The sequence below is a fragment of the Pseudomonas sp. JR33AA genome (assembly GCF_021378985.1).
GTDB classification, from domain to species: Bacteria; Pseudomonadota; Gammaproteobacteria; order Pseudomonadales; family Pseudomonadaceae; genus Aquipseudomonas; species Aquipseudomonas alloputida.
The window spans coordinates 336,778-393,618 of record NZ_JAJSAW010000003.1; the positions used below are offsets into that span (position 1 = coordinate 336,778).

51 protein-coding genes and 4 tRNA genes are annotated in these 56,841 nt (G+C 61.9%); 17 read left to right on the forward strand and 38 right to left on the reverse strand.

Annotation, left to right across the window (positions count from 1 at the left end; all coding sequences use genetic code 11):
• The first annotated feature begins 159 nt into the window (after nt 1-159).
• Both LVS58_RS07750 and queD read left to right on the forward strand, forming a co-directional pair.
• Nucleotides 160-1,239 (forward strand): patatin-like phospholipase family protein, encoded by a 1,080-nt coding sequence (locus LVS58_RS07750; protein WP_233690558.1) that lies wholly within the window; start codon nt 160-162, stop codon nt 1,237-1,239.
• Between the two features lie 53 nt (nt 1,240-1,292).
• Nucleotides 1,293-1,649, forward strand: coding sequence for a 6-carboxytetrahydropterin synthase QueD (gene queD, locus LVS58_RS07755; RefSeq protein WP_003250327.1), 357 nt, complete (start codon nt 1,293-1,295; stop codon nt 1,647-1,649).
• Nucleotides 1,650-1,658: 9 nt separating this feature from the next.
• On the opposite strand, the gene LVS58_RS07760 is transcribed toward queD, so the two are convergent.
• Nucleotides 1,659-2,141, reverse strand: coding sequence for a DUF1289 domain-containing protein (locus LVS58_RS07760; protein ID WP_233690616.1), 483 nt, complete (start codon nt 2,139-2,141; stop codon nt 1,659-1,661).
• A 405-nt stretch (nt 2,142-2,546) separates the two neighbouring features.
• On the opposite strand from LVS58_RS07760, the gene acnB reads away from it, so the two are divergent.
• The gene (gene acnB, locus LVS58_RS07765) at nt 2,547-5,156 is read left to right on the forward strand and encodes a bifunctional aconitate hydratase 2/2-methylisocitrate dehydratase (protein WP_233690617.1); all 2,610 of its coding nucleotides are present in this window, start codon (nt 2,547-2,549) and stop codon (nt 5,154-5,156) included.
• Between the two features lie 71 nt (nt 5,157-5,227).
• Here the strand turns inward: acnB and prpD are convergent, their stop codons facing one another.
• The 6 genes from prpD to LVS58_RS07795 all read right to left on the reverse strand — a co-directional run bounded on the left by prpD (nt 5,228) and on the right by LVS58_RS07795 (nt 13,656).
• Nucleotides 5,228-6,712: a 2-methylcitrate dehydratase gene (prpD, locus tag LVS58_RS07770; RefSeq protein WP_233690559.1), complete on the reverse strand. Its 1,485-nt coding sequence runs from the start codon at nt 6,710-6,712 to the stop codon at nt 5,228-5,230.
• Between the two features lie 72 nt (nt 6,713-6,784).
• Nucleotides 6,785-7,975, reverse strand: a complete 1,191-nt coding sequence (gene prpF, locus LVS58_RS07775; RefSeq protein ID WP_233690560.1) for a 2-methylaconitate cis-trans isomerase PrpF — start codon at nt 7,973-7,975, stop codon at nt 6,785-6,787.
• 138 nt (nt 7,976-8,113) lie between these two features.
• Nucleotides 8,114-10,702: a Fe/S-dependent 2-methylisocitrate dehydratase AcnD gene (acnD, locus tag LVS58_RS07780; RefSeq protein WP_233690618.1), complete on the reverse strand. Its 2,589-nt coding sequence runs from the start codon at nt 10,700-10,702 to the stop codon at nt 8,114-8,116.
• A gap of 162 nt (nt 10,703-10,864) precedes the next feature.
• Entirely contained in the window at nt 10,865-11,992 is a 1,128-nt protein-coding gene (prpC, locus tag LVS58_RS07785; protein WP_233690561.1) for a bifunctional 2-methylcitrate synthase/citrate synthase, read from the reverse strand.
• Nucleotides 11,993-12,052: 60 nt separating this feature from the next.
• Nucleotides 12,053-12,943: a methylisocitrate lyase gene (gene prpB / locus LVS58_RS07790; RefSeq protein WP_233690562.1), complete on the reverse strand. Its 891-nt coding sequence runs from the start codon at nt 12,941-12,943 to the stop codon at nt 12,053-12,055.
• Nucleotides 12,940-13,656: a GntR family transcriptional regulator gene (locus tag LVS58_RS07795; RefSeq protein WP_233690563.1), complete on the reverse strand. Its 717-nt coding sequence runs from the start codon at nt 13,654-13,656 to the stop codon at nt 12,940-12,942. The genes prpB and LVS58_RS07795 overlap by 4 nt, the downstream gene beginning before the upstream one ends.
• Before the next feature lie 306 nt (nt 13,657-13,962).
• On the opposite strand from LVS58_RS07795, the gene rloA reads away from it, so the two are divergent.
• The 5 genes from rloA (at nt 13,963) to LVS58_RS07820 (ending at nt 19,383) form a co-directional block, all read left to right on the forward strand.
• The gene (gene rloA, locus LVS58_RS07800) at nt 13,963-14,499 is read left to right on the forward strand and encodes a retropepsin-like aspartic peptidase RloA (protein WP_010953297.1); all 537 of its coding nucleotides are present in this window, start codon (nt 13,963-13,965) and stop codon (nt 14,497-14,499) included.
• A gap of 5 nt (nt 14,500-14,504) precedes the next feature.
• Nucleotides 14,505-16,040, forward strand: coding sequence for an osmotic stress tolerance membrane protein RloB (gene rloB / locus LVS58_RS07805; protein ID WP_233690564.1), 1,536 nt, complete (start codon nt 14,505-14,507; stop codon nt 16,038-16,040).
• A complete protein-coding gene (locus LVS58_RS07810) occupies nt 16,040-17,020 on the forward strand; it encodes an alpha-L-glutamate ligase-like protein (protein ID WP_233690565.1) in 981 nt (326 codons plus the stop codon). Before rloB ends, LVS58_RS07810 begins: the two co-directional genes overlap by 1 nt.
• 207 nt (nt 17,021-17,227) lie before the next feature.
• Nucleotides 17,228-18,568, forward strand: coding sequence for an aminodeoxychorismate synthase component I (gene pabB, locus LVS58_RS07815; RefSeq protein WP_233690566.1), 1,341 nt, complete (start codon nt 17,228-17,230; stop codon nt 18,566-18,568).
• An 80-nt stretch (nt 18,569-18,648) separates the two neighbouring features.
• Nucleotides 18,649-19,383, forward strand: a complete 735-nt coding sequence (locus LVS58_RS07820) for a phosphoadenylyl-sulfate reductase (RefSeq protein ID WP_167069666.1) — start codon at nt 18,649-18,651, stop codon at nt 19,381-19,383.
• Nucleotides 19,384-19,552: 169 nt separating this feature from the next.
• On the opposite strand, the gene cysB is transcribed toward LVS58_RS07820, so the two are convergent.
• The 3 genes from cysB to LVS58_RS07835 all read right to left on the reverse strand — a co-directional run bounded on the left by cysB (nt 19,553) and on the right by LVS58_RS07835 (nt 22,225).
• Nucleotides 19,553-20,527, reverse strand: coding sequence for an HTH-type transcriptional regulator CysB (cysB, locus tag LVS58_RS07825; RefSeq protein ID WP_003250297.1), 975 nt, complete (start codon nt 20,525-20,527; stop codon nt 19,553-19,555).
• Between the two features lie 128 nt (nt 20,528-20,655).
• A complete protein-coding gene (locus LVS58_RS07830) occupies nt 20,656-21,153 on the reverse strand; it encodes a universal stress protein (protein ID WP_233690567.1) in 498 nt (165 codons plus the stop codon).
• Nucleotides 21,154-21,277: 124 nt separating this feature from the next.
• Nucleotides 21,278-22,225 (reverse strand): putative 2-dehydropantoate 2-reductase, encoded by a 948-nt coding sequence (locus tag LVS58_RS07835; protein WP_233690568.1) that lies wholly within the window; start codon nt 22,223-22,225, stop codon nt 21,278-21,280.
• A 232-nt stretch (nt 22,226-22,457) separates the two neighbouring features.
• Here LVS58_RS07835 and LVS58_RS07840 point away from each other — a divergent pair, with 232 nt between their 5' ends.
• Nucleotides 22,458-23,534, forward strand: a complete 1,077-nt coding sequence (locus tag LVS58_RS07840) for a 3-deoxy-7-phosphoheptulonate synthase (RefSeq protein ID WP_233690569.1) — start codon at nt 22,458-22,460, stop codon at nt 23,532-23,534.
• 66 nt (nt 23,535-23,600) lie between these two features.
• On the opposite strand, the gene LVS58_RS07845 is transcribed toward LVS58_RS07840, so the two are convergent.
• Nucleotides 23,601-23,882 carry a GNAT family N-acetyltransferase gene (locus LVS58_RS07845; protein ID WP_003250290.1) on the reverse strand — a complete coding sequence of 94 codons (282 nt, stop codon included), beginning with the start codon at nt 23,880-23,882 and terminating at the stop codon, nt 23,601-23,603.
• 506 nt (nt 23,883-24,388) lie between these two features.
• Here LVS58_RS07845 and oprI point away from each other — a divergent pair.
• Complete coding sequence (oprI, locus tag LVS58_RS07850; RefSeq protein WP_003259780.1) at nt 24,389-24,640, forward strand: outer membrane lipoprotei OprI; 252 nt, start codon at nt 24,389-24,391, stop codon at nt 24,638-24,640.
• A gap of 132 nt (nt 24,641-24,772) precedes the next feature.
• Here oprI and LVS58_RS07855 read toward each other — a convergent pair whose 3' ends face one another.
• The 3 genes from LVS58_RS07855 to LVS58_RS07865 all read right to left on the reverse strand — a co-directional run bounded on the left by LVS58_RS07855 (nt 24,773) and on the right by LVS58_RS07865 (nt 26,818).
• Nucleotides 24,773-25,750 (reverse strand): L,D-transpeptidase family protein, encoded by a 978-nt coding sequence (locus LVS58_RS07855; protein ID WP_233690570.1) that lies wholly within the window; start codon nt 25,748-25,750, stop codon nt 24,773-24,775.
• Between the two features lie 113 nt (nt 25,751-25,863).
• Entirely contained in the window at nt 25,864-26,154 is a 291-nt protein-coding gene (locus tag LVS58_RS07860) for a hypothetical protein (protein ID WP_003250283.1), read from the reverse strand.
• A gap of 58 nt (nt 26,155-26,212) precedes the next feature.
• The gene (locus LVS58_RS07865; protein ID WP_233690571.1) at nt 26,213-26,818 is read right to left on the reverse strand and encodes an arylesterase; all 606 of its coding nucleotides are present in this window, start codon (nt 26,816-26,818) and stop codon (nt 26,213-26,215) included.
• 10 nt (nt 26,819-26,828) lie between these two features.
• Between LVS58_RS07865 and LVS58_RS07870 the strand changes: the two genes are divergently transcribed.
• Together LVS58_RS07870 and LVS58_RS07875 are read left to right on the forward strand one after the other, a co-directional pair.
• Nucleotides 26,829-27,515 (forward strand): ABC transporter ATP-binding protein, encoded by a 687-nt coding sequence (locus tag LVS58_RS07870; protein ID WP_233690572.1) that lies wholly within the window; start codon nt 26,829-26,831, stop codon nt 27,513-27,515.
• A complete protein-coding gene (locus LVS58_RS07875) occupies nt 27,512-30,019 on the forward strand; it encodes an ABC transporter permease (protein ID WP_233690573.1) in 2,508 nt (835 codons plus the stop codon). Before LVS58_RS07870 ends, LVS58_RS07875 begins: the two co-directional genes overlap by 4 nt.
• A 63-nt stretch (nt 30,020-30,082) precedes the next feature.
• On the opposite strand, the gene greB is transcribed toward LVS58_RS07875, so the two are convergent.
• From greB to LVS58_RS07895, 4 genes are all read right to left on the reverse strand, one after another.
• A complete protein-coding gene (gene greB / locus LVS58_RS07880; protein ID WP_233690574.1) occupies nt 30,083-30,571 on the reverse strand; it encodes a transcription elongation factor GreB in 489 nt (162 codons plus the stop codon).
• Between the two features lie 11 nt (nt 30,572-30,582).
• A complete protein-coding gene (locus LVS58_RS07885) occupies nt 30,583-30,891 on the reverse strand; it encodes a hypothetical protein (RefSeq protein ID WP_233690575.1) in 309 nt (102 codons plus the stop codon).
• A gap of 248 nt (nt 30,892-31,139) precedes the next feature.
• Nucleotides 31,140-31,577 carry a DoxX family protein gene (locus LVS58_RS07890; protein ID WP_010953281.1) on the reverse strand — a complete coding sequence of 146 codons (438 nt, stop codon included), beginning with the start codon at nt 31,575-31,577 and terminating at the stop codon, nt 31,140-31,142.
• 112 nt (nt 31,578-31,689) lie between these two features.
• Nucleotides 31,690-33,096: a transglycosylase SLT domain-containing protein gene (locus tag LVS58_RS07895; RefSeq protein WP_233690576.1), complete on the reverse strand. Its 1,407-nt coding sequence runs from the start codon at nt 33,094-33,096 to the stop codon at nt 31,690-31,692.
• Between the two features lie 157 nt (nt 33,097-33,253).
• On the opposite strand from LVS58_RS07895, the gene LVS58_RS07900 reads away from it, so the two are divergent.
• The 3 genes from LVS58_RS07900 (at nt 33,254) to LVS58_RS07910 (ending at nt 36,100) form a co-directional block, all read left to right on the forward strand.
• The gene (locus tag LVS58_RS07900) at nt 33,254-34,051 is read left to right on the forward strand and encodes a TatD family hydrolase (RefSeq protein ID WP_233690577.1); all 798 of its coding nucleotides are present in this window, start codon (nt 33,254-33,256) and stop codon (nt 34,049-34,051) included.
• Nucleotides 34,052-34,177: 126 nt separating this feature from the next.
• On the forward strand, nt 34,178-35,656 hold the full coding sequence (locus LVS58_RS07905) for a methyl-accepting chemotaxis protein (protein ID WP_233690578.1): 1,479 nt from the start codon (nt 34,178-34,180) through the stop codon (nt 35,654-35,656).
• 75 nt (nt 35,657-35,731) lie between these two features.
• Nucleotides 35,732-36,100, forward strand: coding sequence for an Mpo1-like protein (locus tag LVS58_RS07910; RefSeq protein WP_233690579.1), 369 nt, complete (start codon nt 35,732-35,734; stop codon nt 36,098-36,100).
• Between the two features lie 41 nt (nt 36,101-36,141).
• On the opposite strand, the gene LVS58_RS07915 is transcribed toward LVS58_RS07910, so the two are convergent.
• From LVS58_RS07915 to LVS58_RS07925, 3 genes are all read right to left on the reverse strand, one after another.
• Complete coding sequence (locus tag LVS58_RS07915; RefSeq protein ID WP_233690580.1) at nt 36,142-36,939, reverse strand: acyl-CoA thioesterase; 798 nt, start codon at nt 36,937-36,939, stop codon at nt 36,142-36,144.
• A 77-nt stretch (nt 36,940-37,016) separates the two neighbouring features.
• A complete protein-coding gene (locus LVS58_RS07920) occupies nt 37,017-37,796 on the reverse strand; it encodes a CHAD domain-containing protein (RefSeq protein ID WP_233690581.1) in 780 nt (259 codons plus the stop codon).
• A 14-nt stretch (nt 37,797-37,810) separates the two neighbouring features.
• On the reverse strand, nt 37,811-38,089 hold the full coding sequence (locus tag LVS58_RS07925) for a lipoprotein (RefSeq protein ID WP_003250254.1): 279 nt from the start codon (nt 38,087-38,089) through the stop codon (nt 37,811-37,813).
• Nucleotides 38,090-38,265: 176 nt separating this feature from the next.
• On the opposite strand from LVS58_RS07925, the gene LVS58_RS07930 reads away from it, so the two are divergent.
• Entirely contained in the window at nt 38,266-39,303 is a 1,038-nt protein-coding gene (locus tag LVS58_RS07930) for a patatin-like phospholipase family protein (RefSeq protein WP_233690582.1), read from the forward strand.
• 116 nt (nt 39,304-39,419) lie between these two features.
• Here the strand turns inward: LVS58_RS07930 and LVS58_RS07935 are convergent, their stop codons facing one another.
• The 11 genes from LVS58_RS07935 to LVS58_RS07985 all read right to left on the reverse strand — a co-directional run bounded on the left by LVS58_RS07935 (nt 39,420) and on the right by LVS58_RS07985 (nt 49,439).
• Nucleotides 39,420-41,291, reverse strand: coding sequence for a SurA N-terminal domain-containing protein (locus tag LVS58_RS07935; RefSeq protein ID WP_233690583.1), 1,872 nt, complete (start codon nt 41,289-41,291; stop codon nt 39,420-39,422).
• A 181-nt stretch (nt 41,292-41,472) separates the two neighbouring features.
• Nucleotides 41,473-41,745: an HU family DNA-binding protein gene (locus LVS58_RS07940; RefSeq protein WP_233690584.1), complete on the reverse strand. Its 273-nt coding sequence runs from the start codon at nt 41,743-41,745 to the stop codon at nt 41,473-41,475.
• Nucleotides 41,746-41,897: 152 nt separating this feature from the next.
• Nucleotides 41,898-44,294, reverse strand: coding sequence for an endopeptidase La (gene lon, locus LVS58_RS07945; RefSeq protein WP_233690585.1), 2,397 nt, complete (start codon nt 44,292-44,294; stop codon nt 41,898-41,900).
• 164 nt (nt 44,295-44,458) lie between these two features.
• Nucleotides 44,459-45,742, reverse strand: coding sequence for an ATP-dependent Clp protease ATP-binding subunit ClpX (gene clpX, locus LVS58_RS07950; protein WP_003250242.1), 1,284 nt, complete (start codon nt 45,740-45,742; stop codon nt 44,459-44,461).
• Nucleotides 45,743-45,850: 108 nt separating this feature from the next.
• Nucleotides 45,851-46,492: an ATP-dependent Clp endopeptidase proteolytic subunit ClpP gene (clpP, locus tag LVS58_RS07955; protein WP_233690586.1), complete on the reverse strand. Its 642-nt coding sequence runs from the start codon at nt 46,490-46,492 to the stop codon at nt 45,851-45,853.
• A gap of 91 nt (nt 46,493-46,583) precedes the next feature.
• Nucleotides 46,584-47,897: a trigger factor gene (gene tig, locus LVS58_RS07960; RefSeq protein ID WP_014753846.1), complete on the reverse strand. Its 1,314-nt coding sequence runs from the start codon at nt 47,895-47,897 to the stop codon at nt 46,584-46,586.
• A 249-nt stretch (nt 47,898-48,146) separates the two neighbouring features.
• On the reverse strand, nt 48,147-48,446 hold the full coding sequence (locus LVS58_RS07965; protein ID WP_233690587.1) for a DUF6388 family protein: 300 nt from the start codon (nt 48,444-48,446) through the stop codon (nt 48,147-48,149).
• 550 nt (nt 48,447-48,996) lie between these two features.
• Nucleotides 48,997-49,072: transfer RNA gene (locus LVS58_RS07970), tRNA-His, on the reverse strand.
• Nucleotides 49,073-49,108: 36 nt separating this feature from the next.
• A tRNA-Leu gene (locus LVS58_RS07975) sits at nt 49,109-49,193 on the reverse strand.
• Nucleotides 49,194-49,245: 52 nt separating this feature from the next.
• A tRNA-His gene (locus LVS58_RS07980) sits at nt 49,246-49,321 on the reverse strand.
• A gap of 41 nt (nt 49,322-49,362) precedes the next feature.
• Nucleotides 49,363-49,439 (reverse strand) — tRNA-Arg (locus LVS58_RS07985).
• A 269-nt stretch (nt 49,440-49,708) separates the two neighbouring features.
• Here LVS58_RS07985 and folD point away from each other — a divergent pair.
• Complete coding sequence (gene folD, locus LVS58_RS07990) at nt 49,709-50,563, forward strand: bifunctional methylenetetrahydrofolate dehydrogenase/methenyltetrahydrofolate cyclohydrolase FolD (protein WP_003250234.1); 855 nt, start codon at nt 49,709-49,711, stop codon at nt 50,561-50,563.
• Between the two features lie 143 nt (nt 50,564-50,706).
• Here the strand turns inward: folD and LVS58_RS07995 are convergent, their stop codons facing one another.
• From LVS58_RS07995 to LVS58_RS08020, 6 genes are read right to left on the reverse strand one after another with little or no spacing between them, the layout of a single operon-like run.
• Complete coding sequence (locus LVS58_RS07995; RefSeq protein ID WP_233690588.1) at nt 50,707-52,446, reverse strand: ABC transporter substrate-binding protein; 1,740 nt, start codon at nt 52,444-52,446, stop codon at nt 50,707-50,709.
• A gap of 39 nt (nt 52,447-52,485) precedes the next feature.
• Entirely contained in the window at nt 52,486-52,758 is a 273-nt protein-coding gene (locus LVS58_RS08000) for a DUF2160 domain-containing protein (RefSeq protein WP_233690589.1), read from the reverse strand.
• 12 nt (nt 52,759-52,770) lie between these two features.
• Nucleotides 52,771-53,571, reverse strand: a complete 801-nt coding sequence (locus LVS58_RS08005) for a carbohydrate ABC transporter permease (RefSeq protein WP_233690590.1) — start codon at nt 53,569-53,571, stop codon at nt 52,771-52,773.
• A 3-nt stretch (nt 53,572-53,574) separates the two neighbouring features.
• Nucleotides 53,575-54,441 (reverse strand): carbohydrate ABC transporter permease, encoded by an 867-nt coding sequence (locus tag LVS58_RS08010; RefSeq protein WP_233690591.1) that lies wholly within the window; start codon nt 54,439-54,441, stop codon nt 53,575-53,577.
• Complete coding sequence (locus LVS58_RS08015; protein ID WP_233690592.1) at nt 54,438-55,535, reverse strand: ABC transporter ATP-binding protein; 1,098 nt, start codon at nt 55,533-55,535, stop codon at nt 54,438-54,440. Before LVS58_RS08015 ends, LVS58_RS08010 begins: the two co-directional genes overlap by 4 nt.
• Nucleotides 55,535-56,629 (reverse strand): ABC transporter ATP-binding protein, encoded by a 1,095-nt coding sequence (locus LVS58_RS08020; RefSeq protein WP_233690593.1) that lies wholly within the window; start codon nt 56,627-56,629, stop codon nt 55,535-55,537. Before LVS58_RS08020 ends, LVS58_RS08015 begins: the two co-directional genes overlap by 1 nt.
• Nucleotides 56,630-56,841 lie beyond the last annotated feature (212 nt).

Consider the following 56,841-nt stretch of genomic DNA (forward strand, 5'->3'; position numbering starts at 1 on the left):
GCTGGCGGCATGATAGCGCAGTTACGACGCCAACCCGACTCGGCCCCGTGCAAGGTGCGGCCTTGCGCTGCGAAAGGGCCAATACAGGCACCTACAGGTGTGTTATCTGTAACGGCCCCTTCGCAGCACAAGGCTGCTCCTATGCCCAAGAGACCCGCCATGAGCGCGATCCACATCAAATACCCCGCCCTCACCTTCAAGGCCGGCCAGCGTGCCTTGCGACACATCCGCGAGCGCGGCCTGCAGGCGGCTGATGTCGGGGTATTGCCGGGCGCGGCGGGTGGGCCGAAGCCGCTGGGCATCCAGGGCCTTGACCTGGCGCTGTTCGGCGAGTGGCTACCCGCAGCACCCCGTCAGCGTGCCCTGATCGGTGCTTCGATCGGGGCCTGGCGCTTCGCCAGCGCCTGCCTCGACGACCCGATCGCCGGCATCCGTCGCCTGGGCGAGCTATACACCGAGCAGGATTTCGCCAAGGGCGTCACCCCGGCCGAAATCAGCCGCAGCTGCCAACGCATGCTCGATGACCTGCTGGAGGGCCGCGACTGCCAGTTGCTGGCGAACCCGCATTACCACCTGAACATTCTGGTGGTAAAAACCCATGGCCAGCTCGCTCACGACCATCGCGGCCGCCTGGGCCTGGGGCTGGGCTCGGTGGTTGCCAGTAACCTCCTGGGCCGTTCGCGCCTGGCCCGCCACTTCGAGCGCATCATTCTGCACGATAGGCGCGCCGTTCCCCCGCTCGACACGCTGACCGACTTCCCCTCACGCTACCTGCCGCTGGACGTGACCAACCTGCGCCATGCCCTGCTCGCTTCCGGGTCGATACCGATGGTCATGCAGGGCGTGAAGGACATCCCCGGTGCCGGAGCCGGCACCTACCGCGACGGCGGCCTGCTCGACTATCACCTCGACCTGCCCTACCGCGGCGACGACCTGGTGCTGTACCCGCACTTCACCGACAAGGTCATACCCGGCTGGTTCGACAAGGCCCTGCCCTGGCGCAAGGGCGATGCCACCCGCCTGCAAAACGTGCTGCTGATGACGCCTTCGCCGCAATACCTGGCCGCCCTGCCCTACGGCAAGCTGCCCGACCGCAACGACTTCAAGCGTTTCATGGGCGATGCGCCAGGGCGCAAGCGCTATTGGTACAAGGCCATTGCCGAAAGCCAGCGCCTGGGTGATGAACTTCTGGAACTGACCGCCACCGGGCGGCTGCATGAACGCCTGCAAGCCTTGTAGCGGCCATGCTGGTAGACTGCGCGCATTATTGATTCACACAGAGTTATGACAGCGTGGAAATCTTCAAGGAATTCACTTTCGAATCGGCCCACCGCCTGCCCCACGTCCCTGAAGGGCACAAATGCGGCCGCTTGCATGGCCACTCGTTCAAGGTCGGCCTGCACCTGACCGGCCCGCTCGACCCGCACACGGGCTGGATCCGCGACTTCGCCGAGGTCAAGGCGATCTTCAAGCCGATCTATGATCAGCTGGACCACAACTACCTGAACGACATCCCCGGCCTGGAAAACCCCACCAGCGAAGTGATCGCCAAGTGGATCTGGGACCAGGTCAAGCCGCTGATGCCGGAGCTGTCCAAGGTTCGCATCCACGAAACCTGCACCAGCGGTTGCGAATACACCGGCGACTGATTCGCCGGCTCACTGGCCCTGCGCGCTGCTCATGGCATCGCGCAGGAAGCTGGGGGCGATGTAGCGCTGGTAGTGCGCCTCTGAAAGCAGGAAGAACTCGCGGTCGATCGCATCGCGCAATTGTGGCAGTTCCCAGTCACGAAACTCCGGCAGCAACGCCATGCCATAGGCCTCCAGGTCACGGATCATCCGCGCCCCGCGGGCAATCAGCTGGTAAGCCCAGCAATACGCCGACTGCTGCTCGACAAAGCGGATGGAGCGCTGCTCCAGTTGCTGGCGCAGCAGGCCTTTGTCGAACACCTCAAGCTTGGCCATCATCACCTGCACCAGCAGCTGCTCAAGGCGCAACCACACGGCGCGCTTCTGCGTGTCGTCGTAGCCGTTCCAGTTGATCACTTCGTGGTGAAAACGCTTGCAGCCACGGCACACCGTGTCTCCGTACACCGTGGAGCACAGGCCGACGCAAGGGGTTTTTATGGACTTGTTGGACATGAAAAACAACAGCTTGGCGATGGAACACAGGCCCATGTTAGCCCTTTGTCTAACCAGGGTCACTCGTTAAAGTCATGAACACCGCCTTACCTTCAGGCTTTTTTTGCCGTAGAATCATCCGGCCTTTTCAAAGGCAACAATGTCCGTTGGAAGCTGTTTTCAAAGCGTCACGAGCACAGTTGATCCGGTAGAACGGCGTTGGCCCGGGCCATGCATCCCTCGCATGCCCGCGCCAGCCCTCATCAGTCCCCGTTCTGCAGGCGTAAAACTTTGAAAGCAGCTTCTGTAAGGATTCCTTGCGACCCTGGTTGGGCGGCCCACAAAGCCGCGGCAGCGCATGGGTGCATGGAATGCTGGATAAGCGTCCCGGACCCCCTTTAGGGACCACTGATGAGGGAAATAACTGTGCTTGAAGCCTACCGCAAACACATCGAAGAGCGCGCCGCCCTGGGTATCGTGCCCCAGCCGCTGAACGCCGAACAAACTGCAGGCCTGGTCGAGCTGCTGAAAAACCCGCCGGCCGGCGAAGAAGCCTTCCTCGTAGACCTGATCACCAACCGCGTACCGCCAGGGGTCGACGAAGCTGCCTACGTCAAGGCCGCTTTCCTCTCCGCCGTCGCCAAGGGCGAAGCCAAGTCGCCGCTGATCGACCGCAAGCACGCCACCGAACTGCTGGGCACCATGCAGGGCGGCTACAACATCGAAACGCTGGTCGCACTGCTGGATGACGCCGAACTGGGCGCCGTCGCGGCCGAACAGCTCAAGCACACCCTGCTGATGTTCGATGCCTTCCACGACGTGGCCGAAAAAGCCAAGGCCGGCAACACTCACGCCAAGGCCGTACTGGAATCCTGGGCTGCCGGCGAGTGGTTCACCTCGCGCCCGGCCATCGCCGACAAGTACACCCTGACCGTGTTCAAGGTGCCTGGCGAAACCAACACCGACGACTTGTCTCCTGCCCCGGACGCCTGGTCGCGCCCTGACATTCCGCTGCACGCCCTGGCCATGCTGAAAATGGCCCGCGACGGCATCGAGCCGCAGCAGCCAGGTTCGGTCGGCCCACTGGCCCAGATCGAGGCCGTCAAGGCCAAGGGTTTCCCGGTTGCCTATGTCGGCGACGTGGTCGGTACCGGTTCCTCGCGTAAATCCGCTACCAACTCGGTACTGTGGTTCTTCGGCGACGACATCCCGTACGTGCCGAACAAGCGCGCCGGTGGCTTCTGCTTCGGCACCAAGATCGCCCCGATCTTCTACAACACCATGGAAGACGCCGGCGCCCTGCCGATCGAATTCGACTGCACCAACCTGAGCATGGGCGACGTCATCGACGTTTACCCATACAAAGGTGAAGTACGCCGTCACGACAGCAACGAACTGGTCACCACCTTCGAACTGAAAACCGAAGTGCTGCTGGATGAAGTCCGCGCCGGCGGCCGTATCCCGCTGATCGTCGGCCGCGGCCTGACCGAAAAAGCCCGCGCCGAGCTGGGCCTGGGTGCTTCCGACCTGTTCAAGAAACCAGAGCAGCCTGCCGATTCCGGCAAGGGCTTCACCCTGGCGCAGAAAATGGTCGGCCGTGCCTGTGGCCTGCCAGAAGGCCAGGGCGTGCGCCCAGGCGCCTACTGCGAGCCAAAAATGACCACCGTCGGTTCCCAGGACACCACTGGCCCGATGACGCGCGACGAGCTGAAAGACCTGGCATGCCTGGGCTTCTCTGCTGACCTGGTCATGCAGTCGTTCTGCCACACCGCGGCCTATCCGAAGCCGATCGACGTCACCACACACCACACCCTGCCAGACTTCATCCGCACCCGTGGCGGCGTGTCGCTGCGCCCGGGCGACGGCATCATCCACAGCTGGCTGAACCGCATGCTGATGCCTGACACCGTGGGTACCGGTGGCGACTCGCACACCCGCTTCCCGATCGGCATCTCGTTCCCGGCCGGTTCCGGCCTGGTGGCCTTCGCGGCCGCCACCGGCGTCATGCCGCTGGACATGCCAGAATCGATCCTGGTGCGCTTCAAGGGCAAACTGCAGCCAGGCATCACCCTGCGTGACCTGGTTCATGCCATCCCTTACTACGCCATCCAGAAGGGCCTGCTGACCGTCGAGAAGAAAGGCAAGAAAAACGCCTTCTCCGGCCGCATCCTGGAAATCGAAGGCCTGGACGACCTGACCGTCGAGCAAGCCTTCGAGCTGTCCGATGCCTCGGCCGAGCGCTCCGCTGCCGGTTGCACCATCAAGCTGCCGGAAAAGGCCATTGCCGAGTACCTGCAGTCCAACATCACCCTGCTGCGCTGGATGATCGGCGAAGGCTACGGCGATGCCCGCACCCTGGAGCGCCGTGCCCAGGCCATGGAAGCCTGGCTGGCCAAGCCTGAGCTGCTGTCGGCCGACGCCGATGCCGAATACGCCGAAATCATCGAAATCGACCTGGCCGACGTCAAAGAGCCTGTGCTCTGCGCACCGAACGACCCGGACGATGCCCGCCTGCTGTCCTCGGTACAAGGCGAGAAGATCGACGAAGTGTTCATCGGTTCGTGCATGACCAACATCGGTCACTTCCGCGCTGCCGGCAAGCTGCTGGAGAAGGTCAAGGGTGGCATTCCGACCCGCCTGTGGCTGGCTCCGCCAACCAAGATGGACGCTCACCAGCTGACCGAAGAAGGCTACTACGGCATCTACGGCAAGGCCGGTGCACGCATGGAAATGCCAGGCTGCTCGCTGTGCATGGGTAACCAGGCACGTGTGCAGACCGGTTCGACCGTGGTCTCCACCTCGACCCGTAACTTCCCGAACCGTCTGGGCGATGCGACCAACGTGTACCTGGCATCGGCCGAGCTGGCCGCTGTCGCTTCGATCATCGGCAAATTGCCGACCGTCGAAGAGTACATGCAGTACGCGAAAGACATCGACAGCATGGCTGCCGACGTTTACCGCTACCTGAGCTTCGACCAGATCGCCGAGTTCCGCGAAGCGGCAGCCAACGCCAAGATCCCGGTGGTTCAGGCGTAAGCTGAGTTACAAGCTGTAAGCAAAGCCCCGGCAGCGATGCCGGGGCTTTGTTGTTTTAACCTGTGCCGGCCTCATGTCACAAACAAATCCACAAACCTGTGCACAGCCGTGCCTTCCAGCTTCTGCTGGTCCTTGCACAGCTCGAAAATCTGCTGACACCGCTGCCGGGCAAAGCGGGTCGCCAGGTTGGCCTTGAACTTGGCCTCCAACAACGGTATCCCCTCCCCGCGCCGCCGACGGTGCCCGATCGGGTATTCCACCACCACCTGCTCGGTGCTGCTGCCATCCTTGAAGAACACCTGCAACGCGTTGGCGATCGAACGCTTGTCCGGCTCCAGGTACTCGCGACTGAAGCGCGGGTCTTCCACCACCTCCATCTTCTCGCGCAAGCGGTCGATACTGGGGTGGTTGGCATGGAAGGCATCTTCATAATGCTCGGCCACCAGATGGCCAAAGATCAGCGGCACAGCCACCATATACTGCAGACAGTGGTCACGGTCGGCGGCATTGGCCAGCGGGCCGCTCTTGGAGATGATGCGGATCGCTGACTCCTGGGTGGTGATGACGATGCGGTCGACTTCATGCAGACGGTTTCGCACAAGTGGATGCAGGGTTACTGCTGCCTCACAGGCCGTCTGGGCGTGGAACTCGGCGGGGAAACTGACCTTAAACAGCACGTTTTCCATTACGTAGCTGCCCAACACCTGGGGCAGGCGCAGTTCGTACTGCCCGGCGGGCTTGAGCGCCAGGTCTTTGTTGGTATGGCTGAACGAAACATCGTAGAACCCCCACTGCGACGCCGTCAGCACGCCCGGCACGCCCATTTCCCCACGCAAGGCGATGTCGGCCAGGCGAACGCCTCGGCTGGAGGCGTCACCCGCAGCCCAGGACTTGCGCGAACCGGCGTTGGGCGCGTGGCGATAGGTTCGAAGGGCCTGGCCGTCGACAAAGGCATGGGACAAGGCCGAGAGCATCTGCTCACGATTGGCTCCCATCAGCCTGGCGCACACGGCGGTCGAGGCGACCTTCACCAGAATCACGTGATCGAGGCCGACACGGTTGAAGGCGTTTTCCAGGGCCAGCACGCCCTGGATCTCATGCGCCATGACCATGGCCTCTAGCACATCACGCATCAACAGTGGCTGTTCACCCGCGGCAACACGTTTCTGTGACAGGTGGTCAGCCACTGCCAGGATGCCGCCAAGGTTGTCCGAGGGATGGGCCCATTCGGCGGCCAGCCAGGTGTCGTTGTAGTCCAGCCAGCGCACCGTGCAGCCAATGTCCCAGGCAGCCTTGACCGGGTCGAGGCGATAGGCGGTGCCGGGAACGCGAGCCCCATTGGGGACCAGCGTGCCTTCCACCTGAGGGCCAAGGAGCTTGGTGCACTCAGGAAAGCGCAAGGCGAGAAGGCCGCAACCGAGGGTGTCCATCAGGCAGTTGCGCGCGGTGTCCAGGGCCTCGAGGGATTCGACCCGGTAGCCGAGGGCGTAATCGGCCAGGGTTTGTAGCACCCGGTCGTAATCCGGGCGGTCGTTGAGGTCTACGTTGGCGCTCATATCCAGCTCCCTTCAGAATTGCCGGGGCTGCTGTGCAGCCCCGACGAACTAAAGCCGAGCGCCAGTGGTGCGTTAGAAGCTGTCGCCAGGCACGCGAACCCAGCCCTCCATCAGCACGCGAGCACTACGGCTCATGATTGCCTTGGTTACCGTCCACTCACCCTTCACCTGGCGTGCCTCGGCCCCGACCCGCAGGGTGCCCGAAGGATGGCCGAAACGCACAGCGCTGCGCTCGCCCCCGCCAGCGGCGAGGTTGACCAGCGTGCCCGGAATGGCGGCCGCAGTGCCAATTGCCACCGCGGCCGTACCCATCATGGCATGGTGTAGCTTGCCCATCGACAAGGCCCGGACCAGCAGGTCGATCTGATCGGCCTGCACCGCCTTGCCACTGGACGCAGTGTAGGTGCTCGGCGGCGCGACGAACGCCACTTTCGGCGTGTGCTGACGCCCGGCAGCCTGGTCAACGTTGTCGATAAGCCCCATGCGCACGGCGCCATAGGCGCGAATGGTCTCGAAGCGCAGCAGCGCCTGCGGGTCGCCGTTGATGGCGTCCTGCAGTTCGGTCCCGGTGTAGCCGATATCGGCAGCATTGACAAAAATGGTCGGGATCCCGGCATTGATCATGGTCGCCTTGAAGGTACCGACCCCCGGCACTTCCAGGTCATCGACCAGCTTGCCGGTGGGGAACATGGCACCGCCACCGCCGTCTTCATCGGCTGCAGGGTCAAGAAACTCCAGCTGCACCTCGGCCGCCGGGAAGGTGACCCCGTCCAGCTCGAAGTCGCCGGTTTCCTGCACTTCACCTTCAGTGATCGGAACGTGGGCGATGATGGTCTTGCCGATATTCGCCTGCCAGATACGCACGGTGGCAATTCCGTTGCGCGGAATACGCGCCGGGTCGACCAGGCCACTGCTGATGGCAAACGAACCAACCGCAGCGGACAGGTTGCCGCAGTTGCCACTCCAGTCGACGAAGGCCTTGTCGATGCTGACCTGGCCAAACAGGTAGTCGACATCGTGCTCGGGCTTGATGCTTTGCGACAGGATGACGGTCTTGCTGGTGCTCGACGTAGCGCCGCCCATGCCGTCGATCTGTTTGCCGTAAGGGTCGGGGCTGCCGATTACCCGCAGCAGCAGCGCATCGCGGGCAGGGCCTGGAATTTGCGCCTGCTCGGGCAGGTCTTGCAGGCGGAAGAACACGCCTTTGCTGGTGCCGCCACGGATGTAGGTGGCGGGGATTTTGATCTGGGGTACATGTGCCATTGTTTTGGGCATCCTGATAGTCCGGTGAAATACCCTGGGGCTGCTTGCAGCCCTTTCGCGACACAAGGCCGCTCCCACAGGTACTGCGCCGCCCTTTGTGGGTCGCGAAAGGGCCGCAAAGCGGCCCCCGATTCATGCTCAGGCGGTCGCTTCGAGGAAGTCCTGGGCAAAGCGCTGCAGCACCCCGCCCGCTTCGTAGATCGACACTTCCTCGGCGGTGTCCAGACGGCAGGTCACCGGTACTTCCAGGCGCTCGCCATTGGCGCGGGTGACCACCAGGGTCAGGGTCGCCCGTGGCGTACGCGCCCCCAGCACGTCATAGGTCTCGCTGCCATCCAGGCCCAGGGTCTTGCGGTCGGTGCCCGGCTTGAACTCCAGCGGCAATACCCCCATGCCCACCAGGTTGGTGCGGTGAATGCGCTCGAAGCCTTCGGCGACAATTGCCTCGACACCCGCCAGGCGTACACCCTTGGCCGCCCAGTCGCGCGACGAGCCCTGGCCGTAGTCGGCACCCGCAACGATAATCAGCGGCTGCTTGCGCTGCATGTAGGTCTCGATTGCTTCCCACATGCGGGTCACCTTGCCTTCCGGCTCGATACGCGCCAGCGAGCCCTGCTTCACGCTGCCATCGTCGTTGCGCACCATTTCATTGAACAGCTTGGGGTTGGCGAAGGTGGCGCGCTGGGCCGTCAGGTGGTCACCCCGGTGAGTGGCGTAGGAGTTGAAGTCCTCTTCCGGCAGGCCCATTTTTGCCAGGTATTCACCGGCGGCGCTGTCGAGCATGATGGCGTTGGACGGCGACAGGTGGTCGGTGGTGATGTTGTCCGGCAACACCGCCAGCGGGCGCATGCCACGCAACGTGCGCTCGCCGGCCAGGGCACCTTCCCAGTAGGGAGGGCGGCGGATGTAGGTGCTCATCGGGCGCCAATCATACAGTGGCGCAACTTTCGGCCCGCGGTCCTCCTCAATGGCGAACATCGGAATATAGACCTTGCGGAACTGCTCCGGCTTGACCGCTGCACGTACCACCGCATCGATTTCTTCGTCGCTGGGCCAGATGTCCTTGAGGCGGATTTCCTTGCCATCGACCACCCCCAGTACATCCTTCTCGATATCGAAGCGGATGGTACCGGCAATGGCATAGGCCACTACCAGTGGTGGCGAGGCCAGGAAGGCCTGCTTGGCATACGGGTGGATACGCCCGTCGAAGTTGCGGTTACCCGACAGCACAGCGGTGGCATACAGGTCGCGGTCGATGATTTCCTGCTGGATCACCGGGTCCAGGGCACCGGACATACCGTTGCAGGTGGTGCAGGCGAAGGCGACGATGCCGAAGCCGAGTTGTTCCAGCTCCTTCTCCAGGCCGGCTTCCTCCAGATACAGCTGCACGGCCTTGGAACCGGGTGCCAGCGACGACTTGACCCACGGCTTGCGGGTCAGGCCCAGCTTGTTGGCATTGCGGGCAATCAGGCCTGCGGCAATCACGTTGCGCGGGTTGCTGGTGTTGGTGCAACTGGTGATGGCAGCGATGATCACCGCGCCGTCCGGCATCTGCCCCGGCACTTCTTCCCAGCTGCCAGCGATGCCTTTGGCCGCCAGGTCGCTGGTGGCGACGCGGGCATGCGGGTTGGATGGGCCGGCCATGTTGCGCACTACACTCGACAGGTCGAAGCTCAGGGTGCGCTCGTAGACGGCGCCGCCCAGGCTGTCAGCCCACAGGCCGGTGGCCTTGGCGTAGGTTTCCACCAGCTTGACCTGCTGCTCTTCACGGCCGGTCAGGCGCAGGTAGTCGATGGTCTGTTGGTCGATCGCGAACATTGCCGCCGTGGCGCCGTATTCCGGGGCCATGTTGGAAATGGTGGCGCGGTCGCCCAAGGTCAGGGCGCGGGCACCCTCGCCATGGAACTCCAGGTACGCGCCGACCACTTTCTGCTTGCGCAGGAATTCGGTCAAGGCCAGTACCAGGTCGGTGGCGGTGATATTCGGGGCCAGCTTGCCCGTCAGCTCGACACCGACGATTTCCGGCAGGCGCATCCAGGAGGCGCGGCCGAGCATCACGTTTTCGGCTTCCAGGCCGCCTACGCCGATGGCGATCACACCCAATGCATCGACATGCGGCGTGTGGCTGTCGGTGCCGACACAGGTATCCGGGTAGGCGACACCGCGGTCGCTGTGGATCACCGGTGACATCTTCTCCAGGTTGATCTGGTGCATGATGCCGTTGCCCGGCTGGATCACGTCGACATTCTTGAACGCCTTCTTGGTCCAGTTGATGAAGTGGAAGCGGTCTTCGTTGCGGCGGTCTTCGATGGCGCGGTTCTTTTCGAAGGCCTGTGGGTCGAAACCACCGCACTCGACGGCCAGCGAGTGGTCGACGATCAGTTGCACCGGCACCACCGGGTTGACCTGGGCCGGGTCGCCGCCTTTGTCGGCAATGGCGTCACGCAGGCCGGCAAGGTCGACGAGCGCAGTCTGGCCGAGGATGTCATGGCACACCACGCGGGCCGGGAACCACGGGAAGTCGAGGTCGCGCTTGCGCTCGATCAGTTGGCTCAGCGAAGCATCGAGGGTTGCAGGGTCGCAGCGGCGCACCAGGTTCTCGGCAAGCACGCGGGAGGTGTATGGCAAGCCGTCGTAGGCGCCGGGCTTGATCGCCTCGACCGCCGCGCGGGCATCGAAGTAGTCCAGGTCGGTGCCTGGCAGGTGCTTGCGGTATGCAGTGTTCATCATGGAATCAGGCTCGGTCACAGGATTCGGAAGGTTTCACCGTACCTGTGGGAGCGGGCGTGCCCGCGAATGCGTCAGCAGGTGCACCGTGGTTGCAACGCCGGGTGCATTCGCGGGCACGCCCGCTCCCACAAGGGGAACGGGTTGCCTCTCTATAGCTATTCAGCGCTGCTCGATCGGCACGAACTGGCGCTGCTCGACGCCGACATACTCGGCGCTCGGGCGGATGATGCGGTTGTTGGCGCGCTGCTCGAAGACGTGCGCCGCCCAGCCGGTCAGGCGCGAGCAGACGAAGATCGGGGTGAACAGCTTGGTCGGAATGCCCATGAAGTGATACGCCGAGGCATGGTAGAAGTCGGCGTTGGGGAACAGACGCTTCTGCTCCCACATGGTCTTGTCGATGGCTTCGGAAACCGGGTACAGCACCTTGTCGCCCACTTCATCAGCCAGCTGTTTCGACCAGCCCTTGATCACCTCGTTGCGCGGGTCGGACTCTTTGTAGATGGCATGGCCAAAGCCCATGATCTTGTCTTTGCGTTCAAGCATGCGCAGCAGCTCAGCGGTGGCTTCCTGCGGGTTCTGGAAGCGTTCGATCAGTTCCATCGCAGCCTCGTTGGCACCGCCGTGCAGCGGGCCACGCAGCGAGCCGATGGCTGCGGTAACGCAGGAGTACAAGTCAGACAGGGTCGAGGCGCAGACGCGAGCAGTGAATGTCGAGGCGTTGAATTCGTGTTCAGCGTAGAGAATCAGCGACACGTTCATGACCTTGACGTGCAGCTCGCTCGGCTTCTTGCCGTGCAGCAGGTGCAGGAAGTGGCCACCCAAGGTGTCTTCATCAGTGGTGCAATCGATGCGTACGCCATGGTGGGTAAAGCGGTACCAGTAGCACATCACGGCCGGGAACAGCGCCAGCAGGCGGTCGGTCTTGTCGCGCTGGGCTTCGAAGGTCAGTTCTGGTTCAAGGGTGCCCAGTACCGAGCAACCGGTGCGCATGACGTCCATCGGGTGGGCATCGCGCGGGATGCGCTCAAGCACTTCCTTCAAGGCTTGCGGCAGGTCACGCAGGCCCTTGAGCTTGCGCTTGTAGTCGGCCAGCTCGGCCTGGGTTGGCAGCTCGCCGTACAGCAGCAGGTAGGCGACTTCTTCGAACTCGGCACCGGCAGCCAGGTCACGCACATCATAACCACGGTAGGTCAGCCCGGCACCGGCCTGGCCCACGGTCGACAGTGCAGTCTGGCCGGCCACCTGGCCACGCAGGCCTGCGCCACTGAGTACTTTTGCTTCGGCCATGGTGTTTCTCCTTTCTTGAATTTGTTATGGATGCTTTCCGGCTAATTCGGGCGCTAGCGCTTAGCCCTTCTTCTGGGCAAACAGTGCATCGAGGCGCTGCTCGAAGGCGTGATAACCAATGGCATCGTAAAGCTCCATGCGAGTCTGCATGGTGTCGATCACGTTCTTTTGCGTGCCGTCACGGCGCAGCGCGGTATACACGTTCTCGGCCGCCTTGTTCATGGCGCGGAATGCCGACAGCGGGTACAGCACCAACGACACGTCGACCGCGGCCAGCTCTTCGGTTGTGTACAGCGGCGTGGCACCGAACTCGGTGATGTTGGCCAGGATCGGTGCCTTCACCCGATCAGCGAAAGTCTTGTACATCTGCAGTTCGGTGATGGCTTCCGGGAAGATCATGTCGGCGCCAGCTTCGACGCACGCCTCGGCACGGTCCAGGGCGGCGTTCAGGCCTTCGACAGCCAGCGCGTCGGTACGCGCCATGATCACGAAGCTGTCATCGCTGCGGGCATCGACGGCCGCTTTGATGCGGTCGACCATTTCCTGCTGGCTGACAATTTCCTTGTTGGGACGGTGGCCACAACGCTTGGCGCCAACCTGGTCCTCGATATGGATGGCGGCAGCGCCGAACTTGCTCATCGAGCGCACGGTACGGGCAACGTTGAAGGCCGAAGCGCCGAAGCCGGTATCGACATCCACCAGCAGCGGCAGGTCGCACACGTCGGTGATACGGCGCACGTCGGTGAGCACGTCGTCCAGGCCAGTGATGCCCAGGTCTGGCAGGCCCAGGGAGCCGGCGGCCACGCCGCCACCCGACAGGTAGATGGCCTTGAAGCCGGCGCGCTTGGCCAGCAGGGCATGGTTGGCGTTGATGGCGCCAACCACCTGCAGCGGATGTTCAGCGGCAACGGCGTCACGGAAACGCTGACCGGGGGTGCTCTTGACTGTCATTTCTCACCTCGTGTGCTGTTGTTGTGGGCGTCCAGGTAGTGACGCTCGATATTGCGCTTGGACGCGCCGATGTGGCGACGCATCAGGAGTTCGGCCAGTTCGCCGTCACGGTCGGCGATGGCATCAAGAATGCGATGGTGCTCGGCAAAGGCCTGGCGTGGCCGGTTGGGGGTGGCAGAGAACTGGATACGGTACATGCGCACCAGTTGGTACAGCTCGCCGCACAGCATCTTGACCAGGGTCTGATTGCCGCTACCCTGAATAATCCGGTAATGGAAGTCGTAGTCGCCTTCCTGCTGGTAGTACCCCAGGCCCGCCTGGAACGCGGCATCGCGCTCATGGGTGTCGAGTACCCGGCGCAGTTCGTCGATATCGGCCTGGCTCATGCGTTCGGCGGCCAGGCGGCAGGCCATGCCTTCCAGCGATTCGCGAATTTCGTACAGCTCGATCAGCTCGGCGTGGTTGAGCGACACCACCCGCGCGCCCACATGCGGCACGCGCACCAGTAGGCGCTGGCCTTCAAGGCGATGGATAGCCTCGCGTAGCGGCCCGCGGCTGATGCCATAGGTGCGCGCCAGCTCCGGCTCGGAAATCTTGCTGCCGGGGGCGATATCACCCTTGACAATGGCCGCCTGGATGCGTCGAAAGACGTTTTCGGAAAGGGTTTCCGTTTCGTCTGTCAGCACCGGGCCCGGGATGGAAAGGTCCTGCATATTGTCGACACCTTATAAAGCTCTTCGCCAGAAACTAGCGAAATGAGCCCTGCAAGTCAAAGACAAAATGAATATTGTCGACAATCGTCTAATCGCGAACTATCACCACTTCAACGCTGTCAGATCGCGCACCGCTGGCGTCAAGACGTCGGCGTGATAGAATGCCGCGCCTCCGATGGGGTATGGATAGCCTGTCTGTCATGCATGCGTGCCTGTTGACAGATAAACGAGGAAGCTTGCGCAGTAATTGCCAGTCACCTTGACCTGAACCTTGCCTAGAACCTTGCAATGCACCGCGCCAGGAATATGAGACTTACACCCGTTTTATTGCTGCTATGCCTCACCCTGCTGCCGGCCCTTGGCCAGGCTGCGGGCAAGACCGTGTATGGTCTCAACGAATACGCCCATCTGGGCGACCTGGACCTTGAAGTGGCCGCCAAGCTCGACACCGGTGCCAAGACCGCGTCGCTCAGCGCCCGCGACATCAAGCGGTTCAAGCGCAATGGCGAAAGCTGGGTACGCTTCTACCTCGCCATCGATGCGGCCCATTCGCACCCGATCGAACGCCCACTGGCACGCGTCAGCAAGATCAAGCGCCGGGCCGGCGACTATGATGCCGAATCAGGCAAGGCCTACACGGCCCGCCCGGTCATCGAACTCGAAATCTGCATGGGCCAGACCAGGCGCACCATCGAAGTCAACCTCACCGACCGCAGCGCCTTCCAGTTCCCGCTGCTGATCGGCTCCGAGGCGCTCAAGCACTTCGACGCACTGGTTGACCCAAGCCTTAAATACGCGGCCGGCAAACCTGCCTGTGCCACCGACGCTCCCAAAGCAGAGTAATCCCGATGCGCTCTCTTACCCTCCACCTGAAAGTCCTGATCACCGTGCTGGTGCTATTGGGCGTGGCGGTCACCGCTTATCAGATCTTCGTGCTCGGCATCCCGGTGACCGAGGATGAAACCGACGACCTGTGGAACATCGATGCCAAGGTCGAGTTCGTGGCCAGCAGCAAGGACCCGGTCAAGGTGCAGATGTTCGTGCCGCCGCTGAACCGCGACTATGTCAGCCTCAACGAGAGCTTCATCTCCAACAACTACGGGGTGAGCATCAACCGTGCCGACGGCAACCGCAAGGTTACCTGGTCGGCACGTCGCGCCAGTGGCAACCAGACCCTCTACTACCGCCTGGTACTGACCAAGCGTTACAGCAACGAGAAGACCAAGGTCAAAGGCCCGACCTTCCGTGACAGCCTGGCCGTCGAAGGCCCCGAGAAGATCGCCGCCGAAGCCCTGATGGCGCCCATACGTCAGCATTCGGCCGACGTCGAGACCTTCGTCAGCGAGACCATCAAGCGGGTCAACAACCTCAACGACGACAACGTCAAGCTGCTGCTGGCCGGCGACACCTCGGCGATGAAGAAGGCCCAGGTCATCGACCTGCTGCTGTCGATCGCCCACGTGCCGATGGAAAAGGTGCACACCATCCGCCTGCTGGCCGACACCCCGCAAACGCCGGAGCTGTGGCTGCGCAGCTTCAACGGCGACGACTGGCTGTACTTCAACCCGGACACCGGTGAGCAAGGCCTGCCGAGCGACCGCCTGCTGTGGTGGACCGGTGACGACAACCTGATCACCGTCGATGGCGGCAAGAAGGCTACCGTCACCTTCAGCATGAACAACAGCGAGATGAACGCCATCCGCCTGGCCAAGCTGACCGACGAGAACACCGACGCCGACTTCCTCGAATACTCGCTGTACGGTCTGCCGCTGCAAACCCAGCAAACCTTCATGATCATGGTCATGATCCCGATCGGCGTGCTGGTGATCCTGGTGCTGCGCAACCTGATCGGCATTCAGACCCTGGGCACATTCACCCCGGTGCTGATCGCCCTGGCGTTCCGCGAAACCCAGCTGGGCTTCGGGATTGTGCTGTTCACGGTGATCACTGCCCTGGGCCTGTCGCTGCGCTCGTATCTGGAACACCTCAAGCTGCAAATGCTGCCACGCCTGTCGGTGGTATTGACCTTCGTCGTGGTGCTGATTGCCGCCATCAGCCTGTTCAGCCACAAGCTGGGCCTTGAACGCGGGCTGTCTGTAGCACTGTTCCCGATGGTGATCCTGACCATGACCATCGAACGCCTGTCGATTACCTGGGAGGAGCGCGGTGGCGGCCATGCCATGAAAGTGGCCATCGGCACCCTGTTCGCTGCCTCCCTGGCACACCTGCTGATGATGGTGCCGGAGCTGGTGTACTTCGTGTTCACCTTCCCGGCGGTACTGCTGATCCTGGTGGGCTTCATGCTGGCGATGGGCCGTTATCGCGGCTACCGTCTGACCGAACTCGTGCGCTTCAAAGCCTTCCTGAAGAAGGCTGAATCCTGATGTTTGGCCTGATCAAGACGTGGAAAGCCCTGGAGGCCCGGGGCATCATGGGGATCAACCGGCGTAACGCGGACTATGTACTGAAGTACAACAAGCGCAGCCTGTACCCGATCGTCGACGACAAGATCATCACCAAGGAGCGCGCACTGGCTGCCGGCATCCATGTGCCGGAAATGTACGGCATCATCGAGACCGAAAAAGAGATCGAGAAGCTCGACCAGATCATCGGCGGGCGCAGCGATTTCGTCATCAAGCCGGCGCAAGGCGCCGGCGGTGACGGCATCCTGGTAATCGCCGACCGCTTCGAGGACCGCTACCGCACAGTGTCGGGCAAGATCATCAGCCACGAGGAAATCGAGCACCAGATTTCCAGCATCCTCACCGGCCTGTACTCCCTCGGCGGGCACCGCGACCGCGCGCTGATCGAGTACCGCGTGACCCCGGACCAGATATTCAAGAGCATCAGTTACGAAGGTGTTCCGGACATCCGCATCATCGTGCTCATGGGCTACCCGGTGATGGCCATGCTGCGCCTGCCGACTCGCCAGTCCGGCGGCAAGGCCAACCTGCACCAGGGCGCCATCGGTGTGGGTGTCGACCTGGCCACCGGCGTGACCCTGCGCGGCACCTGGCTGAACAACATCATCAGCAAGCACCCGGACACCACCAACGCGGTGGACGGTGTGCAACTGCCGAACTGGGACGGTTTCATGAAGCTGGCCGCTGGCTGCTATGAACTGTGCGGCCTGGGCTATATCGGCGTAGACATGGTGCTTGACCAGGACAAGGGCCCGCTGATTCTGGAGCTCAACGCCCGCCCAGGGCTGAACATCCAGATTGCCAACGACTGCGGCCTGACTCAGCGCACCCATGCCATTGAGGCACACATCGAAGCACTGGCCAAGGAGGGTGTGACCGAAGACGCCGAGCAGCGGGTACGGGTAGCACAGGGTCTGTTCGGGCATGTGCCTAACCGCTGAAACACAGGGGCTGCCTTGCAGCCCATGTGCCGCACAAGGCTGTTTCTGCAAGCACGGCAGTTGATTCGAGCGCTTCGCTCGGCCTGCAGGCGCTGCCTTGTGCGGCACGTGGGCAAACACAATGTTGAATGTCGTACCCAGCGCTAGGCGCTTCTCCTGCACAGGTCTACAATCGCCCTCCTCGCTTTTACATCGCCGTCCATACTGATGCCGACCTGCACGCTACACCCCCTGCCCTACCAGCCCGACCCTGCCGCCTATTTCGCCCACCTGCGCCAGGCCCCCGGTGCGATCCTGCTCGACAGCGCCCGCCCCGGCGCCGAACGCGGGCGTTTCGACCTGCTCAGCGCCTGGCCGCTGCAACAACTGCAGGCGCAACCCGATGAAGATGGCCGCGTCTTCCTCCAGCGCCTGCGCGCTGGCCTGGCACAGCTGGGCCACGCCGATTTGCCCAACGGTGTAGAACTGCCCTTTGCCGGGGGCCTGATCGGCTACCTGAGCTACGACTTCGGCCGCCGCCTGGAACACCTGCCAAGCCTGGCCGTGGACGACCTTGGCCTGCCAGACGCACAACTGGGCCTGTATGACTGGGCACTGGTCAGCGATCACCTGCTCGGCACCAGCCAGCTGGTGTTCCACCCGAGCCTGGCAGGCGACGAACGCGAACGCCTGATCAGCCTGTTCCAGGACACCAGCACCACCACCGGCGACTTCCGGCTGCTCGCACCGATGGCCGGTGACCTGGAGCCCGAGCAGTACAAAACCGCTTTCGACCAGGTACAACGCTACATCCAGGCCGGTGACTGCTACCAGATCAACCTCACCCAACGCTTTCGCGCCCCCTGCCAGGGCGATCCATGGCGGGCCTACCAGGCCCTGCGCCAGGCCTGCCCGACGCCCTTCTCCGGCTACCAGCAACTGGCCGACGGCAGTACCCTGCTGAGCTTTTCGCCCGAGCGCTTCATCCGCGTCAGCCAGGGCCAGGTGGAAACCCGGCCGATCAAGGGCACCCGCCCACGCGCCAGCGACCCGGCTGAAGACAAGCGTAATGCCCAAGAGCTGCTGCACAGCCCGAAGGACCGCTCGGAAAACCTGATGATCGTCGACCTGCTGCGCAACGACCTGGGGCGCACGTGTGAGATCGGCTCAGTGAAGGTACCGGAACTGTTCAGCCTGGAGAGTTACCCCAACGTGCACCATCTGGTCAGCAGCATCACCGGCCAGCTGGCCAGCGGCAAGGATGCGCTGGACCTGATCGGCGACAGCTTCCCTGGCGGCTCGATTACCGGCGCACCAAAAATTCGCGCCATGCAGATCATCGACGAACTGGAACCCGCGCGCCGCGCGCTGTACTGCGGCTCGCTGCTGTATGTGGATGTACGCGGCGAAATGGACAGTTCGATCGCCATTCGCAGCTTGCTGATCAAAGATGGCCAGGTCAGTTGCTGGGGCGGCGGCGCGGTGGTAGCCGACTCGCAGTGGCAGGCCGAGTATGAAGAGTCGATCGCCAAAGTACGGGTGCTGATGCAGACCCTGCAGGGCTTGTGAGTCCGTCTAGCCCGCGTTTTTTTTGTTACCATCACCCTACTACGAGCGCACAGCGCCACAGCCAAGATGGAAACCGCCTGATGAGCCAACCCTTCGACGTCGCCGCCCTGGCCGCGACCTATGCCAACAAGTCCCCGCAGGACATCCTCAAGCTTGCCTTCGAGCACTTTGGTGATGACTTGTGGATCTCCTTCAGCGGCGCCGAGGATGTGGTGCTGGTCGACATGGCCTGGAAGCTGAACAAGCAGGTCAAGGTATTCAGCCTGGACACTGGGCGCCTGCACCCGGAGACCTACCGGTTCATCGACCAGGTACGCGAACAGTACAACCTGCCGATCGAGATCCTCAGCCCCGACCGCGCCAAGCTCGACCCGTTCGTCAAGGACAAGGGCCTGTTCAGCTTCTACAAGGACGGCCATGGCGAGTGCTGCGGCATTCGCAAGATCGAGCCACTGCGCCGCAAGCTGGCCACCGTCAGCGCCTGGGCCACCGGCCAGCGCCGCGACCAAAGCCCGGGCACCCGCAGCCAGGTGGCAGCACTGGAAATCGACAGCGCCTTTTCCACGCCTGAGCGCACGCTGTACAAGTTCAACCCACTGGCGCAGATGAGCAGTGAAGAGGTATGGGGTTATATCCGCATGCTCGAGCTGCCGTACAACAGCCTGCACGAACGTGGCTTCATCAGCATTGGCTGCGAGCCATGCACGCGCCCGGTGCTGCCAAACCAGCATGAGCGTGAAGGGCGCTGGTGGTGGGAAGAGTCGACGCAGAAGGAATGCGGGTTGCACGCGGGCAACCTGATCAGCAAGGCTTGAAATAGCCCTGGCGGTCTGTAGGAGCGGGTTTACCCGCGAAGAAGGCACCGCGGTGGATGGCACGGGCTTCGCCCGTGTTTGCGGGCAAGCCCGCTTCCACAGGGATCTCGCCAGCTTTTAGAAATTGAGCAAGGGCCGTTGCTCCCACAGCGGCCCCATCATTCCCGAATCAGTGCACCGGCAGCTCGACACCTTCGAACAACGCTTCCAGCTCTTGCTTGTTATGGCACTGAATGGCCTTGGCCATCACTTCACGGGTCAGGTGCGGGGCAAATTTCTCGATGAAGTCGCACATGAAGCCGCGCAGGAAGGTACCGCGACGGAAGCCGATCTTGGTGATGCTGGCTTCGAACAGCTCGCTGGCATCCAGCGCCACCAGGTCACTGTCGAGCTTGGCGTCCACAGCCATGCCGGCAACGATACCCACGCCCAGCCCCAGGCGCACATACGTCTTGATCACGTCGGCGTCAGCCGCGGTGAATACCACTTTTGGCGTGAGGCCGCGGTGATTGAACGCTTCATCCAGCTTCGAGCGCCCGGTGAAACCGAACACGTAGGTGACGATCGGGTACTCGGCGACTGCTTCCAGGGTCAGTTTCGGCAGCTTGGCCAGCGGGTGCCCCTGTGGCACCACAACGCAACGGTTCCACTTGTAGCACGGCATCATGATCAGATCGCCGAACAGCTCCAGCGCTTCGGTGGCGATGGCAAAGTCGACTGTACCGTCCGCAGCCATCTCGGCAATCTGCATGGGCGAACCCTGGTGCATGTGCAGGGACACCTCCGGATACTGCTTGATGAAGCTGCTGATAACCGGCGGCAACGCATAGCGCGCCTGGGTGTGGGTGGTGGCGATGGACAGCGTGCCCTTCTTCTCGTTGGAGAACTCTTGGGCAATCTGCTTGATGCTCTCGACCTTGCGCAGGATTTCGCCTGCGGTATTGATGATGCGCTCCCCGGCCGGGGTAACGCGGGTCAGATGCTTGCCGCTGCGGGCAAAGACTTCAACACCCAATTCGTCTTCGAGCAGGCGGATCTGCTTGCTGATACCGGGCTGGGAGGTATACAGGCTCTGCGCCGTCGCGGAGACGTTGAGGTCATGGTGCGCCACTTCCCAGATGTAGCGCAGTTGTTGAAGCTTCATAGGTTTCCCTCGGTTCAGCGATGAGTCCGCGGCAGCAGGCAGCGACGATATATAACTATATTAGTGGTTCTGGAAATAAATCTAGAACTATTTTGTTACATGCCCACGGAAACGGCCTGCGCCAATCTTCATGTTTTCCTACGCCCCAGATGCTGCGCCAAGGGCACCATGTACACCGGCACCGGCGACAGCTGCAGCAGCCGCACCGCCGTGCGCCCCAGCGGTACATCCACCCCGGCACCGGCACTGTGGCTACCGAATATCAACAGGTCGACGCTTAGCCGCTGGGCCTGGTCGAGAATCACCTGCGCCGGGTCGCCCTGACGCACCCGCACGGCCTTGATCACCGCCAGGTCAGCCTCTTCGCCCAGCTCGTCGCGAAAGTTCTCCAGCACACGCTGCTCTATGTTCGCCATCACTGTGTTCACGCCCTGGCTATGCAACTGGTCGAGCGTCTGTTCATCGAGGTAACTTTGCAGGAGGGATTCGGCGAACTGCCCCATCGGCTCGACCGCGTGGATCACATACAACTCGGCACTGAACGTGCGCGCCAGGGCCAGCGCGTGTTGCATCACGAAAGGGGCGTAGACACCGAGGTCGGTGGCGTACAGCATGGAGCGGATCATTCGACCTCCTCGACTGCCGCAGCGGCAGAGCAAGCTTCAGCTTAGCAGCGCGCCGGACGCTCGCTTTGCCGTCCGGCGCGCTGCTGCCGCGGGCTGGAGGGCTCCGCCCAAGCCTCGGCCAGCCTCAGGCAGGCCGGTTGATGCTGTCGATGAAACGAAGCGCCTGATACAGCATTTCAACGCGCGGCATGCTGCAGCCTGCCGCCCGAGCGCATGCCAGCGGCTCGGCGTAGATGGCCCCCAGCTCCAACGGTCGTTTGTGGGCATGGTCGTGATACATGCTCGGCCAGTAGTCTGGCATGCGCTCGGTCATCTGGAACAATTGCTCGGCATAGCCCTCGGGCAATACATGGCCACAGGCTGCCGCCCCCTGCACCACCTCGGCCATCAAGGCCTGTATCAGCTCACGGCTATTGCTGTCGGCCATCAATGGCGTGGTACTGGCCCCCAGCAGCACCGACAGCCCGTTGTAAGGCACGTTCCACACCAACTTCTGCCAGCGCGCCAAGGCCAGGTCCGGCATGGCCTGCGAGTCAATCCCCGCAGCCTGGAACAACCCGGCGCCTTCATTCACCAGCGCGACACCGCAATCGGTGGCCGGCCCGCTGTGATACCCCAGGTTGACCGCCCCCAGCGCCTGGTGCCGGATGACACCTGGCGCGTGGCGGTTGACGCAGATGAAGCACAGGCCGCCGAGCAGGTGCATGTCGCTACGCAAGGCCGGCCGCAACTGCGCTTCTACACCCAGGCCGTTCTGCAACAACACCACCTTGGCGCCGGGCGCAGCAGCCTGGACGATCAACGGTGCCAACTGCTCGTTGCTGGTGGCCTTGGCCCCGATCAGAAGCCAGTCACAAGGCGGCATGTCGGCGGCACTGACGTAAGCCTGCACCCTCATGTGCAGTGCGCCATGCACGGCACTGTCCAGGCTCAGCCCGCGCTCGCAAACGGCCTGGTACTCGCTGCGCAACAGAAAATGCACATCGAAACCGGACCGAGCCAGCATCAACCCATAAAAGCCGCCGATGGCGCCACTGCCGATGATGCCGATGCGAGGGGGGTGCGAATGCATGCCAATCTCCAGGTAGAGGGGGAGCACTCTTTTTACACAGGTTACGCAGCCCTGGGCAGTCCATTCGCGCGCCGCACCCTCGCTCAGGCAAAAACCCCACAATGACTGGGTTCAGCCCATTGTCGTGCCATCTGTAACGCGCTAAGGTTCGGCTCCCCGCTGCGATTATTCTTGCTGCTGGGCCGCACGGGGATAGTTGGCGGCCGGCACCCGTGACCTGACGAGTAACACGATGGCTGATTTACCGATCGATGACTTGAACGTTGCCTCCAACGAGACCCTGATCACCCCTGATCAACTCAAGAAGGAAATCCCCCTCAGCGCCAAGGCCCTGCAGACCGTGACTGCCGGCCGTGAAGTGGTGCGCAATATCCTCGACGGCAAGGACCATCGCCTGTTCGTCGTGGTCGGCCCTTGCTCCATCCACGACATCAAGGCAGCCCACGAATACGCCGAGTGCCTGAAAGTGTTGGCCGAAGAGGTGTCCGATACGCTGTACCTGGTCATGCGCGTGTACTTCGAAAAGCCGCGCACCACCGTCGGCTGGAAAGGCCTGATCAACGATCCGTACCTGGATGACTCGTTCAAGATCCAGGACGGCCTGCACATCGGCCGCAAGCTGCTGCTGGACCTGGCCGAAATGGGCCTGCCGACCGCCACCGAAGCGCTCGACCCGATTTCCCCGCAATACCTTCAAGACTTGATCAGCTGGTCGGCCATCGGTGCCCGCACCACCGAATCGCAAACACACCGCGAGATGGCCTCGGGCCTGTCCTCGGCGGTGGGTTTCAAGAACGGCACCGACGGCGGCCTGACCGTTGCCATCAATGCCCTGCAGTCGGTGTCCAAGCCGCACCGCTTCCTGGGCATCAACCAAGAAGGCGGTGTGTCGATCGTCACCACCAAGGGCAACCCATACGGCCACGTGGTACTGCGCGGCGGCAATGGCAAGCCGAACTACGACTCGGTCAGCGTCGCCCTGTGCGAACAGGACCTGGCCAAGGCCAAGATCAAGGCCAACATCATGGTCGACTGCAGCCACGCCAACTCAAACAAGGACCCGGCCCTGCAGCCGCTGGTGATGGAGAACGTCGCCAACCAGATCCTCGAAGGCAACCAGTCGATCATCGGCCTGATGGTCGAAAGCCACCTGAACTGGGGCTGTCAGTCCATTCCGAAAAACCTGGACGAGTTGCAGTATGGCGTGTCGATCACCGACGCCTGCATCGACTGGTCGGCTACCGAGAAAACCCTGCGCAGCATGCATGCCAAGCTCAAGGATGTGCTGCCGCAGCGTAAGCGCAGCTGAACCTTGCGCGAATAAAAAACGCCGGGCATTGCCCGGCGTTTTTTTGTGTCTGGTGCCTGTGTCAGCTCAAGCCTTGCTCGAATGCCGCTGCTGGCGCTCCATGTAACGCTCTACATACGAGCAAGACGGGATCACCGTGTAGCCCATCTGCTCGGCGTACTCCAGAGCCCGCTCGGTCAGGGCAGCAGCGATCCCGCGGCCGCGCAGGGCGTTGGGCACGAAGGTGCGATAGATATCCAGCGTCTGCTTGCCCAGATCCATGTACGTCAGGTAGGCACGATGACCGTCCACGTTGGTCTCGAACTGATGACCAGCCTGGTCATGGTGGATGGTCAGCGCTTCGCTCATCACTACTCCTCGCAGGTCTTCTCGGCAGACCCTTACCTTAACCGATGGTGGTTTATCCGGCACAGAATCCTCTACGCCACCTGTTGCCGCTTCGACCATGGGACGATTGTAATCGTTCGGATCGCCTGGCACTCACAAGATAGTAGGCACCGCTGGCAGGATTGCTCAAGGTGGTGGCGATTAAAAAGGACAAAACGCCGCCCGGGTGACTTTCCCAAGCCCGCCCAACAGCCACCGGATGTTCTAGGGCTTGAGACGCTGGTCGACAGTTAAAGTCACCCTTAGTTCACCAAAAAAGTTCCTGTACCACAACCGCTTGCGAACCCTGCACATTTTTTTCACAGACACGTCGCAAATCTTGTCGGCGCGGAGTCAAGCCACATTTTTTTTGCAGTTCTTGCGCTCTGTCAGTTTACTTACTACAAGTAATGGGTACTATGTACGCCGGCCAGTTTCTCTTTCCTGAGAGATGGCTATTTAATAGAAAGTCCTTGAAGGGGAACACGATGAACAACGTTCTGAAATTCTCTGCTCTGGCTCTGGCCGCAGTTCTGGCTACCGGTTGCAGCAGCGTATCCAAAGAAACCGAAGCTCGTCTGACTGCGACTGAAGACGCAGCAGCTCGCGCTCAAGCTCGTGCTGACGAAGCCTACCGTAAGGCTGACGACGCACTGGCAGCCGCTCAGAAGGCTCAGCAGACCGCTGACGAAGCCAACGAGCGCGCTCTGCGTATGCTGGACAAAGCCAGCCGCAAGTAATAATCCTCGCGGATTGTTAAGGAGCCGACCCACTTGTGGGTCGGCTTTTTTATTGCCTTTGAACCAGCAAACGCAGCAAGCAGGTACGAAAAGGCCTGCACTAAGGCAGGCCCTGGGCGTGTCGAAATTACCTTACTGCAGTTCGGGCGGAATGCTCGACACCATCGGTGCAGCCCCTTGGTTTTCCACCGGCACGGCAATTTCTACCGGCATACCATCTTCTGCAGCCACCACGTCACGCACCATGTCCCAGTTCATGCGTAGGTTATTGGCCAAGTCTTCACGCTTGAGCAAGGCATTGATAACGGCGGTGTGCTTGTCGACCACTGACGGGTTACCCTGGTCATCCAGCGGCGTGTGTGCCTCAAGATAGACCTTGCCGGCGCTGATGCCGAACTTGTAAGGCTCGTTGATGATGCGCACCGGAGTCCCCACCGGCACCATCTTCGACAGTTCAAGCACGTTGTTGTTGAACATGCGGAAGCAACCGTGGCTGGTGCGCATGCCAATGCCGAACTTTTTGTTCGAACCATGGATCAGGTAGCCCGGTACGCCCAAGGTGAACTTGAACGGCCCCAGCGGGTTGTCCGGGCCCGCCGGCACCACGGTCGGCAGGATGTCACCGTCCTCGGCGTGCTCTTTGCGAATCGAAGCGGGCGGCGTCCAGGTCGGGTTGGGCGTCTTGGCGGTGATCTTGGTGTTGGCGATCGGCGACCCCCACCCCTCGCGACCAATGCCTAGCGGGAAGGTGTACACCACGCTCTCGCCCTTGGGGAAGTAGTACATGCGGTACTCGGCCAGGTTGATGACGATGCCTTCGCGTGGGCCCGGCGGCAGGACGAAACGGGTCGGCAGGATAATCTCGGTGCCGGCGCCCGGCAGCCAAGGGTCCACGCCGGGGTTGGCGGCAATCATTTCCAGGTAGCCGAGGTCGTTTGCGGTGCCGATATCGGCGAACGTGTCCTCGTACTTTGCCTTGATCACCTGCACCTGGCCGACGATGTCTTCACCGGGCGGTGGCAGTGGCAGCTCCAGCGCAGCAGCGGGGCCCGCTACCAACAGGGCGGCCAGGGACAGGCTACGGGTGACGGCAGGAAAGCGCGGCAACATCCGGTAAATCCTTCGAAAGATGGGTCAAGAGAATCGATTGTACACCCGCCTCGATGCAAGCGGGAGGCATTGGCACGTTGCAAGCGTTTCAGATGATGAAAGGTGGTTGTCGTTCAGCTGCCATGCAGCTCAGGCCACACCGGGCGCATACCGCGCCGCTGGGCATCGAGGATGGCACGGCACAGCTCACACAGGCGGCCATCGCGGTAGATCGATCGCGGCACCCCCGACCAGCGCGGCTGTGCTGGCAGCAGGCCGCCGCACAAGGTACGGTCGACCGGCACGCCCAGCTCAAGCTGGCGGGCCACGAGGTGGACTCGGATTTCCTGGCAGGCGAACAGGTCGAGCTGCTCGTCGGGCTCGATCAGTTGATAGGCATACAGGGACCAGGCAGGGCGCGGCATTTGAAGCACTCGAAACGGGGGGCGCAACATTAGCCGAAAGGCGCCCCCGTTTAAAGCTTCACAGCAAGGGTTTTATCGCTGGCCAGGCATTTTCCAACAGGCGCTGCTGAGCACCCTGGGCCGGATGGATGCCATCAGCCTGCATCAGTTCAGGTACGCCCCCTACCCCTTCGAGGAAAAACGGCACCAAAGGAACTTGCTTGTCCGCTGCCAGCTGTTCATACACCTGGGCAAAGGCGGTGGTGTAACGCACACCATAATTGGGCGGCAGGCGCATGCCCAATAGCAGCACCTTGGCCCCTGCCTGACGCGAACGCTCGATCATCGAGGCAAGATTTTGTTGCAATTGTGCAGGCGGCTGCCCGCGCAGGCCATCGTTGCCGCCCAGCTCCAGCACCACCAGGTTCGGTTTATGTGCTGCAAGCAGCGCCGGCAGCCGCGCCTGGCCACCTGCGCTGGTATCGCCACTGATCGAAGCGTTGACCACTTTGTCGTCAAAACCTTCGTCCCTGAGGCGGGCCTGCAAGAGAGACACCCAGCCCTGGCGGCTATCCAGGCCAAAACCGGCACTGATACTATCGCCAACAACCAGCAGTGTTCCTGCCGCTGCGCTCTGGGCCAGGCAATACAGGGCCAGACCGGCACTCAACCACCACACTCGCATCGGATTCTCCATGAGCCCCAGCATTCTCGTTGCGCAGAACCTTAGCAAAGTGGTCCCCAGCGCGGAAGGTGACCTTACCATCCTCCACGCACTGTCTCTCGACCTGGCCCGAGGCGACAGCCTGGCCATCGTCGGCGCCTCGGGCTCTGGCAAGTCGACCCTGCTCGGTTTGCTCGCCGGCCTCGACCGCCCCAGCGCAGGCAACGTCATGCTCGCCGGCCACGACCTGGGGCCACTGGATGAAGACCAGCGCGCCCGTGTGCGCGCCGAACATGTGGGTTTCGTGTTCCAGTCGTTCCAACTGCTCGACAGCCTCAATGCACTGGAAAACGTCATGCTGCCGCTGGAACTGGACGGCCGCCGCGATGCCCGCGAACAGGCTCGCACGTTGCTGGAGCGGGTCGGCCTGGGCAAGCGCCTGAGCCACACACCTCGGCAGCTGTCGGGCGGCGAGCAGCAGCGCGTGGCAATCGCCCGCGCCTTCGCCGCGCAGCCTGCGGTGCTGTTCGCCGATGAGCCCACCGGCAACCTGGACAGCCACACCGGCGAGCGCATCAGCGACTTGTTGTTCGAGCTGAACAAGGAGCGCGGCACTACCCTTGTGCTGGTCACCCATGACGAACGCCTGGCCCGCCGCTGCCGGCGCCAGATCCGCCTGGACGCGGGCCGCCTTGTGGCGCCGATGGAGGCCCGGTGAGCCATATGCCGCTGTCCCGCCTGTGTGGCCTGGCACTGCGCCAGTTGCTGCGCGATGTTCGCGCCAGCGAAGTGCGCGTGCTGTTCTTTGCCCTGTTGGTGGCGGTAGCCGCCAGCACCGCCATCGGCTATTTCGGCGCCCGCCTCAACGGCGCCATGCAATTGCGCGCCAGCGAGTTCCTGGGCGCCGATCTGGTACTGCAGGGCAGCGCACCGGCCCGCGAGCAACAACTCGATGCGGGTAAGGCACTGGGCTTGCGCCATGCACGCGTGGTCGAGTTCACCAGCGTGGTCGGCGGCGACAATGGCATCCAGCTGTCCAGCGTAAAGGCTGCCGACGGCGGCTACCCATTGCGCGGGCAAGTGCGCAGCGCGCCGGCCCCCTATGCCGAAGAGACACCCGGCGGCGGCCCCGCCCCTGGCGAAGTGTGGGTCGAACCGCGCCTGTTGGCGGCACTGGGGCTGGCGATCGGTGACAGCATCGACGTGGGCATGAAAACCCTGCGCATGAGCCGTGTGCTTACCTACGAACCGGACCGCGCCAACAACTTTTACAGCCTTACCCCGCGCGTGATGATGAACCTGGCCGACCTGGAAGCCACCGGCGTGATCCAGCCGGGCAGCCGGGTCACCTACCGCGACCTGTGGCGCGGCGATACCGAGGCGCTGACGCAGTACCGTCACGCTGTGGAAAAAGACCTGGCCGCCAACCAGCGCCTGCGTGACACCCGGGATGGCAACCAACAGATCGGCGGCGCGCTGGGCAAAGCCGAACGCTACCTGAACATGGCCAGCCTGGTGGCTGTGTTGCTGGCAGGCGTGGCCGTGGCACTGTCGGCCAGTCGCTATGCTGCACGCCGACTGGACGCCAGCGCCCTGCTGCGCTGCCTGGGCCTGTCACGCCACCAGGCATTGGGCCTGTACTGCTTGCAACTGGCCATGCTCGGCCTGGTCGCTGCCCTGGCCGGCGCCTTGCTCGGCTGGCTGGCTCAGCTGGGCCTGTTCCGCCTGCTACACGGTTTACTGCCGAGCGTGGTGCCCGCCGGCGGCATCGTTCCAGCGCTGGCAGGTATCGGTACCGGGTTGGTGGCACTGGCTGGCTTTGCCTTGCCGCCGATTGCAGCGCTGGGCCAGGTGCCGCCACTGCGCGTGCTACGCCGTGACCTGCTGCCGATACCTGCAAGCAGTTGGCTGGTGTACGGCGCCGCCCTGCTCGCCCTGGGCCTTATCATGTGGCGCCTGAGCCTCGACCTGCTGCTCACCTTCGCCCTGCTCGGTGGCGGCCTGGTCGCTGCGCTTGTGCTGGGCAGCCTGCTGCTGCTCGGGTTACGCAGCCTGCGCCAGCTGCTGGCCGGTGCGCCACTCACCTGGCGCCTGGGGCTGGGCCAGCTCTTACGCCACCCCATGGCTGCGGCAGGCCAGGCCCTGGCCTTCGGCCTGATACTGCTGGCCATGGCCTTGGTCGCCCTGCTGCGCGCAGAGCTGCTCGATACCTGGCAGGCACAGCTACCCAAGGATGCGCCCAACCACTTCGCCCTGAACATCCTGCCGGATGACCGTGAACCGTTCGTTCAGCACCTGCACCAGGTCAATGCCACTTCAGCGCCGCTGTACCCGGTGACGCCCGGGCGCCTGGTGCAAATCAACGAAAAACCGGTACAGCAGGTGGTCAGCAAGGACTCGGCCGGCGAGCGCGCCGTGCAGCGCGACCTCAGCCTGACCTGGGCGGCCGAGTTGCCCGAAGGCAACGTGCTGACCGCCGGCAGCTGGTGGCAAGCCTTGCCAGCCGACAACGATATCCCCGGGGTTTCGGTGGAGGCGGAACTGGCCAGCAGCTTGAAACTGCACATGGGCGACCTGCTGACGTTCGACATTGGTGGTCAGCAGCGCCAGGCCCGCGTGAGCAGCCTGCGCAACGTGCATTGGGACAGCTTCCAGCCGAACTTCTACATGATCTTCCAGCCTGGCACGCTGCAGGGGCTGCCAACCACCTACCTGACCAGTTTCTACCTGGCACCGGGGCATGACCTGGATGTCGTCGCGCTGTCGCGGGCGTTTCCGGCGGTGACCATCCTGCAGGTGGATGCCTTGCTCGACCAACTGCGCAGCATCCTCGCCCAGGTAACCTTGGCGGTGGAGTATGTATTGCTGTTCGTGCTGGCCGCCGGGCTGGCGGTGCTGTTCGCTGGCTTGCAGGCCACGCTGGACGAGCGCATTCGCCAAGGCGCACTGTTGCGCGCACTGGGCGCGCCGCGGCCTTTGCTGGTCAAGGCCCGGCGTATCGAGTTCGGCCTGCTGGGTGCCGCCAGCGGGCTATTGGCGGCCGTGGGCTGCGAACTGATTACCTGGGTGCTGTACCGCTACGCCTTCGATTTGCAGTGGAGCCCGCACCCGTGGCTGCTGGTGTTGCCGCTGATGGGGGCACTGCTGGTAGGGGGTGCGGGGGTGTTGGGCACACGGCGGGCGTTGAATGCCAGCCCGCTGGCGGTATTGCGCGAGGCTTGAGGCCTGGCTGTCAGCGCTTCCGCAGGGACAGCACATGCCTCACCTTGGCCCACGACGGGCCAGTCAGTCCATCGAGACGCCCTGGCCGTAACGGATGCTGCTCACATACCAGGTCGCTTCACCGGTAGGTGTATGCACCACCACCTCATCACCCTCCTCCTTCTTCAGCAAGGCGCGCGCCATGGGGGAATCGATCGAGATGTAATCATTGCGCCCGTAGATTTCGTCGTAGCCGACAATGCGAAATTTCATGGTCTCGCCCTCGTCGTTCTCGATCTCAACCCAGGCGCCGAAAAACACTTTGCCTTCCTGCTCGGGCGAGTACGCCACCACTTTCACATCTTCAAGCCGCTTGCGCAGGTATCGCACCCTGCGGTCGATTTCGCGCAGCAGCTTCTTGTTGTACTGGTAGTCCGCATTCTCGCTGCGGTCCCCCAACGAAGCCGCCCAGGCAACCTTCTGGGTGATTTCCGGACGATACACACGCCACAGGTGGTCCAACTCTTTCTTCAGCGCCTCATGGCCTTCTGTGGTGATGATATTGGTGCTCAATAGCGCATTCCTCAGCGGCGGGTAATCAGGCCTTGACGCGCGATGCGGGTGAGATGGCCTATGACTTCGGCGGCCTCGTCCGGTGCCGGCGCCTGGATCACAGCCAGGTCGAAACGGTCATTACCATACTGCGCGAGGTGGCAGCTACTGTCGGCGAACTGGATCAGAAAGGCACGCGCTTGCCCCTTGCGCCGTGACAGGCCTTCAAGATGACGCAAAAGGGTGGGCTGATGTCGCCCGCCGAGCAGGATGCGCGGTGTGCGGGACGCCTGGCTGGCAGGCAAAGGGCTCAAACAGACACTGGTACGTGGGCAACTCATGGAGCTTATCTCCGCCTCGCGAATCCCGCTGGGCAGCGGTGGGAGGCGTCACCGAACCAGCGCTTTAGCGGTATTTCGGACGGCCCGGAGGGTGGGCTTTCCTGCGCCCCGCAAGTAGCTGTTTAAATCGGCGCAGGCGGTATGCTAGAGCGATGAGCCCCAAGTTGCAAGCGACAAGCCGCAAGCAAGAACAAGCCGAGTATTGGCCCGCGCTTGCCTGCGGCTCGTCGCTCACAGCATGCAGATGATTACCGGGCGATCAGGCGGTCGAGCGAGAAGCGGCCAGCGCCTTCGATCATGACTGCAACCGTGCCGGCCAACAGCGCCAGGGCGAACTCATAGCCGTTGTTGGACATGAACAGGCCGTTGCCGATGTGCACCGAAACGATCGCCACTATCAAGGTCACCGTCAGCGCCAGGGCTGCCGGGCGAGCCAGCAGGCCGACCACCAGGGCCAGGCCGCCGAAAAATTCGGCACTACCGGACAGCAGGGCCATCAAGTAACCCGGCGCCAGGCCAATGCTTTCCATCCATTGGCCGGTGCCTTCCAGACCGTAGCCACCGAACAGGCCGAAGAGTTTTTGCGCACCATGCGCCATGAAGATGATGCCGACCAGAATGCGGATAACGCTTAAGCCAGCGCCAGCACGTGTGGAGAACAGAGCGTTGAGGGTAGTGTTATTCATGTCGAAGCGTCCTTGAAGTGAAGCAGCTGTGTGGGGATGGGCGCCATCATAATCAATCCCATAGATATGAAAATCGCAAAAAACCCAACATAACAATCGATAAAAACGATTGTTAACGCTTCGCTACGCGCTCCAGTGCCGCCCGTTCGCGGTTGAACGCCAGGTAGTACTTGTTGATGCTATTGACGAAATTGACCGGCCCCATCCCCACTTGCTCCATGGCGATGCGTTCGGTCTGGAAAAACCACTGGTTACCGTTGAGCCCTCGCCGTCGAGCCTCTGCGCGCATGGCCTGAACCCGCTCGGGGCCGAGGTTGTAGGCTGCCAGCACAAAGGCCATGCGCTCACGCTCGTTGATCTTGGCACTGGCAAAAAACTTGCGCCGGATAAGCGCCAGGTAACGGGCACTGGCCATGACATTGCCGTCTACCGTCGCAGTATTGCTCACCCCCACCCGCTGGGCCGCCGAAGGGGTAATCTGCATCAGGCCATGGGCACCGCCAGTACCGCGTGCAGCCGGGTTGAGCGTCGACTCCTTGAAGGCCAATGCAGCCAGGTTGAGCCAGTCGATCTGTTGCGCCTGGCCATGTTTCTGCAACACCGCCCGCACCGATGCCAGACGCTGGCGGTCTTTGTTGGCCAACGGGTTGTGTACCCGGTACTGGCGGCGGTAGATGCGTTCGAACGCCGCATCCTGGTTATCGGGCGCGCGGTAACCTTGCAGAAAGTGATCGACTGCGGCCAACAATTGCGGCGCATCACGCCCGACATACCAGCGCATGGCTTGCGGCGCCCCCAGGCGCACCCGGCTGTCCAGGCGCAGGCGCGGCATAACCCGAGCCCAACGCCGGGCAATGGGCTGCTCGACCACGGTCAGGTGGTAGATGCCAGCCTGTACCATCTCCAGCACATCCTCCACCGCCAGCGTCGAATCGACCCATTCCACTTTGATCGGCGGCCGCTTGCGCAGCGCCAGTTGCTGGTTGACCTGCTGAATCAGCGGTCCGGCGGCACTGGCGCTGGTCAACGCCACGGTTCGCCCTGACAACTGTTCAGCCTTGCTGAAACTTCGCTCGCCTTTGCGCCCAACCAGCATCAGCGGCACTTGGTCGAGTATCGGCGCACTGCTGCGGACAGCGCTCACCGTAGTGGGGTCAAGCAGCTCGCCTGGCGCGGCCAGGTCACCCTCGCCGCGGGCCAGGGCGCCCAGCAACTGCTCCTTGGCCCGCGGGATGAGCTTTAGCTGGATCTGCTGGTCGTCGGCGGTACGAGCATTGAGGAAATGCTCCAGGGCACGCAGGCGATAATACTCGATGCCGACCGGCTCACCCTTGACCTCACCGGAGCTGTTGCGGCTCTGGTTGACCAGCACTCGCAGTACCTTGCTGGTGCGAATCTGCGGCAGGTCACGCACCTTGGCAGGCGGTATGTGCTGCTGTGGGCCGGGCGAGCGCGCCTGGGCGGGGCCGTTAAAGATCAACCCCAGCGTCAGCAGAAAAATGAGCCAGCATCGCTGCATGCGAAAACGTGTCCGTGGTCGGTGAGCGGCATCCATGGGTTGCACCGCCAAGTGATAAAAGACGGTAAATGACCACGGCAACAGCATGAAGTTCTTGGTTTTTTCAGAAAAACGCGCTTTTTGCTATGCTGGCCGCCCCGCGGCACGAGATAGCACCATGCAACTGATCGATATCGGCGTCAACCTGACCAACAGCAGTTTCCACGACCAACAGGCTGCAATCGTCGAGCGCGCGCTGGAGGCCGGCGTTACGCAAATGCTGCTGACAGGCACCAGCCTGGCGGTCAGCGAACAAGCCCTGACGCTGTGCCAACAACTGGATGCCAGCGGCGCGCACCTGTTCGCCACGGCCGGCGTACACCCTCACGATGCCAAGGCCTGGGATGCCGACAGCGAGCGCCAGCTGCGACTGTTGTTGAGCGAACCGCGTGTACGCGCGGTGGGCGAATGCGGACTGGATTTCAACCGCGACTTTTCCCCTCGCCCGCTGCAGGAAAAAGCCCTGGAAGCCCAGCTGACACTGGCTGCAGAGCTACGCCTGCCGGTTTTCCTGCACGAGCGCGATGCCAGCGAGCGTTTGCTGGCGATTCTCAAGGACTACCGCGACCACCTGGCCGGCGCGGTGGTGCACTGCTTCACCGGTGAGCGCGAGGCGCTGTTCGCCTATCTGGACCTGGACCTGCACATCGGCATTACCGGCTGGATCTGCGACGAACGCCGCGGCACCCACCTGCACCCGCTGGTGGGCAACATTCCTCAAGGCCGGCTGATGCTGGAAAGCGACGCACCCTACCTGCTGCCGCGCAGCTTACGGCCCAAGCCCAAGAGCGGACGCAACGAGCCGGCGTTCTTGCCGGAGGTACTGCGCGAGGTGGCCTTGCATCGCGGTGAATCAGCCGAGCACACGGCGGCGCATACCACGGCAACGGCGCGGGCTTTTTTCCAGCTCCCCTGAATCTCGCGTGTTTCTGCGGGGCGGGTAAACACCGTTGATATGCATCAACACATGTCCAGGAGAATGAGGGCACAATGATGGCACCTTGCCAATATTGTTTCCGCTCAACTCAGAGAAGACCTGCCCATGGGTGCCTGGCTTAGCAATGTTTCCCTGAAATACAAGTTCTGGGCCGTCAACGCCGTGGCCTTTGTCACCACCTTGCTGCTGGTGCTGTACGCCGTGCACCTGGAGCAGCTCGCACGTGCCGAGGCGGCTCAGGGCCAGGCGGTCGCGCAAGCCCAGTTGCTGGCCGCCTGGCCAGCCGGGCAAGCACTGCCACGCCCGGCCAACGTCATCAGTTGGTCAACAGGGCAAACGCCAAGCTACGCCGGGGAGGCGCTCGATACTCTGCGCAACGCCCAAGGCTGGGTAGCATTGCCAAGCGCCTGGATCCTTGGTGAAAACCCACTGCGTGGCGCACAGGTGCTGCGCAGTGGCGACCAGCAGTTCGCTGTGTTGGCCCAGTCCCCCAGCCTGCGCCAGGTCTTCTTCGATCGCTTCACCAATTACGCGGTGTGCGTGCTGATCCTGATGCTGGCCATGCTCGGCGCCTCCCAACTGCTGATCCGCTTCCTACTCAGCCAGCTCAACACCCTCAAGGACGTGATGCTGCACGTGGAAAAAACCGGCGACCTGTCGGCCCGTGTACCGCTAGCCAGTGGCGACGAGGTCGGCCAGATGGCCGGGGCCTTCAACGCCATGCAGTCCACCTATCACCGCGTGGTCAGCACCGTCGCACACAGCGCGGCACAGCTGGACTCGGGCGCTGCACGCCTGGCCGCCAGCATGAGCGACGTACGCCATGGCATGCTCGGCCAGCAGAGTGAAACCGACCAGGCCGCCACCGCCATCAACGAAATGTCGGCGACCGTGCACCACATTGCCCAGCACGCCGGTGCCACCCGCGATTTGTCACAAACCGCCGACACCTTGGCCGGCAGCGGCCAAGCGGTGGTCAGCCGCGTGCAGGATTCGATTTCCGGGCTCTCCAGCGGCGTGCAGCAAACGGCCGAGATGATTCGCCAGCTAGCCGAGGACAGCCAGAAGATCAACGGTGTAGTCAGTGTGATCCACAGTATTGCCGAGCAGACCAACTTGCTGGCGCTTAATGCTGCCATCGAAGCCGCGCGCGCCGGCGATCTGGGCCGCGGCTTTGCCGTGGTGGCCGATGAGGTGCGCAACCTGGCCAAACGCGTGCAAACCTCTACGGATGAGATCACCACCATGGTTTCGGCCCTGCAGTCGGGCACCCGCGATGCGGTGGAGTTTATGCAGGAGAGTTCGTACAAGGCCGACGACTGCGTGCGTCAGGCACGGGAAGCCGGTGAGGCGCTGGCTGAAATCACCGGTGCCGTGGCGCAGATGCGCGAAAGCAATACCCAGATCGCCGTAGCGGCCGAGCAGCAAAGCCAGGTAGCCGAGGAAATGAACCGCGCGGTGGTAAGCATCCGCGATGTCACCGAGCGGACCGTCCAGCAGACGGTCGGTTCGGCGACCACCAGCAGCGAGCTGGCGACCCTGGCCGGCGAACTGAACAAGGCCATTGGCCAGCTCAAGCTATAGTCACCATAGCCAGGTTCGATTGGCCCTCGCTTGGGGGCCGCACTAAGCTTTGGGCATGACCGAGAGGAAAGCCCCATGAGCAAACGCCTGCCCAATCTTCCCGCCTGGCAATGGCGCGGCTATCACCATAATCACCGCCACCCGGCCAACCTGGTGCTGCACCTGATTGCTGTGCCGTTGTTCATTCTAGGGACACTGCTGGTGCTGTCCGGCCTGTTCGGTTTCGACCTCGGCCAGATCGCGGTGGGCGTGATTGCCCTGGTCGCCGCGCTGGGCCTGCAGCGTCAAGGCCACCGCCTTGAAGCCCAGCAGCCCGAGCCGTTCGCCAACCGCCAGGATGCCATGCAGCGCTTACTGACCGAGCAGTTCATCACCTTTCCGCGCTTTGTGCTGAGCGGGGCCTGGTGGAGGGCCTGGCGGGAACGGCACAAGCACCGACACTGAATCAGCTGCCGGAGCGCCCCTTAAGAGCAGCCTGGCAAGGATCAGGCAAAAACGGTGACGGTCTGCCGGCTCAAGGCCAACAACTCGCCCTGCGCCGTCCACAACGCCGCGGCAGCATGCCCATAACCATCCCGTGCATGCTCGGTCTCCACGCAGTACCGGCACCAGTCCAGGGTCGACAGCTTCGCCGTTGGCTGGATGAATTCGATGGTCCAGGTCAGCGTACTGCCCGCAGCGGGCTGCTTGAGAAACGGCATGAGGCTGGGCGGCCAGGCATCGACCAACGCCAGCAAGTGCACCTCGTTGACCGGCTCTTCAACCACATCCCGCAAACGCACCCAGCCGCCCATCTTGCGCGACTGATTGCCACTGAACGGCAGCCCACCTACTGCCCAGCGCAGGGCCACGTGGCGCATGAACTCAGGGGTAACGCCTTTGATATAGGGCAACTCGGGGGCCGCCTCATCGAGCGCAGGCATTTCAATGGCGGGTAACGCCGGCACTTCCACCACCGAAGGGCGGCCCGCACCGAAATTGCCCTGTACCAAGGTCACCACCTGGCCATCCTGAACGGCGCGGCCGAGCAACGTGCTAACCGCCTTGCCTTCGCGCAAAACCTCCACCTCGAAGCGGATGGGTACATCCGCAGCCGCAGGCGCCACGAAGCTGATGGCCAATGAGCGTACCGGGCGGCTGTCGCAGAGCTTAAGGCGCATGGTTTCATACACCATGGCCGCCATCAGGCCGCCAAAGGCTGCGCGTCCCTGGGCCCAGCTGGGCGGAATGCTGACGGAATCCGGGTTGGCCCGCACGGCGTCGAGCAGTTGGTTGAAATTCATTGGCCGGCTCCTGCCTGCAAAGAAAAAGGTCAGCTCATCCTAGCCAGCAAACGCCGGGCAATCAGCCCGCATATCGGTCATTTTCCGTGATAACGCCGCGCCAGCGCCTGTTGCAGGGTATCCAGCGTCACATCTGACTGGCGCTCCGCCTCATGCAGCTCTTGCTCCCAATCGGCCTTGCAGGGGAGCAGGTCGGCATCGTCGCGCGCTTGCAGCAGCCATTGCAGGCGGTCGTGCCAGTTGCCCAGGTCGCCCTGTGCCTTTTTCAGCAGGCGTTGCAGTTTCTTCCCTGCGTGATCGAGTTGCGGGTAGGCCTCATCGCCATAGCGCGCACGCTTGATCAGCAAACGCAGGCGGTGGCGATCGTGAGCCGGGTCCTGCAACGCTTTGTGCAACTTGCGCCACTGCTTGACCAGGCGTTTGTCGATACGCTTGCTTAACGATTTGACCAGCCCCTCCCGGTCCGCCGCCCGCAGGAACAAGGGAAAGGCGTCGAGAATTGCCAATACCCTGGTTAGCTGCGGGCTGGCAGCGACACTGGCGAAGGTCCTGTCACGCCCCTCCAGCCGCCGCTGCCCGGCTGCTACGTGACCGCGCCCGATCAACTCAGCCGCCAGCACCTCGCGATCACGCAGCGGCGTGGTAAGGGTACCCAGCGCACTGGCTGCATCCTCCAGTTGCTCCACGCCAGGCAGCCCACGCAGCGGCCTCAGCAGACTGCGCAGGCGCCGCAAGGTGATCCGCAGGTCGTGCAAGGCTTCGCTGTCGGTATTGGCAGCCAGACGTTCACGACAGGCCAGCAAGCGCACCTGCAAGGTCAGTACCTGGGCGACCACATGGTCGAGCATGGCAGACATACGATGCTCCCTGTTCAGCGGCCGGCGCGAGATTCACGAATGTAGAATCGCGCCTTTTCGGCTTTGCGGGTACAGCTTTCGTAGCCCTCGAACTGCTGCTGGGTCTTGGCCCCCGTCAGCAATGACAAGGCCTTGGAATAACTTACAGCACCGGCGAAGCCTTCGGCCTTGGCCAGGTCCAGCTCCTTCCAGGCGGCATCCAGCTGGGTCGCGCAGCTGTCACGGTAGGCCGTCTTGCCCGCGCAGCCAGCTAGGGCCAAGGCAATCAGTGGCAGGCAGATCCAGGCTTTCATCAATAATACCTCTATGGAAAAACGGTGATTGTTCGACGCTCCGACAGCTGGAAAGTGCCGTGCCCAGCCGGTTTGCCTGGCCAGTTTTATTACAGTAGCTCAGCACAATCTACATTGAAGCACAGGCAGCGTTGGGTGCATTGTAGGACCATGATGGCACTGGCCGGGGAATGTTCATGAGTAAACGTGTGGCACTGGTACTGGGATCGGGCGGAGCCCGAGGGTATGCACACATCGGCGTGATCGAAGAAATCGAACGCCGCGGCTACGACATCGCCTGCGTCGCAGGGTGTTCCATGGGCGCGGTGATTGGCGGTATCTATGCCGCCGGCAAGCTGGACGACTATCGCAACTGGATCGAAAGCCTCGACTACCTGGATGTGCTGCGCCTGGTCGACGTCAGCTTTCGCCTCGGTGCGATTCGCGGCGACAAGGTGTTCGGGCAGATCCGCAAGATCGTCGGCGAAATAAACATCGAGCAACTGCGCATACCCTACACCGCAGTGGCCGCCGACCTTACCAACCAGCAGGAAATCTGGTTCCAGGAGGGTTGCCTGCACCAGGCCATGCGCGCCTCGGCGGCCATTCCAAGCCTGTTCACGCCGGTGATGCAAGGCAACCGCATGCTTGTCGACGGTGGCATCCTCAACCCGCTGCCCATCGTGCCGGTGGTGTCCAGCCATTGTGACCTGATCATCGCGGTCAACCTCAACGCCACCAACCAGAAGCAGTACCAGTTGCCGGTCATCGAGCGCCCGGCGGCGTTCAAGATGCGCTTTGACGCCTTGTTGAGCTCGCTGGGTTCACGCTTGCCATTCCGGCGCAAACCGGCGGAAGAGCTGATCCGCATCGAAAAGGAAATCGTCGCCGAGGGGTTGGCACCGCCAAGCCCGTGGCTTGACAGCGCCGACCCGGAAAGCCAGCAACCGGCAGCGGCCCCGGAACGCGAGGGCGCGCCGAAGTCGGCCACCGGCTCTTTCATCATCGACAACGTGGGGCCGGCGTCGCTGCTGGACTTGATCAACCAGAGCTTCGAGGTCATGCAGACTTCGTTGGCACAGTACAAGATTGCCGGCTACCCACCGGATGTGCTGATTAACGTACCCAAGCGGGTGTGCCGGTTCTTCGAGTTCTACAAAGCGCCGGAGCTTATCGCCCTGGGGCGAGAGATTGCACGCGATACGCTGGACAGTTATGAAGGGGTGAAGCGGTAGAACCTGGTTGGCGCCGCCCCTGAGCGCGCTGAGGTCTTCGACAATGAACGTGCTCGCGGCTGGCGAAAACGAAACAGGCCGCACAAGGCGGCCTGTTTCTTCATGCAACGAACACCTTAGTAACGGGTGATGTCTGCATTGGCTTCCAACTGCTTGCGGTAAGCCGCAAAGTCCTGCTGGCCAGCACGTGACGCGAGGTAGCGGCGAATCTGCTGCTTCTCTTCGTCGGTGGCGGTAGCGCCTTCGTTTACGCCCTTGAGCTGCAACACCACCAGGCTACCGTCACGCAGCACAACACTGCCGTACACAGGCTTGTCCTTGGCTTGCGGCTTGACCAGACGGAACAGTGCCTGCAGTTCGGCCGGATCAATACCGTCCTCACCACGGGTGACTGCTTCATAGGCTTTCCAGCCTTGGCCTTCGTGCACGCTACCGGCGGCGATGGAACCGTCACGCAGGCCGCCAATCAGCTTGTCTGCCTTGGCCTTGAGTTCGGCAGTCGCCTTCTCTTTGGCCAGGTGCTCCCTGATGTTCTTGGCCACAGCTTCCAGCGGCAGTTGCTCTGGCTTGCGGTGTTCCTTGACGCGCAGCACCACGGTGGTCTCAGGGTCGAGCTCGATGGCGGTGCTATTGGCACCCTCATCCAGCACTTCTTCAGAGAACGCAGCCTGCACCACCGCACGGTTGGCGGTAATGCCTTCACCCCCCTCGCGGCCGAAGGCGGCGGAGGTGTGTACCTTGAGGTTCAGGTCCTGGGCCGGCTGGGCCAGGTCGGAAGCCTCGTAGGCAGCATCCTGCAGTTGCTTGCTGGCGTCGACATAACGCTGCTCGACCAGTGGCATCTTCAGATCGCGGGTCAACTTGTCCTTCAGGCTGGCGAAGCTCGGTACTTCTGGCGCCTGGACGCCCAGCAGCTTGATCAGATGGTAGCCAAACTCGGTGCGCACCGGAGCAGATACCTGGCCATTGTGCAGCTGGTACAGCGCCTCTTCGAAGGCCGGGTCGTATACGCCCGGGCCGGCGAAGCCGAGGTCACCACCGCTGCTGGCGGAGCCTGGGTCCTGAGAGAACTCCTTGGCCAGAGCGGCAAAGTCCTCACCCTTGGCCAGACGCTGCTCGACCTCTTCGGCGCGGGCCTTGGCCTGGGCGTCGGTGACCTTGTCGTTGACCTCGATGAGGATGTGCGCGGCATGGCGCTGCTCGGCCAGGTTGGCGATTTCCTTCTCGTACTGGGCCTTGAGCTCTTCGTCGGTCACTTTGACCTGATCGAAGAAAGCCGACTTCTTCAGCTCAATGTAGTCGATCACTACCTGGTCAGGCGACATGAACTCCTTGGCGTGCTGGTCGTAGTGCGCCTTGACCTCTTCGTCGCTGACCTTGACTGCGGCCGGGTCGGCCTTGAACGTCAGGGAGGCGAAGTCGCGGGTCTGCTTCTCCAGGCGAGCAAAGGCATCGACCTGTTGATCGGTGACGAAGCTGCTGCCGGCCAGGCCGGTGCGCAGTTGGCCTATCAGCATTTCCTCGCCGAGCATCTCGCGGAACTGCATGCGACCGTAGCCCATCTGGCGGATCACCTGGTCGAAACGGTCAGCGCTGAACTTGCCGTCCACCTGGAACTCAGGCGTCTGCAAGATCACCTGATCCAGCGCGGCCTCGGAGAATGCGAACTTGGCATCCTCAGCACCTTGCAGCAGCAGCTTGCGGCTGATCAGGCCCTTGAGTGCCTCCTCTCGCAGCAACTTGTCATCCAGCAGCGCCGGGTCGAAATCCTTGCCCAACTGTTGCATCAGTTGACGGCGCTGCATGTCGGCCGCCTGGCTCAGTTCGTTCTGGCTGATGGTCTGGCCGTTCACCTTGGCGGCGTCCTGGCTATGAGTGGCGGCCTGGAAAATGGCTTCGAAACCGGTCAATGCCATCAACACGACGATAAGTCCGATGATGGTCTTGGCAATCCAACCTTGTGAATTGTCCCTGATATTTTGCAGCATGCGTCCCCCAGAAACGGCTGTACCACTGCGTCGACAACCGCGGAGCGTGGGTAGAATCCTGATAAAAGAAAGGCGCATCCGAGGATGCGCCTTTTCTTAGCAAACGTGTCAGGCGGGAACGTTTGCGCCCCGCCATCAGCGTGCTCGGACCAGGCCAGGCCCGGTCCGGCTGAAAGACGACTTAGTTGACGGCGTCTTTCAGGCCTTTGCCTGCCTTGAAACCTGGAACCTTGGCGGCTTCGATCTTGATGGCCTTGCCGGTTTGCGGGTTACGGCCGGTACGCTCGGCGCGATCCTTGACCGAGAAGGTACCAAAGCCAACCAGTACTACATCGTCACCTTTCTTCAGGGCGTCGGTGACGGATTCGATGACTGCGTCCAGCGCACGGCCGGCTACAGCTTTCGGGATGTCAGCAGATGTGGCGATAGCGTCAATCAGTTCCGACTTGTTCACTCTAAGTCCCCTTATTTCTCTATTGAGTTTGTTTCTAAGTATGTAATGAAAAGCTTATGAAACGAATGCTGGGCGGCCTGACGACAATAGCGTGCCGCTTTATAGCAAGGCCTCGAAAAAACTGTCAAGGAAAGCCCCCCAGCCGAAAACTACTAATGCGTGCTAATTCTTTCCTTGGCATCGCCGTCGCGCTTCTCATCTTTCGCGACAATCTCCGGAGCCACATCTGGCAAGGGCTCCGGGGCGTATTGCAGCGCAATTTGCAGGACTTCGTCAATCCATTTGACCGGTTTGATCTGAAGATCCTGTTTGATATTTTCAGGAATCTCCTTGAGATCGCGAACATTCTCCTCGGGAATGATCACCGTCTTGATCCCGCCACGGTGTGCCGCCAGCAGTTTTTCCTTCAGCCCGCCAATGGCCAATACCTGGCCACGCAAGGTGATTTCGCCGGTCATGGCCACATCGGCACGTACCGGAATCTGCGTCAGCGCCGACACCAGTGCGGTGCACATTCCGATACCGGCACTTGGGCCGTCCTTCGGCGTGGCGCCCTCAGGCATGTGAATGTGCACGTCATGCTTCTCGTGGAAGTCGGCGGCAATCCCCAGGCTGCGGGCGCGGCTGCGCACCACGGTCTGCGCGGCGGTAATCGACTCGACCATGACATCGCCCAGCGAGCCGGTCTTGATCAGCTGGCCCTTGCCGGGGATGACCACGGCCTCGATGGTCAGCAACTCGCCGCCCACCTGGGTCCAGGCGAGGCCGGTTACCTGGCCGATCTGATCCTGCTGCTCGGCCAGGCCGTAGCGGAACTTGCGCACGCCCAGCAGGTGCTCCAGCTGCTCGCTGGCCACCTTGACCTTGACCTGCTTCTGCCCGGTATGTTCCTTGACCACCTTGCGGCAGACCTTGGCAATTTGCCGCTCCAGGCCCCGTACACCGGCTTCACGGGTGTAGTAGCGGATGATGTCGCGAATCGCCGAGACGTCGACTTCCAGCTCTTCCTTCTTCAAGCCGTTGGCCTTGACCTGCTTGGGCACCAGGTACTTGACCGCGATGTTGATCTTCTCGTCCTCGGTGTAGCCAGGCAGACGGATGACTTCCATCCGGTCCAGCAGCGCCGGCGGGATGTTCATCGAGTTCGAGGTGCACAGGAACATCACGTCCGAGAGGTCGTAGTCGACCTCCAGGTAGTGGTCGTTGAAGTTGTGGTTCTGTTCAGGGTCGAGCACTTCCAGCAGCGCCGAGGCGGGGTCACCGCGCATGTCGCTGCCCATCTTGTCGATCTCGTCGAGCAGGAACAACGGGTTGCGCACGCCCACCTTGGTCATCTTCTGGATCAGGCGACCCGGCATGGAGCCAATGTAGGTACGGCGGTGGCCACGGATCTCGGCCTCGTCACGCACGCCACCCAGCGCCATGCGCACGAACTTGCGGTTGGTGGCGGCAGCGATCGACTCGGCCAGCGAGGTCTTGCCGACGCCGGGTGGGCCAACCAGGCACAGCACCGGCCCGCGGATCTTCTTGACGCGCTTCTGCACGGCAAGGTACTCGAGGATGCGTTCCTTGACCTCTTCCAGGCCATAGTGGTCGGCATCGAGGATTTCCTCGGCCTTGGTCAGGTCCAGACGCACCTTGCTCTGAGCCTTCCACGGCACCTGCACCAACCAATCGAGGTACGAGCGCACCACGGTCGCTTCAGCCGACATCGGAGACATTTGCTTGAGCTTGTTCAGCTCTGCCTGAGCCTTGGCCAGGGCATCTTTAGGGAGGCCTGCGGCTTCGATGCGCTTTTTCAGCTCTTCGACTTCATTGTGGCCTTCGTCACCATCGCCAAGTTCTTTCTGAATGGCCTTCATCTGCTCATTCAGGTAGTACTCGCGCTGGCTGCGCTCCATCTGCTTCTTGACCCGGCCGCGAATGCGCTTTTCGACCTGCAGCAGGTCGATTTCGGCATCCAGCAGTGCCAGCACGTGCTCGACACGGGTAGTCAAGTCGACGATTTCAAGAATTTCCTGCTTCTGCTCGATCTTCAGGGCCATGTGCGCGGCCATGGTGTCGACCAGGCGCCCTGGCTCGTCGATGCTGTTCAGCGAAGACAGCACTTCGGCAGGCACCTTCTTGCCCAGCTGAACGTACTGTTCGAACTGCGACAGCAGCGTGCGCACGAACACTTCCGACTCGCGCTCGGCAGTGTCGGTTTCGTCGATCAGGGAGACTTCGGCACGGATGTGCCCTTCAACTTCGGAGAAGCGCTCGACCGTACCACGCTGTTCGCCTTCGACCAGCACCTTGACGGTGCCATCAGGCAGCTTCAGCAGTTGCAGCACGGTGGCAACGGTACCGACGCGGTACAGGGCGTCCTCGCCCGGATCGTCGTCGGCTGGATTCTTCTGGGCCAGCAGAAGGATCTGCTTTTCGCCCGTCATCGCCGCCTCGAGGGCTTCGATGGACTTTTCGCGCCCCACGAACAGCGGGATAACCATGTGCGGGTAAACAACGACATCGCGCAATGGCAAAAGAGGCAAGTCGAGGGTGGTCTTCATGATTTCGCCTCTACAGCGGCCTTATGGCCGGAAACCGGTGGAAATGATGCTTGGACCTAATGTGGGGGTACGCTTGGGAAATTACAAGCGCTTGCACAGGAAAAGCAGAAAGGGGCCCGTAGGCCCCCTTCTTGCTTGCAACCGAGAACCGGCCATTGCCTGAGTCAGGCGTCTGGCGCGGCTTTGGCTTGCGGCTCGCTGTTTTCGTAAATCATCAGCGGCTGCGACGTACCCTCAATGACGCTCTCGTCGATCACCACCTTGCTGACATCCTTTTTCGAAGGAATCTCATACATGGTATCGAGCAGCACGCCTTCGAGGATCGAGCGCAGGCCACGAGCGCCAGTCTTGCGCTCCAGGGCCTTGCGTGCAACGGCCTTGAGCGCATCGCTGCGGAACTCGAGGTCGACACTTTCCATCTCGAACAGCTTGGCATACTGCTTGGTCAGGGCATTCTTCGGCTCGGTGAGGATCTGCATCAACGCAGCCTCATCCAGCTCGTCAAGGGTAGCCAGTACCGGCAGCCGGCCGACGAATTCCGGAATCAGGCCAAACTTGACCAGATCGTCCGGCTCGACCTCACGCAGGGACTCGCCAACCTTCTTGCCCTCCTCCTTGCTGCGCACTTCGGCGCCAAAACCGATACCACCCTTGGTGGAACGGTTCTGGATGACCTTTTCCAGGCCCGAGAATGCACCACCGCAGATGAACAGGATGTTGCGGGTATCAACCTGCAGGAATTCCTGTTGCGGGTGCTTGCGGCCACCCTGAGGCGGAACCGAGGCCACAGTGCCCTCGATCAGTTTCAGCAGCGCCTGCTGCACGCCCTCACCGGACACATCACGGGTAATCGACGGGTTGTCCGACTTGCGCGAGATCTTGTCGATTTCGTCGATGTAGACAATGCCCATCTGGGCCTTTTCAACGTCGTAGTCGCACTTCTGCAACAACTTCTGGATGATGTTCTCGACGTCCTCACCCACATAACCGGCCTCGGTCAGGGTGGTGGCGTCAGCAATGGTGAACGGTACGTTCAACAGGCGTGCCAGGGTTTCGGCGAGCAGGGTCTTGCCCGAGCCAGTCGGCCCGATGAGCAGGATGTTGCTCTTGCCCAGTTCGACTTCGTCACCCTTCTTGTCACGCTGGTTCAGGCGCTTGTAGTGGTTGTACACCGCTACGGCCAGCACCTTCTTTGCGCGCTCCTGACCAATGACGTACTGGTCAAGGATGCCGCTGATTTCTTTCGGCGAAGGCAATTTGTGCGCGCTGCTCTCGGCCTGGGCTTCCTGCACCTCCTCACGGATGATGTCGTTGCACAGGTCGACGCACTCGTCGCAGATAAATACCGAGGGCCCGGCAATCAGTTTGCGCACTTCGTGCTGGCTTTTGCCGCAGAAGGAGCAATAAAGCAATTTGCCGCTGTCCTCGCCGTTACGGGTGTCAGTCATTCGATCGATCCAATCCGGTAGGCTTGCAACACAAGATGAAGGCAATTGCGGGCTTTTTCAAGTCCGCAGGTAGGCGCTTTCGACGCCCACCTGCTCTGACACCCCGGTTCAGGAGGCCAGTTGCCGCTTGTCATAGACCGAGTCGATCAGACCGTACTCGGCTGCGCGCGAGGCGCTCATGAAGTTGTCACGCTCGGTGTCACGCTTGATGGTCTCGAGATCCTGGCCGGTGTGATAGGCCAGCAGCTCGTTCAGACGGGCCTTGATATTGAGGATTTCCTGGGCGTGGATCTCGATATCGGTGGCCTGACCCTGGAAGCCGCCCAGCGGCTGGTGGATCATCACGCGCGAGTTAGGCAGGCAATGACGCTTGCCCTTGGCACCTGCTGCCAGCAGGAAGGCGCCCATGCTGCAGGCCTGGCCGATGCAGATGGTCGAAACGTCCGGCTTGATGAACTGCATGGTGTCGTAGATCGACATGCCGGCGGTGACGGAACCGCCCGGCGAGTTGATGTACAGATGGATATCCTTGTCCGGGTTTTCCGCCTCAAGGAACAGCAGTTGCGCAACGACGAGGTTGGCCATGTAGTCCTCTACCGGGCCAACCAGGAAGATCACACGCTCCTTCAACAGGCGCGAGTAGATGTCGTAAGCACGTTCGCCACGGGCGGACTGCTCGATAACCATCGGGACCAGACCACCTGCGGCCTGGATGTCAGGGCTCTGCTGAATATAAGAATTGCGGGACATGTCCTGCGCTCACTCCCAAATAGTCATGGCTTGAATACGCACAAGCCAGCTCGAAGGCTGGCTTGTGGAGGTTTCCTACGAGAGAAGACCGTTACTCAGCAGCGGCAGGAGCCTCGGCTGGTTTAACGGCTTCTTCGTACGAGACCGACTTGTCGGTCACAGTCGCTTTCTGCAGAACAGTATCTACAACTTGTTCTTCCAGCACAACCGAACGCACTTCGTTCAGTTGCTGGTCGTTCTTGTAGTACCAGGCGATGACCTGCTCAGGCTCCTGGTAAGCCGAAGCCATTTCTTCGATCATCTCGCGAACCTTGGCATCGTCCGGCTTCAGCTCGAACTGCTTGACCACTTCGGCCACGATCAGGCCCAGCACGACGCGGCGCTTGGCTTGCTCTTCGAACAGCTCGACTGGCAGCTGCTCAGGCTTGATGTTGCCACCAAACTGCTGAACAGCCTGCACGCGCAGACGGTTGACTTCGTTTTCCAGCAGGGCCTTTGGCACTTCGATCGGGTTGGCGGCCAGCAGACCATCCATGACCTGGTTCTTGACCTTGGTCTTGATCGCCTGACGCAGCTCACGCTCCATGTTCTTGCGAACTTCGGCGCGGAAGCCTTCCAGCGTCGATTCCTTGATGCCGAACTGGGCGAAGAACTCTTCGTTCAGTTCTGGCAGTACAGGTGCCGAAACGCTGTTGACGGTGATGGTGAACTCAGCGGCTTTGCCAGCCAGGTCCAGGTTCTGATAGTCCTCTGGGAAGGTCACGTTGACAACGCGCTCTTCACCAGCCTTGGCGCCTACCAGCCCCTCTTCGAAGCCTGGGATCATGCGGCCGGAGCCCAGCACCAGCAGGGTGCCCTTGGCCGAACCACCGGCAAACGCTTCACCGTCGACCTTGCCGACGAAGTCGATGTTGACCTGGTCGTCATTCTGCGCAGCGCGCTCGACGGCCTCGAAGCGGGTGTTCTGCTTGCGCAGCACTTCCAGCATGTTGTCCAGGTCGCTGTCAGCCACTTCGGCGCTCAGGCGCTCGACCTTGATCGACTCCAGGCCCGCGACAGTGAACTCAGGGAACACTTCGAAGATGGCGACGAACTCCAGATCCTTGCCCTTTTCGAAGGACTTGGGCTCTACAGCCGGGGCGCCAGCCGGGTTCAGCTTCTGCTCGACGATGGCTTCGTAGAAGGAGGCCTGGACCAGGTCACCGAACGCTTCTTGACGGGCGTCCGCCTCGAAACGCTGACGGATCACGGTCATCGGTACTTTACCAGGACGGAAGCCCGCAATCTTGGCGCGCTTGGCAGTCTGCTGCAGACGCTTGTTGACTTCGTTCTCGACGCGCTCGGCCGGAACGGCGATGGTCATGCGGCGCTCGAGAGCGGAAGTGTTTTCAACAGAAACTTGCATGGATATTCCTCGTTGCACAGACGTTAGCCGGCGTTAGCCCGACTCCAGAATCAAGGGCAAACATTCTAGTGAGTCACGCAGCAGAAGTCACCCCACACGGGACGACTGAAAACAACGCCGGTCGATTAACTTTCAAGGCCCGTACGGCACAGCGCCAGGCCTGCTTTCAACAGGGGCTGCACGGCGCCGGAGGGCGGCCTGCAGCCGAAATACTTTGTCAAACAACTACCAGCAACGCCTTCGCTTCCTTTATTCAGGATCAATGTCGTTGAACTGGCAGTATTCCTCCCATTCCAGCCCCAGCGCCTCGGCCACTTCACGGTGCGTTTCCAGGCGCATGGCCTGCAGCTGCTCCGGGGATTCAGCAATCAATTGCAGCGCCAACTCCCAGGGCTCAATACCCTGCTCCTCGGCGGCATCCTCGAATGCCCACTCAATCTGCTGGGCCTGCTCGCCCGCATCCAGCTCGCGGATCTCCTCGAGCAACTGCGGATTGGCTTCGGCAAAGCGCTGCAGCGCCAGGGCCTGACGGGCTTCTTTTGCAATCATCGTGGTGTCCTTTGCCAGCCAAACGAGCCGGTGTTTCAACCGGCTGAAATCTAACAGCTTTTATTGGGGCGCCACCAGTGGATTACAAGGGGCGGGAGGTGATTTGGCCGAGCGGTGGCTGACCACGACATTTTCAGCGCCTGCGAGATCGAGCGCCGCCCGCGCGGCGCATCGCGAGCAAGCTCGCTCCACATTTGTTTCGGGCCAATTATTCCTGGGGCAGACGCGCATGCCCCCTTGGCGCTCACCTCGATATCTTGGGGGGCAAACAGGGCGGTCGCGCGCGCAGGCACAGGCGAAACCGGCCCGAAACAAATGTAGGAGCGAGCTTGCTCGCGATGCGCCGCGCGGGCGGCGCTCGATCTACGCATCACCACAAAAACCAAGGCAGGCACCTTGTTTACCCGACACGATATCGAGGAGAAACATCAGGAGCCACGCGCGCGACGCTCAACCTCAAACAAAGACACCAAAACACCGAAGGCATGCACCCCACAGCCCCAAAACAAAAAGGCGCCCGATCTCACGATCTAGGCGCCTTTCAGGAATATGGGGTGGACGATGGGAATCGAACCCACGACAACTGGAATCACAATCCAGCGCTCTACCAACTGAGCTACGCCCACCATATTGCGGTCCTGCGGTACAACCTTACAGAAGCATGGTGCGGACGAAGAGACTCGAACTCTTACAGCTTGCGCCGCTGGAACCTAAATCCAGTGTGTCTACCAATTTCACCACGTCCGCGTAACGCTTAAAACAAAGGCGCCAGATGCTATCGAGGCGCCCTTGAAAAATATGGGGTGGACGATGGGAATCGAACCCACGACAACTGGAATCACAATCCAGCGCTCTACCAACTGAGCTACGCCCACCATATTGCATTACAGCCTACTTGCTTGCCAAAGCTGCCTAATGGCGCACCCGGCAGGACTCGAACCTGCGACCATCCGCTTAGAAGGCGGATGCTCTATCCAGCTGAGCTACGGGCGCTTAAGCTTGAAGCCTAACCGAACGAGACGCTAACAAGGAACTGTTAAACCACTCATTCTGCCCGACTTAGCCAACCAGTGCTAGGCTGTGCCCGACAAGTGCGGCGAATCTTATAGTCGACCCCGAAAGTCGTCAACACCTTTTTCGAAAAAATTTAAATTATTTAAGGGGTTAGGGGATTTGCCCGACCACCCGCCTTTGCCCTTGGCCCATGTCGTGCGAGAATGCCCGTTCTTTATTGTTCCTTCTCGATGGTTAATCACGCGTCTATGACTGCACACCTAATCGATGGCAAGGCTATCGCCGCCAGCCTGCGCCAGCAGATCGCTCAACGTGTCGTGGAGCGTCGCCAGCAAGGCCTGCGTACGCCGGGCCTGGCAGTGATCCTGGTCGGCACCGACCCCGCCTCCCAAGTCTATGTCTCGCACAAGCGCAAGGACTGCGAAGAGGTCGGCTTCATTTCGCAGGCTTTCGACCTGCCCAGCGAGACCACGCAGCAAGCCCTGACCGAGCTGATCGACCGTCTCAATGACGACCCGGCCGTCGACGGCATCCTGCTGCAATTGCCGCTGCCGGCACACCTGGACGCCTCCTTGCTGCTCGAGCGCATTCGCCCGGACAAGGATGTGGACGGCTTCCATCCGTACAACATCGGCCGCCTGGCCCAGCGTATTCCACTGCTGCGCCCGTGCACACCGAAAGGCATCATGACCCTGCTGGAAAGCACCGGCCAGGACCTGTACGGCATGAACGCGGTGATCGTCGGCGCGTCCAACATCGTAGGCCGCCCGATGGCCATGGAACTGCTGCTGGCCGGCTGCACCGTGACCGTCTGCCACCGCTTCACCAAGGACCTGGCCGGCCATGTCGGGCGAGCCGACCTGGTGGTCGTGGCTGCCGGCAAGCCGGGCCTGGTCAAGGGTGAGTGGGTCAAGGAAGGCGCCATCGTCATCGACGTGGGCATCAACCGCCAGGAAGACGGCAAGCTGGTCGGCGACGTGGTGTACGAGACTGCCCTGCCACGCGCCGGCTGGATCACACCGGTGCCGGGCGGCGTTGGCCCGATGACCCGGGCGTGTCTGCTGGAGAACACGCTGTATGCGGCAGAAGAGCTGCACAAGTAATACCGCGTGATGCGAAAACGGCACCTTTTGCAGGTGCCGTTTTTTTTGCCCGTGACGGATGACCGCTGCGCGAACGAACCTGCTCTTGCAATTCGATTGTCCGTCCCCCAGGAGGGATGGAAGCCACCACGGTGTTCAGCCGATCACTTCCTGGCCGCCTCCCAGGATTTCAGCAGTTCGGTGTAGCTGACTGTCTCACCCTTGGGCTTTTCGTTGGCCAGCTTGGCTTTCGGCGCACCCGGCTGGTCGAACCAGTACTGGGCGTCCTTCTCCGGGTTCAGCTTGGGTGCACACGTCGCCTGGGCATTGGAGCGTTGCAGGCGCTCCATCATGCGGTCCTGGTCGCGGGCCAGCCCATCCAGGGCCTGCTGCGGGGTCTTTTCGCCACTGGCTACTTCGGCGATATGGCTCCACCACAACTGCGCCAACCGCGGGTAGTCCGGCACGTTGGTGCCGGTCGGCGTCCACTGCACCCGCGCAGGGCTGCGATAGAACTCCACCAGCCCACCGAGCTTGGGTGCCAACTCGGTCATGGCCTGGGAGTTGATGTCCGACTCACGAATCGGCGTCAGGCCGACGATTGTCTTTTTCAGCGATACGGTCTTTGAGGTGACGAACTGGGCGTACAGCCACGCCGCCAAGCGTTGCTTCTCGGGGGTGGACTTGAAGAAGGTCCACGAGCCGGTGTCCTGGTAGCCGAGCTTCATCCCCTCTTCCCAGTAGGGCCCCTTCGGTGAAGGCGCCATGCGCCACTTCGGCGTGCCGTCGGCATTCACCACCGGCAAGCCGGGCTTCGTCATGTCGGCGGTGAACGCGGTGTACCAGAATATCTGCTGGGCAATGTTGCCTTGCGCCGGCACCGGGCCGGCTTCAGAGAAAGTCATGCCCTGCGCTTCCTTGGGCGCGTAAGCACGCATCCAGTCCACGTACTTCTGCGTGGCATAGACGGCGGCCGGCCCATTGGTGTCGCCGCCGCGGGTCACGCTGGAACCCACCGGATGGCAGTCCTCCACGCGAATGCCCCATTCATCGACCGGCAAACCATTGGGCAGGCCCTTGTCGCCGCCGCCGGCCATCGAGAACCAGGCATCGGTGAAGCGCCAGCCCAGTGACGGGTCTTTCTTGCCGTAGTCCATGTGCCCGTAGACGCGCTTGCCGTCGATCTCCTTGACGTCTTCGGTGAAGAACTTGGCGATGTCCTCGTACGCCGACCAGTTTACGGGCACCCCCAGTTCATAGCCGTACTTCTCTTTGAACCTGGCCTTCAACTCAGGCCTTTCGAACCAGTCGGCGCGGAACCAGTACAGGTTGGCGAACTGCTGGTCGGGCAGTTGGTAGACCTTGCCATCAGGCGCAGTGGTAAAGGAAATACCGATGAAGTCCTTAAGGTCGAGGGTCGGCGAGGTGTAGGCTTTGCCCTCGTTGGCCATCAGGTCAGTGATCGATTCCACTTTGCCGTAGCGAAAGTGCGTACCGATCAGGTCGGAGTCGTTGACCCAGCCGTCATAGATGTTCTTGTCCGACTGCATCTGCGTCTGCAGTTTTTCCACCACGTCGCCTTCCTGCAGCAGGTCGTGGGTCAACTGGATGCCGGTGATCTCACTGAAAGCCTTGGCCAGCACCTTGGATTCGTATTCATGGGTGGTGATGGTTTCCGACACAACGTTGATCTTCATCCCGCGAAACGGCTCGGCTGCCTTGATGAACCACTGCAATTCGGCCAACTGCTGTTCGGGGGTAAGGGTCGAAGGCTTGAACTCACTGCCGATCCATTTCTTTGCCGCCTCTTCGTACTGGTCGGCCCAGGCTGAGCCTTGCACGCTGGCCAGTACCAGCAACGCGGCCAGGGTCAAATGTCGCCTGTTGTGTTTGTTGTCGAACATTGTGATCTCCCGTTTCAGTTATCCCACAGGGCTACTCGCTCAGCCCCAGCGCAACACCACCGCCAGCCACGCCAGCGACAGCAGCGAGGCCACCCACAAGGGCCAGTCGCTGACACCGACCACCAGCAGGTGCAGGTAGGCGCCGGCCAGCAGCCCGATGAACAAACGGTCACCACGGCTGGTGACCAGCGGCAAAAAGCCCCGTCGCTCTACGCAGGGGCGACGCAGTTCAAGCAGGGTCATACCCAGCAGCAGTAGGCCCACAGCGGCGAAGAACAGCGCTGTCGGCAGGGTCCAGGCCATCCAGTCCATGCGTTGCCCTCCTCACACCCGGCCCAGGGCGAAGCCCTTGGCAACATGATTGCGCACGAACCAGATCACCAGCATGCCCGGCAAGATGGTCAGCACCCCCGCCGCCGCCAGCACACCCCAGTCAATACCCGAGGCCGACACCGTGCGGGTCATCACCGCGGCAATCGGCTTGGCATTCACCGAGGTCAGGGTGCGCGCCAGCAGCAGTTCGACCCAGGAGAACATGAAACAGAAAAACGCCGTGACGCCGATGCCGGAGCCAATCAGCGGCATGAAGATCTTCACGAAGAAGCGCGGAAAACTGTAGCCGTCAATGTAGGCAGTTTCGTCGATTTCCCTTGGCACGCCCGACATGAAACCCTCCAGGATCCACACCGCCAGCGGGACGTTGAACAGGCAATGGGCCAGCGCCACGGCGATGTGGGTATCGAACAGCCCGATCGATGAGTACAACTGGAAGAAAGGCAGCAGGAACACCGCCGGTGGCGCCATGCGGTTGGTCAGCAGCCAGAAGAACAGGTGGCGGTCGCCGAGAAAGCGGTAGCGCGAGAAAGCATAGGCCGCCGGCAACGCCACCAGCAGCGAAATCAGTGTGTTCAGGCATACGTAGTACAGCGAGTTGATGTAGCCGCTGTACCAGCTGGCGTCGGTGAAGATCACTCGGTAGTTGTCGAGTGTGAATGCCTGCGGCCACAGGGTGAGGCCGCCAAGGATCTCGGCGTTGCTCTTGAACGACATGTTCAGCAACCAGTAGATCGGCACCAGCAGGAAGAAGAAGTACAGCAGCAGGGCCATTGATTTGCGTGTGCTCATGGCCTAGTCCTTGTCGGCATGGGTCATGGCTGTGTAGAACAGCCACGACACCAGCAGGATGATCAGGAAGTACACCAGCGAAAACGCTGCCGCCGGCCCCAGGTCGAACTGCCCAACGGCCATGCGCGTGAGGGTCTGGCTGAGGAACGTGGTCGCGTTGCCTGGCCCGCCGCCGGTCAGCACGAAAGGCTCGGTGTAGATCATGAAACTGTCCATGAAACGCAGCATCAACGCGATCACCAGCACGTTCTTGAGCTTGGGCAGCTGGATATGGCGAAACACCGCCCAGCCCGAGGCCCGATCGATGCGCGCGGCCTGGTAGTACACGTCGGGGATCGCACGCAGCCCCGAATAGCACAGCAACGCCACCAATGAAGTCCAGTGCCAGACATCCATCACCAGCACGGTGAGCCAGGCGTCGAACGGGTCACCGGCGTAGTTGTAGCTGACCCCGAGCTTGGCCAGGGAAGCGCCAAGCAGGCCGATGTCGGCACGGCCGAAAATCTGCCAGATAGTGCCGACCACGTTCCACGGGATCAGCAACGGAATGGCCATGACGATCAGGCACACCGAGGCCATACGGCCCTTGGTTGGCATGGTCAGGGCGATGCCGATACCCAGCGGGATCTCGATCAGCAGTACACAGGCCGAGTAGATGAACTGGCGCAGCAATGCGTCATGCAGCGCCGGGTCGCGCAGTACCTGGCGGTACCAGTCGGCGCCGACGAAGTAGCGGCTGGACTGGTCGAAGATGTCTTGCACCGAGTAGTTGACCACCGTCATCATCGGCACCACCGCGCTGAACGCGACCAGCAGGAACACTGGCAGCGCCAGCCACCAGGCCTTGTTGTTCGGCACCTTGTTGTTCATGGCCCGGCCTCCAGCAGCACATCGTCGACATACAGCATCAGCCACTGCGCCGGCAGGCTGACCCAGGCCTGGTTCACAGGTAACGGGCGGTCCTCACCCAGCCTCGCCTTGAGCGCGACACCGCCCAGTTCGAGGGTGACGATGCGATAGGTACCCAGGTCTTCGACGTCCAGCACCCGTGCCGGGTAGGCACCCTCGAACGGGCTGTCCCACAGCTGCACGAACTCCGGGCGAATGCCCACCTGCAGCCGCCCGCCCGCCCGTGCAGCCAGGCGCTCGCCCAGGCCATCGGGCAGTCCCAGCCGGACATCGCCGAACACCACCGCGCCGGCCTCGGCATGCACGTCGATCAGGTTCATCCCAGGGCTACCGATGAAGTAACCGACGAACGTATGCCGCGGTCGCTCGAACAGCTCGCGCGGTGTGCCGAACTGGACGATGCGTCCGCCGTGCATCACCGCGATCTTGTCGGCGAAGGTCGAGGCCTCCAACTGGTCATGGGTGACGTAGATCATGGTGATATTGAACTGCTCATGGATCTGCTTCAGCTTGCGCCGCAGCTTCCACTTCAGATGCGGGTCGATCACCGTCAGAGGCTCGTCGAACAGGATCGCCGACACGTCATCGCGCACCAGGCCACGCCCCATGGAGACTTTCTGCTTCTCATCGGCTGAGAGGTTGCGTGCCTTCCTGCGCAACACGGCCGTCAGTTCGAGCACGTCGGCAATTTCTTCCACCCGGGCACGCACCCGGGTTTCATCGAGCCCCTGGTTGCGCAAGGGGAAGGCCAGGTTGTCGAACACCGTCATGGTGTCGTACACCACAGGGAACTGGAACACCTGGGCGATATTGCGCGCCTGCGGGGACAGCTGGTTGACCGGCTTGCCGTCGAACAGCACCTCGCCATGAGACGGCGTCAGCAGCCCGGAAATGATATTGAGCAAGGTCGACTTGCCGCAGCCCGACGGCCCGAGCAACGCATAGGCACCGCCCTGCTCCCACACATGTTCGAGTGCGTGCAGGGCATAGTCTGCCTCGCTGGCGGGCTGGCTGCTGTAACTGTGCGCCAGCTGGCGCAGGCGGATTTCGGCCATCACCCTCTCCTCGCCTGGCGCAGCCCCGGGGCCTGCACCAACACCCCGGCGCTGTCGAAAACGAACAGCTTGTGCGTGGGGATGAACACGCGTATCGGCGTGTCCACCTGGTATTCGTGCACCCCGGGAAGGTGCAGCACCATGCGCCAGTATTCGTTGCGCACATGCAGAAATGTTTCTGACCCACTGATCTCGGCCAACTCCACCAGCACCGCCAGCTCCAGGTCATCGTCATGGGCCGGCACCAGCGCGATATGGCTGGGGCGCACGCCGAAGCGGTAGTCACCCTCGGCCAGCGGCTGCAGGTCGGCATTGCGGGCAAAGTGCACGGTCTGGGCCAGGCTCACCTCGTTACCTGTGATACGGCCAGGCACCAGGTTGATCGGCGGCTCGGAAAACAACTCGGCAGCCAGCACGCTGCAGGGGCGCTGATAGACCTCGGCGGTGGGCCCGCTCTGCACGATGCGGCCTTCGTGTACAAGCGTGGTGGTGCCGCCCAGCGCCAGCGCCTCGTTGGGCTCGGTGGTGGCGTACACCGCAATGCAATGGCGCGCCGCGAACAGCTCGCGCAGCTCCTGGCGCAGGCCTTCGCGCAACTTGTAGTCGAGGTTGACCAATGGCTCGTCGAAGAGGATCAACGCGGCATCCTTGACCAACGCCCTGGCCATCGCCGTGCGTTGCTGCTGGCCACCAGAGAGCTCCAGTGGCAGGCGTTGCAGGTAGGTTTCGATGCGCAGCATCTCGGCAGTTTCCTGCACCCGCCGTCGGATCTGATCCTCGGCCATGCGCGCCTGACGCAGCGGCGAGGCGATGTTTTCGTACACGCTCAAGGTCGGGTAATTGATGAATTGCTGATACACCATCGACACATTGCGCTGCCGTACCGGCACACCGGTGACGTCCTGGCCATCCATCAGCACCCGCCCCAGGTCCGGGCGGTCCAGCCCGGCCATCAGGCGCATCAGGCTGGTCTTGCCGGCCAGGGTGCGTCCCAGCAGCACATTGAACGAACCAGGCTCGAAACGCAGTGACGCATCGACGATCCACGGCTGGTTGTCGACGCTACGGCTGACCTGCTCCAGCACCAGGGACATGGCGTGGCCTTTTTGCGATTGTTGTCTGCCGGGTACAGCCAGTTCCGTGCCAGTCCTTCGCCAATGCTCTGGTCCGGGGCCTGGGTGGCAGCGCTGGCAAATCGCGGGCTCGCAGGTGAACACAATCACTGCACAACTGAACACTTGCCCGTTTGACAATGAACAGCCGTGAACAACACTGAACGGCGGCCGCCCCATAACGACAATCACAC

Bases quoted from the DNA above. Each gene is read 5' to 3' on its own strand.
- LVS58_RS07870 (WP_233690572.1), top strand. From the start codon at position 26,829: ATGAGCCCCAGCATTCTCGTTGCGCAGAACCTTAGCAAAGTGGTCCCC.
- prpF (WP_233690560.1), bottom strand. From the start codon at position 7,975: ATGGCACATGTACCCCAGATCAAAATCCCCGCCACCTACATCCGTGGC.
- pabB (WP_233690566.1), top strand. From the start codon at position 17,228: ATGCCGACCTGCACGCTACACCCCCTGCCCTACCAGCCCGACCCTGCC.
- LVS58_RS07905 (WP_233690578.1), top strand. From the start codon at position 34,178: ATGGGTGCCTGGCTTAGCAATGTTTCCCTGAAATACAAGTTCTGGGCC.
- LVS58_RS07860 (WP_003250283.1), bottom strand. From the start codon at position 26,154: ATGCCGCGCCCTGCCTGGTCCCTGTATGCCTATCAACTGATCGAGCCC.
- LVS58_RS07840 (WP_233690569.1), top strand. From the start codon at position 22,458: ATGGCTGATTTACCGATCGATGACTTGAACGTTGCCTCCAACGAGACC.
- LVS58_RS07865 (WP_233690571.1), bottom strand. From the start codon at position 26,818: ATGCGAGTGTGGTGGTTGAGTGCCGGTCTGGCCCTGTATTGCCTGGCC.
- LVS58_RS08010 (WP_233690591.1), bottom strand. From the start codon at position 54,441: ATGAACAACAAGGTGCCGAACAACAAGGCCTGGTGGCTGGCGCTGCCA.
- LVS58_RS07900 (WP_233690577.1), top strand. From the start codon at position 33,254: ATGCAACTGATCGATATCGGCGTCAACCTGACCAACAGCAGTTTCCAC.
- LVS58_RS07930 (WP_233690582.1), top strand. From the start codon at position 38,266: ATGAGTAAACGTGTGGCACTGGTACTGGGATCGGGCGGAGCCCGAGGG.
- folD (WP_003250234.1), top strand. From the start codon at position 49,709: ATGACTGCACACCTAATCGATGGCAAGGCTATCGCCGCCAGCCTGCGC.
- LVS58_RS08005 (WP_233690590.1), bottom strand. From the start codon at position 53,571: ATGAGCACACGCAAATCAATGGCCCTGCTGCTGTACTTCTTCTTCCTG.
- LVS58_RS07935 (WP_233690583.1), bottom strand. From the start codon at position 41,291: ATGCTGCAAAATATCAGGGACAATTCACAAGGTTGGATTGCCAAGACC.
- acnD (WP_233690618.1), bottom strand. From the start codon at position 10,702: ATGAACACTGCATACCGCAAGCACCTGCCAGGCACCGACCTGGACTAC.
- tig (WP_014753846.1), bottom strand. From the start codon at position 47,897: ATGCAAGTTTCTGTTGAAAACACTTCCGCTCTCGAGCGCCGCATGACC.
- LVS58_RS07820 (WP_167069666.1), top strand. From the start codon at position 18,649: ATGAGCCAACCCTTCGACGTCGCCGCCCTGGCCGCGACCTATGCCAAC.
- LVS58_RS07925 (WP_003250254.1), bottom strand. From the start codon at position 38,089: ATGAAAGCCTGGATCTGCCTGCCACTGATTGCCTTGGCCCTAGCTGGC.
- LVS58_RS07845 (WP_003250290.1), bottom strand. From the start codon at position 23,882: ATGAGCGAAGCGCTGACCATCCACCATGACCAGGCTGGTCATCAGTTC.
- oprI (WP_003259780.1), top strand. From the start codon at position 24,389: ATGAACAACGTTCTGAAATTCTCTGCTCTGGCTCTGGCCGCAGTTCTG.
- LVS58_RS07885 (WP_233690575.1), bottom strand. From the start codon at position 30,891: ATGAGTTGCCCACGTACCAGTGTCTGTTTGAGCCCTTTGCCTGCCAGC.
- cysB (WP_003250297.1), bottom strand. From the start codon at position 20,527: ATGAAGCTTCAACAACTGCGCTACATCTGGGAAGTGGCGCACCATGAC.
- prpC (WP_233690561.1), bottom strand. From the start codon at position 11,992: ATGGCCGAAGCAAAAGTACTCAGTGGCGCAGGCCTGCGTGGCCAGGTG.
- LVS58_RS07915 (WP_233690580.1), bottom strand. From the start codon at position 36,939: ATGAATTTCAACCAACTGCTCGACGCCGTGCGGGCCAACCCGGATTCC.
- LVS58_RS07910 (WP_233690579.1), top strand. From the start codon at position 35,732: ATGAGCAAACGCCTGCCCAATCTTCCCGCCTGGCAATGGCGCGGCTAT.
- LVS58_RS07890 (WP_010953281.1), bottom strand. From the start codon at position 31,577: ATGAATAACACTACCCTCAACGCTCTGTTCTCCACACGTGCTGGCGCT.
- clpP (WP_233690586.1), bottom strand. From the start codon at position 46,492: ATGTCCCGCAATTCTTATATTCAGCAGAGCCCTGACATCCAGGCCGCA.
- LVS58_RS07855 (WP_233690570.1), bottom strand. From the start codon at position 25,750: ATGTTGCCGCGCTTTCCTGCCGTCACCCGTAGCCTGTCCCTGGCCGCC.
- prpB (WP_233690562.1), bottom strand. From the start codon at position 12,943: ATGACAGTCAAGAGCACCCCCGGTCAGCGTTTCCGTGACGCCGTTGCC.
- rloA (WP_010953297.1), top strand. From the start codon at position 13,963: ATGAGACTTACACCCGTTTTATTGCTGCTATGCCTCACCCTGCTGCCG.
- clpX (WP_003250242.1), bottom strand. From the start codon at position 45,742: ATGACTGACACCCGTAACGGCGAGGACAGCGGCAAATTGCTTTATTGC.
- LVS58_RS08015 (WP_233690592.1), bottom strand. From the start codon at position 55,535: ATGGCCGAAATCCGCCTGCGCCAGCTGGCGCACAGTTACAGCAGCCAG.
- LVS58_RS08000 (WP_233690589.1), bottom strand. From the start codon at position 52,758: ATGGACTGGATGGCCTGGACCCTGCCGACAGCGCTGTTCTTCGCCGCT.
- LVS58_RS07965 (WP_233690587.1), bottom strand. From the start codon at position 48,446: ATGATTGCAAAAGAAGCCCGTCAGGCCCTGGCGCTGCAGCGCTTTGCC.
- LVS58_RS07760 (WP_233690616.1), bottom strand. From the start codon at position 2,141: ATGTCCAACAAGTCCATAAAAACCCCTTGCGTCGGCCTGTGCTCCACG.
- LVS58_RS07995 (WP_233690588.1), bottom strand. From the start codon at position 52,446: ATGTTCGACAACAAACACAACAGGCGACATTTGACCCTGGCCGCGTTG.
- lon (WP_233690585.1), bottom strand. From the start codon at position 44,294: ATGAAGACCACCCTCGACTTGCCTCTTTTGCCATTGCGCGATGTCGTT.
- LVS58_RS07835 (WP_233690568.1), bottom strand. From the start codon at position 22,225: ATGCATTCGCACCCCCCTCGCATCGGCATCATCGGCAGTGGCGCCATC.
- LVS58_RS07810 (WP_233690565.1), top strand. From the start codon at position 16,040: ATGTTTGGCCTGATCAAGACGTGGAAAGCCCTGGAGGCCCGGGGCATC.
- LVS58_RS07920 (WP_233690581.1), bottom strand. From the start codon at position 37,796: ATGTCTGCCATGCTCGACCATGTGGTCGCCCAGGTACTGACCTTGCAG.
- LVS58_RS07830 (WP_233690567.1), bottom strand. From the start codon at position 21,153: ATGATCCGCTCCATGCTGTACGCCACCGACCTCGGTGTCTACGCCCCT.
- prpD (WP_233690559.1), bottom strand. From the start codon at position 6,712: ATGAGCGCCAACGTAGACCTCAACGACCGCCCGGATTACGACCGGGTG.
- rloB (WP_233690564.1), top strand. From the start codon at position 14,505: ATGCGCTCTCTTACCCTCCACCTGAAAGTCCTGATCACCGTGCTGGTG.
- LVS58_RS08020 (WP_233690593.1), bottom strand. From the start codon at position 56,629: ATGTCCCTGGTGCTGGAGCAGGTCAGCCGTAGCGTCGACAACCAGCCG.
- LVS58_RS07895 (WP_233690576.1), bottom strand. From the start codon at position 33,096: ATGCAGCGATGCTGGCTCATTTTTCTGCTGACGCTGGGGTTGATCTTT.
- LVS58_RS07795 (WP_233690563.1), bottom strand. From the start codon at position 13,656: ATGCAGGACCTTTCCATCCCGGGCCCGGTGCTGACAGACGAAACGGAA.
- LVS58_RS07750 (WP_233690558.1), top strand. From the start codon at position 160: ATGAGCGCGATCCACATCAAATACCCCGCCCTCACCTTCAAGGCCGGC.